This is a genomic window from Pirellulaceae bacterium, assembly GCA_019636385.1.
Lineage (GTDB): Bacteria > Planctomycetota > Planctomycetia > Pirellulales > Pirellulaceae > Aureliella.
Window position 1 is genome coordinate 692,057 of sequence record JAHBXT010000001.1, and the last position, 57,671, is coordinate 749,727.

Sequence of the window (57,671 nt, forward strand, 5' to 3'; positions counted from 1 at the left end):
AGTACCTAGACTGTAGCCATTGACATTTAAGTGTCGCTATTCGCCAGTAGATTTTCAGGTTTGGCGAGCCGTAATTTTCTGGTCTATTAGTTGAAACGATATGTCCACGCTCGACGCCGATCAATTGCTTGTGCAGCGTATTCGCCAGGGGGAATCGCAGGCCTGGGAGGAGTTGATCGCCCGCTATGAAGGTCGACTACAAGCCTTCGTCGAGTCGCGCATTCGCAATGCTGCGGCTAGCGAGGATGTAGTACAAGAGACATTTGTTGGATTTCTCAATAGCCTGCCCAACTACGACAGCGGTCGATCTCTTGAGAGCTACCTGTTTTCGATCGCTGCCTACAAGTTGACCGATCATTTGCGGCGCGAAGGGCGACGGCCAACCATTTCGCTCAATAGTCCGTCGGGCAGCAGCGCATCCCCATGGCAAATCGCCTCCAGTGGTGCTCGACCCGCCAGTACCATCGCTCGTAGTGGCGAACGCAAGCGACTTGAGGAACAGGCCATTGTTAGCGCGTTGAGTGACCAAATCGAAAAATGGAAGGCTCGTGGCGACTGGGCAAAACTGAAGTGCATCGAGCTGTTATTCGTGGTCGGTATGGGCAACAAAGAGGTGGCTGAATTGTTGGAAATGACCGAACAGCAAATTGCCAACTACAAGTCCGATTTTTTGACTCGCACCAAAAACCTGGTCGGGCGGCAGAACCTGAATGACGAAGTCTTTCCGGAGCTAGCCGGCGATTAGTCGTCGCTCACACCATTCACCCTACACGTGATGGGCCGATGTCGAATAGAAAAGGCGCAGATTAGAATGGCACCTGTTCCATTCCCCTGTTTCCCACGCGTCCACTATCCGTCCATTCCCGAGCCGCCTACGCTCTGGCGAGCGCAACTACTGGACCACTTCCAACCAAATGGGTCGGCTAGTTGGATTGCCGCTGGTCTCGGTCCGAAAGTGAAATTGGCGCAGCCCCGGTTTAACTTTTGGAGCTGCGGTGATAAACAACTCGCGCTCGATCTGCTCCTCAGGTATCAACAGACCGTTCAAACCGATATTATCCACAAACGCACCGTGTGGTAGATTGCGTCCCGAGTCCTCTCGACCAAAGCTGACTGGGCCGGCAAATCCTTGGCGATCGATGCGTACTCTGGCGGAGATAGTTTGACCAGGACGAATGATCAGCCGATCGACTTCCTGAACGGGGCGCTGTACGGATTCAGGTGAATTTGACAACACGCTGATGCGTACTTCTTGAGCATCCTGAATGGCCAGCTCCAGCTTCTCTGGCAGCGGCAGACCTCGATCATCTGTGATAGATGCGGTGTTCAATTCTGTGGCAGAGATTGTTCGAGCCGTCAGCGGAATTTCCAGCGTTGCCTCAGACAGGATCGCATCGGGCTGCACAAAAATCGTCCCCAGTGCCAACTGCTGACCTGCCTCGATGATCAAAGGATTGGTAGCCAACACACCCTCCGGCAAATCATGGAGCCAAATAGCGATCGCATCGTTCAGACCGTCGATGCGCTTGACGCTGGCCGACCATTCGCGACCGCTGCCACGAGGTGTCTTGATTTTCAGTTGCGAAAAACTCAGCCGAAAGTCTGGCTGGGGCCTGAGAATTGATACCTGATATCGATATTGGGGACCACCAAAGCCGCGAGCATCCCGCACGCGCAGCAGATACTGGCCGTCGGCCGGCGCGGTAAACATCAGCCGCGAATCGGCCCCCAGCTCGCGCTGAGAGTCATCGTCGTTTTCAAAGTAAACGGGAAATACTGGCAAACCGTTGGGCAAGGGAACGTCGTCAGCGGCTAATGGGCTCACAATGTAGGCCGGTGCGCCCAGGGCATGTGCGACGGCTGTGGTACCAAAAAATGTGTGGCGCGAGCCGCTGCCGGGATAGACCTTGAATCCCGAGTCGGGTCCGCGCGGGTACAACCACAGTCGCGTGGTTTCCCCTTCAGAATATAGATATTCGTCCAATTCCATGTCTTCCCACTTGTGCAGCCGGAAATCATCAACGGTTGAGCTATCTTTGCCACGAAACGTAAAATAGGTCGCCCGTGTAGCTTGCAGTCGCGTATTCAGCACCGGCTGTCCATGGACATCGGTGACTTCGATCAGGCTATCCAGCGGCGATTGATCTCGAGCTGCGCGGACTTCGATCAGCCACGATTGACCGCGCTGCGCCGTGAAACGAAACAGATCGACATCTGCACTTTGATTGTCGGCTTGCGGCGAGTCAATGACACCCAATACTTTGACAGGTATTGAGACATCCGTTGCCGACGAAACGTGATCATTGGGCTCGACTTCTGTCAGTTCGGTCAGTTGACTGGCCTGAGCCACGTGCGCACTAACGGAAGGCAGCGTGCGAGCTGCAGATTCTGAACTCATGTCAGCCGACGCTGATGGCATCCGACTGTGGCTCATTTGTCGAGCATGCTCAGCCAGCATCTGGTCCAAAGTCGCGCGGGCAATCTCGATCACGCCACCTTTGAGATCAACCGCTTGCAGTGCCCCGTCGCCCGAACTGCACAGGCCGATTGGTACCTGAAGCGTCCTGGCCAATTCTCCCAAGGGCATCAGACTGTCTGCGGTCCAGAGTTTGATTGTCCTGTCGTTTGATGCTGAAACCAATAGATCGGATCCAATGAACTGGACGGCAACCACATCCTTCTCATGTGCGAATCTGGCGTCCAGTAAAGGATTGATCGTGGGCTGCGTAGTGGACTGGATGCGCCAACGCCGAACCTGACGATCGCCGCCACCGGCAAACAAAGTTTGCCCATTTGGAGCAAAGCGGACGCAGCGCATCTCGCCTTCGGGCTGGCCGAGAGTATCCAGCCGCTGGCCACTGGGAATGCTCCACAGTTTTACGGTTTGATCCGCGCTGGCGGTTGCCAAATGCTGACTGCTGGGGTGAAAATCCAAATCGTAGATTGCTCCGTTGTGTCCCGTCAATCTCGCGACAATTTGCTCAGACTGCATATCTCTGACCACGACTGTTCGATCGTAGCTGCCGCTGGCCAACCAGCGACCATCGGGGCTGAGCGCGGCACAATAAACGGCATCTGCATGATCGGCAAATGTTTTCAGGACTTTCCGTTCGGACAGCCCGACGAGCGTCACCGTACCGCTGGCTCCTACCTGACCTGCACCTACCACCAGTCTCTGCCCATCCGGAGACAGTCGTAGGCTGGTAATCTTGCCAGGCAATTGGTCGATAACGGTGGTGATTTCTCCGGAATCAACTTGCACAAACTCGATGCGTCCCCAGCGCCCCAATGCCAACTGCCGACTACCGATCGCCGCGACCGCCGTTACATGCTGATTCGACCGTTCGGCCGGCGACACCAGCATCGTCGCCGCTTTCGCCTGAGAAGGCATTGAAGATAATGAACTGGCATCTCCTGCGGGCGGTTGGGCACCCTGGGCAATCCAGCGGGCGATCAACGCAACATCATCGGATGTCGGTTGTGGCTGATCCTGAGGGGGCATCCGAGGTCGGTCAGCACCGCTAAGCAGTTGATACAGGACGCTCTCGTCGGGCTTGCCTGCTACGATGGCTGGACCGCGATCCTCCTCAAGCGGCTTATAGAGCGCCTCATAGCTGCTAACCGAAAATCCTGCCTCGGCATCCTGTTCACCGTGGCAGCCACTGCAGTATTTTTTCAGTACCGCTGCAACATCTTGAAAGTTAGCGGGCGGCTGCTGGGCAATACATGTCGCGGTACGCGGCGCTAGAACTGCAAGGGCCAATAACCACTGGACCAGGCATAGCGCCCAGCGCTGAGACAACAATTTGGTGCGTTGGTGAAGCATGACTGACAGGTTGGCAATGGCGGATGATGCAGAGTTGCAAGCACTCCATTGTAATCTACCAATAGCGTTCGATGACAATCTGCCCTGGGGCCTTTTTCTTGTGCTTGACGATATTCCTAGCCGCCAGCAGCTGTTCGCAGTCATCTAACATGTCTGGGTTGCCGCAGAGCATGATGGCGTTATCCTGCGAGAATTCCAAGTCAGCGGCGCGCTCCAGCGAACCATTTTCGATACAGGTTGTAATGCGCCCACTGAGTCCATGTGAGTAGGCTTCGCGCGAGACAACCGGCAGATAACAAAATCGACCGGCGTTGCGCTGTGTGTATTCGGCCATTTCTGCTTGATACGCCAGATCGCGTACATGCCGCACTCCATGGACGATCACGATGCGCTGGTACCTCTCCCAGGGTTGTTGGGTCCGCAACATGGCGATGTAGGGAGCCAATCCGGTGCCGGTTCCGATCAACCATAGGCTACTGGCATCAGGACAATGCTCCAAAGTAAAACTGCCTGCTGCCTTTTGGCTTACATCCAGCACATCGCCGACTTTCAAGTTCCACAATCGGGGAGTCAACTGCCCGCCCTCAACCATGACGATAAAAAACTCCAAAACGTCGCCATGCGGGGAAGCTACGCTGTACGGGCGATGTAAATGACCGTCGGGTAGATCGAAGCCGAGTTGCAAGAATTGGCCAGGCTTGAACGGCTCCACTGCTGGGGCGCGAACGGCCAGCGTGAACAATCCCTCATCCCAAACATGCATGCGTTCAACAGTTGCGGGAGTCCATTTCATGAGTTGTCATCTAACCGCGTTATAAAGTGAAGTTAATGGCGCTACCGGCCTCAAGAAATGGATCACCATAACCGCCTGCGATAGGCTTGTCTACAAACACCCGTGCCGTGCCGACCGAAACCGACGGCAATTCATAATCGCTCACACGATTTTCAAGGTGAGACAATCGCGGCCAGCGCTAGCCTGACAAGGGCAGGGCAGGGCGGGACGGTTACCGCAACGCTGCACTGGTGTCACCTGGAATGTCAGGTAGCCTCCTGCCCATTTTGGTTGCACAATCCTGAATCTGAATCGAGCCACGTGTCTTCGATGCGCCTCTGATGAGGGCGATATTTTGCTTTGTAGTTTAGGTGTCGGTTGGTAGCCACGTAGTAGCCCAAGTACAGCCACTGGAGCCCATGCCGCTGCGCCAACTCGATTTGCCTGAGAATGCACAGCGTGCCTGGGCTCCACGCCGCACAGGCCGGCTCGAAAAAGCAGTACACCGCCGATAAACAATTGCGCCCCACGTCGGTAATCGATATGGCGATCAGATGATCCTGCATCCACAGACTCAGTTCCAGCGAGGCATTGGGAGCGTGAAGCAAAAACGATCGGTAGTCATCGACGGTCAATGGTTGTTGGTTGCGCGCCAATTGTCGCTGCAGGCGATGGCGATTGAATAGGTCCACACGCTCAGTATCGACGGTTGGCTCATCTAATCGAAAGTCCATCCCCGTGGACCGTTGCAAGGCTCGCCGTTGTGACCGAGACGGCTGGAATCGACTAACTTCCAGGCGAATCGGCTGGCAAGCGGTGCAAGTGGGGCAATGCGGCCGATAGTAAAATGAGCCGCTGCGACGATAGCCCAACTCCATCAATTGATCAAATTGATCCAGACCGACTGCCACAGTCGGTAAACACATCGGTAACCGCGCCACTTGGTCAGGGAGATAGCTGCACGGCGAAGAATCGTCGGAAAAAACCCGCAGGTGTTCGATCATAGGCGACCTGCATCAGCACTCTAAGACAACGGCTGCAGCCTGTCCGTGAAATGTGAAACTGGATTGTAACACATGTCGCAACGACGTCGGCTGCATTTGCCGAACCACATCAACCGGGCAGGTCGGGTCAGCCTGTTGGTAGCCTAGCGTGGGTAAAACGTGACCAGCACCGGTAGCCAGCATCGCCGCCGTCAATTGTAACAAACCGCTGGCCGCCCCGGCTGTGCCGAAATAGCTTGAAAGAGCGGTCACCGGAGTTCCGGGAAGCACCGTGGCGACTGCTTGAGCCTCCGTTTGGTCGAGCTGTTGTTGGGAGAATCCTTGAGCGCTGACACACGCCAAGTCGTCGGCAGAAATATCGGCGGCCTGTAAAGCATGACTGACGGCCAATTCTATTCCAAGCTTGCTACCACGACGCTCGATCACAGGTCGGCCGAATCGACTAACGACGCTACGCACATGTGCGTAGATATGAGCCTTCCGAGCAACGGCATGTCGGCGGCGTTCGAGCACCACGACAACTGCTGCTTCGGAGGGCACAATTCCTGCCCGCCGCGCATCGAAGGCGCGGCTATGGTAATTGTCATCTACGGCACCAGATTGTTCGCAGTAGACATCGGGCAAGCGATAGGCCAGTCGAGTCGGCGAGATTCGCTCGCCTAATCCTCCTACAACCATTAAGTCCGCGTCGCCGCGTTGCATAATGCCAATCGCCTCACCGAGAGCCAGCAGACCACTGACCTCCTCAAGCGCAATCGTATTGTTCGGACCGCGGGCGTCGATGGCAATGGCGACATGGCAGGGAGGCATGTTGGGCAAGTAGCGCAACATCCACAACGGAAAAATGTGTTTTGAAAACTCACTGCCCCAGCGCCGCGCGTCGAATTGACCGTCAGTCTTGCATGCATCAATGGCGGCTGCTACCTCGCTAATATCGCCGGGTAACATCTCGGAGCCAAACACGACTCCCACCCGCTCGGGTTCCAACGCGGTTTCGGTCAACCGAGCATCCTCCCACGCCAAGTGAGCGGCAGAATATGCTAACTGAACTTCGCGCCCCATCAGCTTGAGTGCCTTGCGCGGCGTGACATAGTCCTTGCCATCGAAATTGTCGATGGCTGCGCCATAATAAACGCGATGTCCAGACGGACAGTTGAATATCGCGCGTGTGCCAGAAACGCCCTGCAGCAACTGCTGCTCCAGCGCTGGGCGACCTATGCCAAGAGGTGTCACGCAGCCTACACCGGTAATCACGATGTCGTCAAAACCTAGAGCCACTCTGCTGCCTACTTCTGCCTAACCTGATTGCTACTCTCGCCAGATAGTTGGGGGGCAGCAAAATGTCCACGATCAGACGACCGTAGCACCGGTGACATACCGACGGTTTGCCTAACCGCCCCCATGATTCTACACCATCACCCTTCGATCGGCAGGGGGTTCTCATAGCCCATAAGCACCGTTCCGTGCCGACATGCCAGATAATCATGGCGAACATTGCCGACCTCAGTTACTATGGTTTCGGCCAGCCCGAGCTGTGGGCGGCGTTGGTAGGAATTGTCAATGCTACGAGTTCGCCTATGCGCATGCAGAGAGCCAGTTACAGCACATGGCCGTGGAGGCCTAGACGCATGCGGCTTGTATTGATGATCGCGGCCTGCCTTGCCGTCAGGTTGTCGGCTGCCGCTCCTGCCGAAGAAACTGTAGTTGCGACTTCCGAGCCGGTGACTGAAGCCGCGACCGAGGCACAGGAAGAAGTTGACGCCAAGGGAGCGGATCACGCTGCGGCGAGTGTAGCTGTGGGAGTTGCGTTACCGACCGATGCGGTTCAGCAAATCATTCGCCAATACGTCGCTGACTTGGCTACTGTCGATCATCGCTTTCAAGTTGTCCTGGATGCCGAACGGCATCAGCTTCGGCACCACTGCGCTGAGTTCTGGCTGAACGAACTGAAGAGGCTCGATTTTACCCTCCTGGATCGCGTTGGTCAGATCGACTACCTGTTGCTCAGAAATAAGCTGGAGTACGTGCTTGCCAAGCTGGAACTTGATCGGCAACGCGATGCGCTGGCGGCTGAAGAGTTCTTGCCGTTTGCCGAAGCATTGGTCAAGTTTTGCAAGGCTCGCGAGGACATTTCTGGCCTGGATGCCGCCCGAGCCGCCGAGCAATTAGATGGTCTAGCCGAACTAGTCGAACGGTTGCCGAAGCGACTTAACGGGAATGGTAGCGGCATGGCGGAAGATTCAGTACCTCGGCGCCTGAAGGCCTTGCGCAGTGTCGAGCTACTGAAATCGCTCCGCAAGTCGTTGGTAGAGGCCGATGGGTTTTATCAAGGCTATGACCCAAGTTATGCCTGGTGGTGCAAGCAGCCCTGGGAACGATTGCGCAACGCCATCGATCAATACACCACGTATCTACAGGACCGAATTGTTGGCGTGCCACAAGCCGACGACACAACGATCTTTGGACTGCCGCTTGGGGCCGAGGGAATTGCTCTGGAGCTAAGAAATGAATGGATTGCACATACTCCCGACGAACTTATCGCTATGGCCCAGCGTGAGATGGCTTGGTGCGACCAACAATTGCAATTGGCGGCGGCCGATTTACAGTGTGGAGACGATTGGCGTAAGGCGCTCGAAATCATCAAGGCGCGGCATGTGCCGCCTGGCAAACAGCCGGAAATGATTCGCGAACTAGCGTTTGAAGCGATTCGCTTTGTCGAGTCGCATAACTTGCTAACAATTCCCCCGTTGGCGGCCAACGGCTGGCGGATGACGATGATGAGTCCCGAACGCCAGCGCCTCAGCCCCTACTTCTTGGGTGGCGAAACAATCATTGTTTCTTATCCCACCGACGCCATGACCCACCAAGAAAAGCTGATGAGCATGCGCAGCAATAATCAGCACTTTGCCAGGGCCACGGTGCATCACGAGTTAATACCAGGTCATTACATGCAGTACTACATGTTGGCTCGGCATCGCACCTACCGCAGTCTGTTCAGTACCCCATTTTGGATGGAGGGCTGGGCGCTGCACTGGGAAATGCTGTTGTGGGACTTGGATTTTCCACGCGGCCCTGAGGATCGGCTGGGAATGCTTTTTTGGCGCAAGCATCGCTGTGCGCGAATCGTCTTTTCGCTGAACTATCATTTGGGCAAGATGACCCCCGAGCAATGCATCGACTATCTGGTTGAAAATGTCGGGCATGAACGATCGGCCGCAGCAGCCGAAATTCGTCGGTCGGTCATGGGTGATTATGGCCCCCTGTATCAAGCAGCCTACATGCTGGGCGGCCAACAATTGCGCAAGCTGCACAGCGAACTAGTTCTCGGTAGTGGTCAGATGACTCAATGCGACTTTCACGATGCGGTCCTTCGTGAACACTCGATCCCCATCGAAATTCTCAGGGCCTACCTGACCAACGCCGAACTACGGGCCGACGCCATGCCCAGTTGGCGATTCGCCGATCCATGATCGACTGCGAACGCGACTTTATTCAGTGAGCATTTGGCCTTGGCAATCAGCCACCAGTCAAGGTACTGGCTACTGAGGACTTGTGATTGCCGACCTTCACCCCGCAGTCCGTCGCTCTACCGCCCGTAGCGCTGCGCCAATTGAGCGATGATTTTCTTGATCTCACGGCGACAATCGGCTGGCTGCAGCACTTCAGCTTCATTGCCCAATTGCAACACGCGCTGGATGATCTCCGTATGGTGGTAGGCCGTAACCGTCAACAAAACGTGGCCGTCCGATGCGGTCTGGAGTTTTTGCTGGGCGTGCCACGGGTCCTCTTCAACCCAACGCGCTGCCTGAGTTGACAAACGAATCACATACTCCTGCGGTTTCCCACCGCTGAAGATACCGACCGACTTGCCCAAGTGCTCGCGAAGATCAACCGCCGCATTGGGTTTGAACCAACTATCAAGCGCTTTGGCAGAGTTGAAACGATCCAGTTTCCAGTGCCTCAGCCGCTGTGAGCCCTGGCCATCGCGCGATTCTTCGGTCGATACGACGTAGATACTCGACTGGAACAGAACCACGCCGTAGGGCTCCAACTTGCGCTGACTGGGCAGTCGCCCAGGGACTTGATATTCAATTTCCAAATGGCGATGCTCTTGGATCGCGCGGTTGACGGTCTTGAGCATCCCCTGATGCTTCTCATAGGTCTTGGTGGGTAGGCCCAGTACGTACAACGTGCGCCGATACCGCTCATAGTGTTCAAAGACCGCTTCGGGCAGTTGATCGCGGACTTTATTCCAGAAGGACTCGATGCCGATCCAAAATTGAGTTCCCACCAAGGGCAGCATTAAATCGCGGCCCATCGACAGCGAGATCAGCTCGCTGGCAGTGATTGGAATCTTGTGCAAGCCCTTATCGCTGCGGCTGAGCTTCCACACGCGGCCGCGCTGATTCTCCTCATCCATGATTGGCATTCCCGCGGCAATCAGAGCCTCCAAGTCTCGGCGGACGCTGCGGGGGTGAAGCGAAGTCAGCCCCAATTCGTCGACTAAGCTATCACGCAACTCCTCAAGTGTCGCCCCAAAACGCAGTCGCTCAAGAATCTGCAGGATTTTGTGTTGTCGAATGAGCTGCTCATTGCGAGCCATCGCTGCTTCCTTGATTAACCGGAATCTCGCTGGGAAATCGTCCAATGGCTTAGTCTTGATCCATCAGACCGATTTCGTAAAGTACCCTAAGAAAAATCCCAACGGAACCGGTCATACCGGGTGGAGTATCCTGAGCCAGCCTACGGCAATAGCAGATCCGCGACACCATACGATCATAGACTAGCTGACCAACTGCGAGCGCTGAGCTATAATTTGGCCATCCCAGGTCAGGGACGCCCGCACTATGGGGTGCCCGATTTTTGTGTCATTTTCAACTACCTGAGTTTGCCGGAAAGAGCCGTTTGAGCGAGCGGCCCTTGTTCAGCCATCCTCACTAGACGGAGGCAAAGCTGGGGGCCACCCTCTGGCCACGGTAGCTACTGGTAGATTCCAACTGGTCGCTCGTCTTGAAAGTCCGCCATGCCCGTCCCGATGCAACTTTCGCGGATTATCATTAGCGAGATAAGCGATAATCAAGTTATCTATCTGCAAGAGATCGGGGGGACACGCCAATTCCCGATTTTGATTGGAATCTTCGAGGCTACCAGCATCGATCGGCGCATTAAGACCAATTTCAAGCCGCTCCGACCGCTGACGCATGATCTGATTGTAGGCGTGGCCGAAGGACTGGGAGCGAAAGTCGAAAGCGTGATGATTAGCGAACTTCGCGAGCACACTTATTTTGCCAAGCTGCAGTTGCGCCGTGACGATCAATTGATCGACATCGACTGCCGCCCCAGCGACGCTCTGGCCGTGGCAGTGACTTTTGACCCACCGCTGCCGATTTATGTGGCTGAGAGCGTGATTGACCAAGCATCATCGACCTCCGGTTAACAGGTGGAGATGACGCGTGGCAACTACCCAGTACTCCACCCCCCGACAGCGTTCTAGCGCACTTCTGGAGCCGGCTCGACCGCTGGTTAGACGACTGCCATCAAACTGGACGGCGGCCTACTGCTTTCGTCGTTTGGCGCGTTTGGATGGCTGCGTTTGGCTGGACAGCAGCTTGCAGGTCGAGGGCTTGAGTCGTTACAGCTACCTGGCTGCCGCCCCGGTGACTACGCTGCGCATCGATCATCCCTACAGTACAGCCTTACAACATCTGGTCGATACGCTGCACGATTTGCATCAGCCAGCGCTGGCTGATCTGCCTCCAATGCAAGGCGGCTGGATGGGCTGGATGGGCTACGAACTGGGCCGATGCTTCGAAGCGGTGCCCGCAGCGGTGCACAATGATTTTGCTTTGCCGTTGGCTATGCTGGGATTATACGATGTCGTCCTCAGTTGGGATCACCAGCGCGGCGAGGGTTATATTGTCTCGCAGGGATGGCCACTGCGAGACCCTCTAGCACGTCAGCAGCACGCGTATCGGCGTCTACAACATTTCCTGTCCTTGTTGGAGACCGAGGATCATCAGTTACCAGGTCCAACTGCTCTCCAGAGGCGCCGCCGCAATTATCGACTGGTCGAACATCAACTTGCCCCACAATTCGTGACGCGCTGGTCTGCTGATTGGACCAGCAGTTTTTCACCGGAGGCGTATCGACAAGCTGTAGCCAAGTGCGTTGAGTACGTTCATGCTGGCGATATCTTTCAAGTGAACCTGTCGCAGAGACTGTTGCGTCGCGCCATTTGCGACCCAGAAGATTTGGCGCTACACCTTCGACGCGCTAGCCCTGCAACATTCGCGGGTTATGCAGATTTTGGTCGCATTCAGGTAGTAAGTTCTTCTCCAGAACGGTTCTTGTGCATGCAAGATCGCCAGATTGAGACTCGCCCGATTAAAGGTACGCGGCCGCGTCTGAGCGATCCGATAGCTGACGCGGGCATGGCGCAGTTGCTGCGCGATAGCCTGAAAGACCGCAGCGAAAACGTGATGATCGTCGACTTGCTTCGCAACGACCTGTCGCGAGTGGCCGAACCGGATTCGGTGAAAGTCACGGCGCTGGCGGCTGTTGAGCGGTATCCGTATGTTTGGCATCTGGTCAGTGTGCTGAAGGCCCAATTGGCGTCGAAACATTCGCTCGCCGACCTCATGGCGGCTACGTTTCCAGGTGGCTCCATCACCGGCGCTCCCAAAATCCGCGCCATGCAAATCATTGCCGAGCTTGAACCGACGGTTCGCGGTCCCTATTGCGGCTGTTTAGGATACCTGAGCAGCGGTGGCGATATCGACTTGAATATTCTGATTCGTACCATAACCATGTGCGACGGCTGGTGGCAAGTTCCTGTCGGTGGCGGCATCGTAGCCGATAGCCGCCCGGAATTTGAAGAACAAGAGACATGGCATAAAGCTGAAGGCATTCTGCGGGCCATCGACTCACTGCCCTTCGGTCGCCGGGTTACCTGATCGGTAACCTTTCACAAGTTGTAGCCCACCATGCGTGTCCACAACGCTTAACCAAGCCAGGCCGGAGATTACAACGCTGTGTTTTTCGAGGAACATCAGATCCAGGCTCATGGTGGGCCGACGGTCGCGGGACTGTGGTGGTGAGATGATGCTTGGCCTGATTCACGGTGTATCGTTGCGCCACCGCAACCTTGTCCCACGCTACGAGTCGCAGGCGCGATTCTCCAAAGCTTTAGCGACGCAGATACCTTCGTAACAAGTCCAGCAGATACCACTCAAAGAAGGTCAGTAGTACCGGCATCACAAAGAAAAACAACTGGCTCACTCGAGCCGTGATGTCCTCGTCATTCGATTGTGGCAGCGTCGAATAGATGACAAAACTAGTTACCGAATTGCAAAACAGTAAGCCAGCGCTGACCGTCAACACAAAAACCGCGTAAGCCGCTAACGAAACTGCCGCCAACAATCGCTGCCAACGATCTGGCGAGGACAATTCTGAGGCACTCGGTGGTGTGGCTGATGTGTTCATGCAATGCGTCGCATCATCACCTGGCGCTGACTGGGGAACATCAATGACTGGAACGACCAGCGTGGCGCGCATCGTGCATGGAATCCAGGGGCGGAATGGTGTAAGTGCCAATGTGCATTTGCTCTAACATGGCCGCATCCGAAGCAAACTCGCGGGCGATTTCCCATGAGATCAAGTCTTGTTTGTAAAGTTTGAACAGGTGCTCTTCAAATACGAACGAGCTGGATGCTGTCTGCTGCATGCCAACTTTGATAGCCGCGGTGTTACCAGTCAGAATGGCGTCGTTGATGTACTTGATGTCATTAAACATGAACTCCATGGCGACCATGCGTCCTCCACCAAGTTTAGGCAGCAACCGCTGACAAATAACACATTTTAGCGCGTCGCGCAGCTGCAATCGCACCAAATCGCGTTCAACAGGATCAAAGAAGCTCACAATGCGGTTGACCACTTCGTAGGTCGTTCCAGCATGCAGCGTACTGATAACCAAATGCCCAGTGGCAGCGGCGTTGATGGCGGCGCGAATGGTTTCAGGGTCGCGCATCTCACCCACCACGATCACGTCGGGATCATGCCGCAAGGCGCCTCTGACCGCTTCGCCGAAACTACCGACATCTTCCGGGACATCACGTTGCGAAACCACGGCCTTCTTGCTCTTATGGACGAATTCTACCGGCTCTTCGATACACAAAACATGTACTGACCGATGCTGGTTGATCCAATCGACCAACGATGCTACGGTGGTTGACTTGCCAGAGCCGGTCATGCCCGTTACCAGCACGAGTCCAAAGTGCAACTTGGCTAACCGCTGCATTGAATCGACTGGAATCCGCAAGTCCTCAAAGCTCGGAATACTCTCCGGCAAGAACCGTAGGGTACAGTGTGGTGTTCCCGATTTGGTGAACGCGGATACGCGTGAGTATCCCAAACCGACTTGATGATAGATGAAACTACACTGCAGCTTGTCTTGAAATTCTTGCCAGTTTTTTTCGGGAGCAATCTCTTCGATCAGCGTCAGAATCTGTGCGCTTGACAGCGGTGCGAAATTGTCGGCCCGGCGCAATTGTCCATCGACACGGAAGATGGGTGGCGCGCCGGGACACAGATGGATATCGCTAGACTTGAATTTGGTGACTGCCCGGAAGAGTGTCTCCGAACTGATATGTTGGCTACGGTACTCTTCGCCGTGAACACGCCAGACTTCCGGCAATTCAAAAGCCGCCGATAACGCATCACAGGCAGCATGCACATGAGCAATATCCCCATCGGTTGCGGGCTGGCACTGCACTTGCAGCCCTCCGGTCTCGTCAACCAGGCGACAATCGGCCTGCTGCACTGAGACTATTTCAGTCAATGCGCGACGGCAATTGTCCAGTTCTGATGCTGGTAAGTGGACATGAATCGTGAACGAATGAAACTCACCTTCGTAGTCAGGCCGTAGCGCTTCAACGCTCAGCGTCCTGGATCGAACGACCATCTTTCGTGGCGAACCGTGGATCGATCGCAATTGCTCATCCGCAATGACAACGATAGACCACAGACTCTTTTGGTGTCCACAGCCCAATACCACTTCTCGCATGGCAAATTCAATCCTTACGGAATCAATGGACAGGTGGCCGAATGTGCTCGACTTGGCCGACGGCTAGTCTTTGTTGGTATTCACGCCACGACATCGCTGGAATGTCGGAAGGGCGCTCGACCATGTCGATGCAGCCGCTGACGGGGCAGACAAAGCTGCACAAGTTGCAGCCCACACAAGTCGCTTCTTGGATGGTGTATACGTTGACTCGCCCATCACCCAGCCCTGGCATGAATTGGCTGCGGCCACTGCGCTGCAGCTGACTCGTTGCGCCCGCGCCATAGGTGGCGAGATACTGATCGATCGGCGTCGGCAGGAGGCGGATCGACTGATGAGCACCGTCTTCGCAAGCCGCATAACACAGCCCACAGTGGATGCATTTCTGTTGATCGATTTGAGCGACCACCTTGTAACCCAAATTCAAATCACCCCAGTCGCCGACGCGCTGCACGCTAGCGCCTCGAAAATCGTCCAGGCGTTGGATTCCCTTGCTCATCATCCAGTGTTGCAGGCCGGATATCATTTGATCGACTATGCGGAAGCCAAAGTGCATGGCTGCCGTACACACCTGGACAGTGCTAGCCCCCAACAACAGGTGCTCGACCGCATCTTGCCAGGCCTGAATTCCGCCAATGCCGGAAATGGGCCGGCATATCTCCGGATCGCTAGCGATGGCATGGACCATATTCAGCGCAATCGGCTTGACTGCCGGTCCACAGTATCCGCCGTGGGAACCGCGACCTTGGACGTGAGGTATCGGCTGGAAGGTGTCGAGATCGATGCCGATAATCGAATTGATCGTATTGATCAGCGACAAACCGTCCGCACCGCCGCGAGCTGCCGCTCGACCAATCGTGCGCACATCGGTGACATTAGGTGTCAGCTTGACCAGCACGGGAGTCGTGGCAATCTCCTTAACCCAGGCGGTAATCATCTCGGCATACTCAGGCACTTGACCGACAGCGCTGCCCATACCGCGTTCGCTCATGCCGTGCGGGCAACCGAAATTCAATTCCAGTCCGTCACAACCGGTGTCTTCGGCTCGGCGTACGATGTCATGCCAGGCCTGCTGTTTCGACTCGACCATCAGCGACACGATGACAGCGTGATTTGGGAAACGTCGCTTGGTATCGGCGATCTCGCGAAGGTTTTCGTCCAAAGGTCGATCACTGATGAGTTCAATATTGTTGAAGCCCATCATCCGGCGACCGTCGTAATCCAAGCTTCCGTAACGCGACGAAACGTTGACTATCGGCTCGTGGCTGATGGTCTTCCAAACTACGCCTCCCCAGCCGGCCTCGAAGGCGCGGCAACATTGGTCGCCGGTGTTGGTAGGAGGTCCGCTGGCAAGCCAAAAAGGATTGGGCGAGCGAATGCCGGCGCAGTCACAGGATAAGTCGGGTAGAGGCTGCATGATCGAATTACTCCTTGGCAGCCAGCGACCGGTGGATCGCCCGGGCTGCCTGCTTGCCTTGTTCCACCGCGTTCACAATTTCCGCTCCCCGGCTGACACAATCACCGCCAGCGTACAACCCTGGAATTGGTGTCGCCAGCGTCTGCGGATCGACCAGCACTCGGCCGCGGTCAATGGCCGCCGGCTGAAATTGCGCCAGCAAGTCCACGATGGGCGATTGCCCCAGGGCTTTGACCACCATATCGCAAGGCAGTTCAAATACATCGTTCGCTTTGCCTCCAGCATCATTCGTGCCGGCGCGGGACAATCGTATCGCCACCAGCTTGCCCGACTCGATTACAAACTCGACCGGCTGAGCGAACCACTCGAAGTGCACGCCATCGGATTTTGCCAGTTCGTATTCGTACGCATAAGCAGGCATATCTTCCCAGGAACGTCGATAGGCAATGGTCACGCGCTGAGCTCCCAACCGCACGGCGGCTGTGGCCACATCAATGGCGGTATTGCCGCATCCCAGCACCACTACATGTTGACCTACCTGACAATCGGCAAAGCCGGTGGGTTGGTGCATTTGGTAGATGAACTCCAGAGCTTCCCAAACGCCCGGACTGTCTTCGCCTGGAATTTCAAGTCGTTGTGTGCTGCCCAAGCCAAGTCCCAAAAATACAGCGTCAAAGTCAGCCAGCAGCTTCCGGAGAGTGGCACCATCGATAGCTTGACCGAGTCGCAATTCAACGCCCATGTCGAGGATCGGCTGGATTTCTGCGAGCGAGAACTGGCGAGTCAATTTGTAGGCTGCGATCCCCAGCGTGTTGAGTCCTCCGGGGACATCGCGGGCTTCGAACACCACCGCCTCGTGTCCAGCCCTCCGCAGCTCGTGAGCGCAAGACAATCCGGCTGGTCCCGCTCCGACAATGGCGACTCGTCGTCCAGTAGGCGGACCGGGCTGGAAAAATCGCAAACCACGATCCAACGCGAAGTCGGTGGCATAGCGCTGCAAGCGGCCAATTTGAATCGGGGCCCCCGCGCGGGCGCGATCTACACAGGCGCCCTCGCACAGCACTTCCGTTGGGCAGGCCCGGGCGCACGAACCGCCAAAGATGTTGGCATCCAAGATGGTTTGTGCCGCACCAGCCACATTGTGATGCAGAATCTGCCGTATGAACCGGGGGACGTCGATGTGCGTGGGGCAAGCTCGCGTGCAGGGCGCGTCGAAGCAGTACAAACAGCCAGCCGCCTCGACGATAGCCTGATCGGCCGTATAGTTGGGATGCAGATCGGCAAAGTTTTCCGCCAATTGTTCGGCTGTTAGTGGAGTTCGATTCATGATGTTCTTGTTCACGATTATCAACTAAATCCGCACCATCTTAGGCAAGCGGTCAAGTGAGTATACCAGTTGCCACCGCACCAGACGGAGGCGAACTGAGGTTCCACCCTCCGGCGAGGGCAGCTATACACGATAGCTTCAAATGCGTGGCTCGCCTTAGCTCATCCAATTTGACCGATGCTTGTCGGTCCACTTCGTAGTGATCTTCTTAGTCTTGCTCCAGAATTCAAAGCAGCCCTGGCCGGTAAGGTCACCTTGGCCAAACGAACTAGCATTCCAACCCCCAAACGGAAACGGTTCGCGCGGCACTGGTACTCCCACATTGACACCCACCATGCCGGCACTTGCCCGCTGACAAAAATAATCGGCAACTTCGCCCGAAGAGGTGTAAACGGCGGCTGCATTGCCATACGGATTCTGGTTTTCGATTCTCAGGGCCTCGTCCAGCGACGCACAACGAACAACGGTCAACGTGGGTCCAAAGATTTCATCGCAGCTCACTTCATGATCCGGCTGGGCGTAATCAAAGAGAGTTGGTCCCAAATAATTGCCGCCAGTGGGAGCGGCCGGATCGATCGCTCCGCGACCATCCACCAGCAATTTTGCACCGCCCTGACTATCGACTCGCTGAATGTATCCGGTGATTCGCTCGAGCGCATTGTGACTGATGATCGCACCGATGTCACGACCAGCACGCATGCTGCGAAAGCGGTCGGCGATGCCGTCGATGATGTGCTGCGTGTCACCTACAGCCAACAGGACGCTAGCTGCCATGCAGCGCTGGCCAGCACATCCAGTTGAGGAAGCCACCACATTGGCTATCGTCATCTCGGGGTCGGCATCTGGCATTACAATCAAATGGTTTTTGGCCCCGCCCAACGCCTTAACCCGTTTTCCGGCCGCGCTGCCGCGGCGGTAAACCAATTCGGCAACTTTCGTCGAACCCACGAAGCCGATCGCGGAAATCAGCGGATGATCGCAGATGCCTTCGACGATGTCTCGCGCGCCTTGGACGACTGAGTAAACGCCAGCCGGCAAACCGGCCTGGTCCAGCAATCGGCCCAGCGCCAGCGGGCTAAGCGGGGTTTGCTCAGATGGCTTGACGATCACCGCGTTTCCCATGGCCAGCGCCGTGGGCACCATCCACAACGGTACCATCAGCGGAAAATTAAAGGGAGTAATGGCCGCCACCACACCCAGCGGAAAGCGCGATAATTTGCACTCCACTCCGCGACTCACTTCCAATACTTGCCCGGCAGCAATTTGAGGCAGGCTGGTCGCGAATTCGATACACTCGACGGCTCGAGAAATCTCGCCACGCGATTCTGCATCCAATTTGCCATTTTCGCGGGTGATCAATTGAGCCAACTCGTGCGTATGCTGCTCGATCAGCGTTTTGAGTCGAAATAATACCTGGATGCGATCCTTGAGCGACTGACCACTCCAGGCGCGCTGCGCGACAGCAGCGGCTTGCACGGCAGCATTCAATTCGTCGCGGGTGGACATCGACAGCTCGCCCAGTGACGCTCCATCGACGGGCGAAAGCAATTCGCCTCGCTCAGACGACATGCTGTCGCACTGCTTGCCACCCACGAAGTTGGGAATCTTGCGCACCGTTAACAATGTTTGCAACATATATGTCAGTTCTCACTGGAGTTCGATAACGAAACGCGACTACCGCCTGCACTCAGCTTCATGCATCATCCTACACATGCGTGAACGATTACCCACCGGCTGACCGTCGAGCCAGCCACTGTCCGCGGCCCTCGTTGCCAACTACTTTGTAGTTGTCGACGATCACCTCTCCGCGAGACAGCGTGGTGCGAGCAAACCCAGCCAGTTCCATGCCTTCGTAGGGATTCCAATCAGCGCCGGTCTCCATCGTAGCTGGGTCAACCGTGAATTTGCGTGTGGGATGGATAATTACCAGGTCCGCATCAGAGCCAATTTGTATAGCTCCCTTTCTGGGCGCCAGCCCCATGACGCGGGCTGGATGGTGACACAATACATCAACCATTTGAGCCAATTCCAGTCGGCCTTCCAGCACTCCTGTGGTGTACACCACGGGTAGCAGCGTTTCCAGGCCCGGCATTCCCATGGGAATTTTCGTCCAATCGCCGTTCCACATCGCTTTCTGCTGGCGCGTAAAGGTGCACGTATCCGTGGACACTACAGACACTTCACCGTCGCGCAGCCCCTGCCAAAGCCGCGCGATGTCGGCGGGCTTTTTGACTTGCGGACAGCATGCATATAGATGTCCATCCGGTCGCGAAAAAACCGAGTCGTCCAGAATCAAATACTGAGCGCATGTTTCAGCGATCACTGGCACGCCACGAGCCTGCGCTGCCTTGACAATGTCCGCACCCTGGCCTGTAGACATGTGCACAATGTACAACGGCCCGCCAGTGATTTCACACCAAGTTACGGCTCGCTGGATCGCTTCGGCTTCAATGTAGTTGGGCCGAGTCATGGCGTGCAACTGGGCTCCGTACTGCTGCATGAGCTTGGGTGTATGATGTCGTGCAATCAGCTCATCCAGTACTCGCGATGATTCGGCATGCACCAGCAACATGCTGCCCAGCTCAGCCATCTTTTCCAGCGTGCCGAACAGCGCCCGATCATCCGACTGCCAGCCTTCGCTTTGGTAGATCATGAACTCTTTGAACGTGGAGAACCCGCGCTGGACCATACCTGGAATCTGCTGTCGATGTTGATCCCAGTTGGTGATACACACGTGAAACGTGTAGTCGATCAACGCCTTGCCTTCGGCTTTCTTGTGCCAATTGTCGACCGCTTCGGACAGTGATTCGTATCGCCCTTCTTTGGCATAAGGAATGGCAAAGTCGATCAGCGTCGTCACGCCACCACGAGCTGCCGCACGCGTACCCGTGCGATAATCGTCCGATGACGTCGTGCCACAAAACGGTAGCTCCAGATGTACGTGAACATCCAAAACGCCCGGCATTACCAGATGACCACTCGCGTCGATAATCGTATCGGCACTGGCGCTATCGGCCAGGTTCTGACCAATCGCCGTGATCTTGTCGCCCGCAATACCAATGTCAGCCTGAACAATCCCGCCAGGTGTTGCGATCTGGCCACCTGTTACTAGCTTGTCGAATCTCATGGCTGCCTCCGGAATGCTTGATGTGTCGTGAATGGCTCAGGGCAATGGTAGTCTACGCCAGCGGTGGACCGGCGCGAGTCAGTCTAAATTGCTCTCAGAGTTCTAACGTCAATTGATATTCACGTTGATATGTGGCGTAATCTGGTCCTGGCTCCGCTAGTTTCACCCGCTGCACCCTAAGCTGCTATGTCGCGGATCGAACTACAACTGGCTTAATCCATAGTCGATGGCTGCGATGGCGTAGTCCACATCGGCCCGAGTAATGCATAGCGGCGGCTTGATGCGCAGCACGTTGCCGTACAGCCCACCTTTACCTACCAGCACGCTGCACTCGCGCAGCATCTCATGCAGGCGCGCCGTCTGTTCTCGGGCGGGTTGTTTGGTGCTGCGATCGGTGACCAGCTCCACACCCAACATCAGTCCCAACCCACGAACATCGCCGATGATCTCGTACTTATCTTGGAGTTGCAACAGTTGATCTTTGAAATAGCCGCCCACCTGCCGAGCATTTTCTTGCAAGCCATCTTCGTCGATAACGTCCAGCACCGCTAGCGCGGCGGCCGTACTAACCGGGTTTCCTCCAAAGGTATTAACATGCAGCCGCTGACGCATGGTGTCGGCAATTTCGGGGCGCGTGACTACGGCACCGATGGGCGCTCCGTTACCTAGGCTCTTGGCCATGGTCACGATATCGGGGACGACGGAGTAATTCTGGAAACCCCAGTAGTGCTCGCCTGTTCGCCCAAAGCCGGTTTGCACTTCGTCGGCGATGCACAAGCCACCGTGTTCGCGGGCAGCTTGATAGGCCTGTGGCAGGTACGATGGTGCTCCCGCCGTTGTTCCGCCCACGCCCTGAATGGGCTCAGCTATGAATGCGGCCAGTTTGCCAGTGGTACTGTACTGGATGACCTGCCGCAAATCGGCGACGCTATCCCGCGCGACTTGATCGGCATCACCGCTGAATAAACTGCGATACGGATCGGGGGCGGCAGCATGATACACGCTGGTTGTAGCGGCCGCTTCATATTTCCAGGTATGATGCGACGTGATGGACATGGTAATGCCCGATCCACCATGATAGCCATTGCGCAGGGCGATGACATCACGCTGCCCAGTATAAAGTCGAGCCATCAATATCGCCAAATCATTGGCTTCGCTGCCGCTGTTGGTAAAATACGCCACCTCTAAACCGGCCGGCAATTTTGCGGCCAGTTTCGCGCCCAGTTCAGCGACATTCGGGTGCAGATAGATTGTCGTTGCGTGCGGCAATAATCCTACCTGCTGCTGTACTCGCTGCACTATCTTGGGATGGCAGTGCCCACAGGAGACACTGACAATCCCGGCGAACAGGTCCAGGTATCGCTGCCCTGCGTCATCGAAGAGATACTGCATGTAACCTTCGACCAACATCAGTGGCCGTTGGTAATAGGTCAGCAGACCTGGATTCAGATAGCGTTGTCGTAACGCCCATACCTCGTCGCGCGAAGGCCCGGTGTATCGTCGTGGCTGATGGTCGCACTGGGGCAAACTGACGGCAAACTGGTGAGCTATCGACATATTCATGTTCCCCTGAGTGTGGCTTGGTGGCTAACAGCGGGAAAAAGTGTGCTCAGTGTGGCATGAGCAACACCCGCCACCAGCAATCCCGCAAACCATGCATAGGTATAGATGACATTCAGCACTTCTGGAATTTGCAAGGACTCACGGCCAACGACTTGCACGATAAACCCTGGCACGTTCACAGAAATACCCAGCGCCAGCGCGACCAGTGCTCGCCAATTAAAACCTGCCTGGTAGCGATAACGGCCTGTGACTTGGTAGAGTTCATCCACATTCAAATGACCGCGACGAATCAAGAAGTAGTCGACGATCATTACTCCAGCAATTGCACCCAGCAATCCGCCGTAGCCAATCAGCCACGTAAAAATGTAACCGCTCGGATCGGCAATCAGTTTCCATGGCAGGATGCCGATGCCGATTACTCCGGCAATCAAGCCACCCAGCTTGAAGCTGATTCGTCGTGGCCACAAATTGGAGAAATCGTTAGCTGGCGACACGATGTTGGCCGCAATGTTGGTCGAAAGCGTGGCGACAGTCAGAGCCAACAGGGCCACGCCGACCAAGACTGGATTGCCAAACCTGCCTACCAAGTCCACCGGCTGCCAGATCGCCTGACCATAGATCAACACCGAAGCGCAGGTCACCGCGATTCCTATAAAGCTGAACAAGGCCATGGTTGAAGGCAACCCAATCAATTGCCCGAGCATTTGATCACGCTGCGAGCGCGCGTATCGCGTAAAGTCGGGGATATTCAGCGACAGTGTCGCCCAGAAGCCCACCATGGCTGTGAGATTCGGACCAAAGACACGCCAAAAATCAAACTCCTGGACCTCTTGCCCGCGAATCTGCTGGATGACCTGAGGATCAAACAGGGCAGCGGGTCCGCCGGCTGTGCGCACGGCCCAGACCAGCAGCGCCAGCCCCGAGATCAACAAAAACGGGGCAGCCAAATTCTCCAGCCATTTGATGCTGTCGATGCCCATCAGGATGATGGCCATGTTGACCAGCCAGAACAGCAGAAAGCACGACCAGTGCCCAAGTGTTAAGCCCAACCACGGGCCGCTGCCGACTTCGGCGGCTGAAAATCCAAAGATCACGACATGCAGCGTGTAGATGGCGGCACCACCGATCCAGGTTTGAATGCCAAACCACCCGCAAGCCACCAGGGCGCGCATCATTGCCGGTACGTTGGCACCCAGCGTTCCGAACGAGGCACGCAATAAAACTGGAAACGGAATTCCATAGCGTGTGCCGGCGTGCGCGTTGAGCACCATCGGGATCAACACAATAAGGTTGCCCAAAGCGATCGTCAGCATCGACTGCCCGATCGACATGCCTTGGGCCACAAGTCCAGCGGCCATCATGTAGGTGGGGATGCAGACCGACAACCCGACCCACAGCGCAGCGATATTCCACACAGTCCACGTGCGATGCTCCGGCGGTACCGGCGCTAAATCGGGATTGCACAGCGGAGAATCGCGAAGGGCCGTGGAATCTGGTGTCATGTACGATCAACCACTAGGGTGCGGTCAGGTCTTGATAGCTGTCGGGACGGCGATCGCGGTAAAACTGCCATACGTTGCGGACTTCGCGAATCATCTCCAAATCCAGGTCGGCGATCACCACATCATCCTCCAAACGCTTGCCTTCGGCCATGATCTGACCGCGAGGATTGGCAAAATACGACTGTCCGTAGAACTCGCCCATGTTCCAAGGCTGCTCGGTACCCGGACGATTGATCGCGCCGACATAGTAAATATTGTTGGCCGCCGCAGCCGTCTGCTCCAGCTTCCACAGGTACTCGCTCAGCCCAGCCACCGTGGCTGATGGATTAAAGACGATCTCAGCACCGCCCAGCCCCAATGCGCGCCAGCCTTCTGGAAAATGGCGATCGTAACAAATGTAAACACCCACCTGACCGACTTGGGTGTTGAACACCGGATACCCCAAGTTGCCCGGCCGAAAGTAAAACTTCTCCCAAAAACCCGGCTCACAATGCGGCAGGTGCATCTTGCGAAATTTACCTAAGTACTTGCCATCCGCGTCGATGACGGCAGCCGTGTTGTAGTACACGCCCGTCATCTCTTCTTCGTAGATGGGTACCACCAATACCATATGGTGTTTGGCGGCGATCTGTTGCATCAGTCGCGTCGTTGGACCGTCAGGTATCCGCTCGGTGATGTCGTACCATTTTCTGTTTTGTTCGGCACAGAAATACGGTCCGTAAAACAGCTCCTGCATACAGGCAACTTGCGCGCCACGCTGAGCGGCCTGGTCCAACTGAGCTACCACGCGATCGATCATCGCCTGCTTGATGACGTGAACATCGCTAGAATCCGAACAGAGTTTCGTTTGTATCAATGCGCCGCGAACGATGCGTGCCATAAGCCTAGTCCTTGTGTTGTACGGTCATCATAGCGAGTATCTGGACCAGTTGATACAGGCAAGATGCCTTGGAATTGCAGAAAACCAAGCTAGTAGCGGTGACCGTGCACACACTTGCTCGGGTGGGACAAGCGGAGCTGGTGCGAGGCTGGTCGTAACAACCACCAGGTGCATTCAGTGTTAAGGTTCATGCAATCGTTACCTGGTCCAGCTCCGCACCGACCCACCCGCTACACTTCACCACCCGCTACACTTCACCACCCGGCGAGCGCTCGCCTAGCCGAGCCGGCATCGGGAATTCGAGAACAAATTTGGTGCCGCGGCCAAGCTCGCTGTGCACGCTGATCCGGCCCCCGTGGGCCTCGATGATCTTGCGCGCGGTCGGCAATCCCAGGCCAGAACCACCATGCTTGGTCGAGTAGAATGGATCAAACATGTGAATGGCCGTGTTGTCTTCCATGCCACAACCGGTATCGATCAAGTCGATGGCGACACCGCGCGGCGTGATGTACGTCCTGACGATCAACTGTCCGCCATCTTCCATCGCCTCAAGTGCGTTTTTTACCAGATTGACCAACGCGGCTTGCAGTGAATCGCTATGCAGCAAGACACTGGGGAGGTCTGGATTCAAATAGCGCAGCAGTTCGACGTGTTGCTTGTCAGCTTGCGCTTGGTACATGTTCAATACATTGTCGACCTGTTCGTTCAGATTGCCAGGAGTCATCTGCAAGTCGCGCAGCCGAGTATACCGCAAGAAGTCGCGGAGTAGATTCTCCATACGCTGACACTGCTGCCGAATAATGTCCACCTTGGCTTCGGCACGCCGCCGACCTGGCCACTGAGCCTCCGTCAATTCCTCACTCAACAAGTCAGCATTCATGTGGATCACCGAAATCGGATTCTTGATTTCGTGAGCCAATGAACCCGCCAACTCGGCCAGCTCTAGATAGTGCCGCTGAAGCGGATCAAACTGGTCGTCGTCGGGCAAACCGTTTTCTTGTTGATCCATACTGGCAGGAAGCTGCGTTTGCGCAGGTGATAGCTGTCAACGAATTTTGTAACTCAAGGTGGAACATTATACCGACGTTGACAAACGTCGCTGCGCATCGGCGCTTGGGCGTCGGTTACCGCCTCTGCGTCAATGTTAACCAGTCACGCGCACCCACCGTCTTGGCGACGCTAACCCTGGTCTTCAGATTCAATTTGGCGGTTCTATCGCCCAGTCTGGGCGGCTAAAAACAGAATAATCGGCAGGTTCGGAACAGCCACCTTGCTTTACCCAGCCTCCACAAACCGCTTATTTCCCTAAATTCATTGACAACAATTCGGCTACCCAACTATGATTAGGGATGTCTGTCCGCGCATGTCGGTCCACCTATACGGGTGGATTAGCCTGACGGCGGTTGAATGAACTAGTCTGTTCCAAGAAAACTGGCTGAACGCTTCCAGCCATCTCAAAGGGATTGCAGTATGACTCTGCTTGGAAAAGTGTTTACACTCACCATCCTGGTGTTGAGTGTGATCTTTTTTTCGGTTGCCGTAGCGGTCAATTCGACGCACATCAACCAAAAGAAGGAAGCGGAAAGACAGAAGACACTGGCCGATAATGCCACGCGCGAGAAGGAGCAACTACAAGGGTTGCTAGAGAGCCTCAAACGCGAGCTGGCAATTGAGCAGATGGCGCGGCGCACTGCCCTGGCCGCACTACAGACTCAGGTTAGTGCGTTGGATACCGAACTGTCGGCCAAGGAAAAAGAGTTGCGTGACCTGCAAACCGCGCATACCACACTGACGGCTGCAGAAAAATCGACCACCGAACAGTTGGCCGCTCGCAGCCGAGAAAACGAACAACTGCGTGAACAGATCAAGAACACGCGCGATAGTCGCAATCAACTGGTGCAAAAGCTGGTCGCAGCTAAAGACGAATACAATCGACTCCAGGGTTCGTTTCAAACTCTGCAGGAGCGCGCCGTGCAGTTGCGACTGGAGAACAATCTGGTAACGCAGAAGCTGCAAGTACTAGGTTTCAAACCCGATACCCTGTTGGACGCGCCTCCAGAAGTCAAGGGTGAAGTATTGGATGTTGCTTCAAACGGCTTGGTGGTGGTCTCGCTGGGACGCGACGACGGCATTCGCGAGGGCTTTACCCTGGAAGTCCATCGCTCTGGCCAGTACCTGGGTCGCGTCAAGGTGAAGACGGTCCGCGACGACAAAGCGGTAGCTGAGGTTCTAACCGGCTATCAAAAGGGTTATATCCGCGCTGGTGACAGCGTCAATTCCAAACTTTTCTAGCTCGCCGATTGGGCCGTTATGAATTTGAAACGACCACTAGACGTCTACACGGTCATGTTGATCGCGTCGACGCTGTTCATGCTGGTTGCCTGCATTCTCATGGGCCTGGAGTGGGCTCGCAGTTAGCTCTCCAATTCGCTGCGTCGGCGAGGGACCGACTGATAACCCTCGCCCGGGTCTCAGGTCGTGAAGCCTGCCGTCAGTGGAGGCTTGATGCAATCTCGGTGGACCAGAATTCGCTAAGAACGCAGGGCTACTTCTCGCCCAGCGGGACGTCTCGAAACTGTTGATGGCACGACTTGCATTGTTGGCCAATCTGCAGGACCAGTCTGTCTAGCGTCTTCAGCGTATCGGGCGTTGGCTTGGGCAGTTCCAATTCGAGCACTTCCTTCAACTGGCCCGTCGCCTGAACCGACTCACGTATCGACTGCTGGAAGTCGTCGGACAGTTCTGAGACCTGCGGCGTACGCAACAGCTCAACGTAGTGCTCGTACAACAACAGCGCCTCGTGTACCGGATCAAGATCGGGATGATTGTCCAATCGCTGCCAACCGCCCTGGGAGAATCTCTTGAGGCGACCAAACAACTCCTCAATGTCCACCATCGCTTCAGCCATAGGTGGAATTGGCGAAACCGGTTGGAACTGAACCGGCAGGGCATCCAGCTCATTGAGGTCGACGGGCACGGCGCGACGGACCGCTTGATACAGCCCGCGATAATTCGGGTCGGTGCCCGCCAACTTTAGAATGTCCAGCGCCGCTGAGGGTGTAACCAATCCGGCTGACACACAGGCGGCGGCGGCAGCAGCCGGACTGCGGTGGCGACCGTGATGGCAGTGGATATAGACCGGTCCCTGCAGTGTGCGAACGGCTTTGGCCAATTCCATCACCCGCGAATCAGAAATGCCATCGTACCCGTGAGGCAAATGCACATAGCTCAGGCGATGCTTAGTCGCAGCTTCCACATCCGGTGTCGCCCCATCCACGCTGATCACCGTCTTGACGCCCAGCTTGGCCAGTTCGGCAAACGCCGCCTCTCCCTGTGGCAAACCGCCAGAGAATACTTGAGCGTGGACCTGAATACAGTTTACCAGATGTTCGCATTCGATCTTGCGGAACTCGAATGGAGCTTTGTCGCTGGTCGAAGCCTCCACAGCCTGCTGCTGTGACCACGACACGACCGGCGCTAATACTAGCCAGCCAGCCAGCCAACCAACCGCCAGCCGCTGCCAGCCAGGCATGCGACTCGCCTGGTCCATAATTATTCGCAGGATATGGCGACCGGATTGGTTGAGCATAAAAAAGTTCATTATTTTAGCTTGGCAGTCAGCAGGATGCACCTCAATGCGAATCGGTTGAATTGAAGTGCCCCAAATTTGGAACCACTTCCCTTTTGCCAGAGCGCGTCGCAGGCCGCCTCCGGACCAGCGCCCAGCAGATGATGCTGAGCGACCGCCGTTTGAGCAACGCATGTTGGTCCGGTACTCTGGCCGCAGGATTGGACGGTTCCGTCTTCACGCCCTCTGAGTTTCAGCCAGGTTCCCGTGGGGCACTCACCCCATTGTTCCATCAGCCATTGCCAAGCGATCCAACGGACTTCTGACTGCGATTCCAGGTCGATTCAAAACATGGGTGTAGATCATTGTAGTGCTGACATCGGCGTGCCCCAACAGCTCTTGGACGGTGCGAATATCATAGCCATCTTCCAGCAAGTGAGTGGCAAAGCTGTGGCGCAGGCAATGCGGAGAAATGTTTTTTTCGATACCGGCCCGTACGGAAGCACGCTTGACACCCTCAGCTAGCACCGATTCATGCAAATGATGTCGTCGCCACGCACCGCTCCGAGGGTCACGCGATCGCTTGGTCGCCGGAAATACAAACTGCCAGGCAAACTCCCGCGGTGCATTGGGGTATTTCTCCGCCAACGCATCAGGCAGCCACACCTGGCCGTACCCCTCCGCTAAATCACGCTGGTGCAGTTCTCGTGACACATCCACTTGCAGCCGTAGCGCATCGACAGCATGGGCTGGCAGAACCGTCACGCGATCCTTGCGGCCCTTACCTTCGCGAACCAATATCTGCCCGGTATCGAATTCGATGTCCTTGACTCGTAGCCGTAAGCACTCCATCAATCGCAGCCCAGCTCCATACAGCAACTGAGCCATCAGCAGATCGCGCCCACCCAATTGCTCCATCAGCCGCTGTACCTCGCCACGGCTCAGCACCACAGGCAGTCGATCGGAATTCTTGGCCCGCACTGCGTCCAAGAAACCCAACTCCCGCTTGAGTACCACGCGAAATAGAAATAGCAGTGCGCTAAAAGCCTGATTCTGAGTACTTGCCGATACATTTCTATCGACCGCCAGTGAACTCAAGTATTCCTTGATCTGCGGCTCGCCAAGAGCCTGGATTTGACTGACCCCGTAGACGCGCAAAAACCGCATTGCCCAGCCCACGTAAGCGCTTTCAGTGCCAATGGAGTAATGTCGCATTCGGATTTCGCGCCGGAACTGCTGGATGATCTCTGGCTCCGACGGATCGAGTAGACCGGGCATAGCCGCCGAGTCTCCAGCGCCTGAATTCGAACGCCCGTAAGTCCCAGACTGCCTCTCCTTACCAGCCAGCTCGGTCAGCTTCTGGATGATGTCGCTCAGATCGATCGGCTTGTGCTGCCAGACGACTGACTGATACGAGTCGATCGCCCTCGCTAACTGCAAGCGAACCCATGCGCCCTGCCCGCGCTTCTTCAGGCTACCCAGAAACTCGACCCCCTTATCACGGTCGATCGACAACGTTTCATGTTTTCCTTGCGCTGAAACAGTTGAAACTGTTCGATCCATCGCGGAAACCACTCCATGTCGTTACTGCGTAGGCCCAAACGCTTAACCACAGCCTGATATTCTGCCGCTGACATTGCGTTACCCTCCGTCAATTACCGAACCGCCCCACCGAGGCAGTATTTGGTTATTCCAGACTAGCGCAAAGGTACAGTTTGACCGCAGCCTAGCGTGTAGTAAAATCCTAGAGCGTCGGCTTCCGTGCCGACTATTCGAATATCGGAGTTCTGGCTCGCTAGCTGCGTATACTAATCGTTCGGCGATAAGAAACTCAGCAGCGCATTTTATAAAACGCAACGCGAGAAAATCCGCCAACCGCCACAATGTCGTCACCCTGGACATCAGAAGCCCCAACAGTAGGCTCCAAAAATGACAACCACCGTCGCTACAACACTCGAAAGCCAAATCGCCAAGAAGCAAACTGACACAGTCTATTCAATTGGCATTGCAATACTCGGCACTGGTGGCATCTCTGCGCTTCCAACGCCAATGCTGGAATTGCCGAAGCAGCTGGGAATCGCCGCTGCTGACCTCGCACTTATGCTCCAAATTCATCAGATTTGGTTCAGCGAAGTGGTATCGAAGAAAACATTTGAAGATTTAATGCAAGAGGCTGGACTAGCCAGTTTGATTGGTGGTGTCGTGGTCTACACGGGGGTCAAGGTTACTGAGGGCCTTTTGGCGGAAGCCACAAATTTTGCACCAGTAATTGGATGGATCGTTTCAGGAATAATAACGGGCTCTGTTACAGGTCTGGTTGCGTATGTATGGTGGCAGTTCTGTGAAACACGCTGGCGCAAGTTGCACGGTCGGTAGATCAACAAATCGCCGAACAAGGCGGTCAACCGGAGCGGCGGTTGGCGCGTTTTCTGGACTCCAAGCCGGTGGCCGCCGCCCGGTTACCTTGGTCGTTAGCCCTTCAAACTATGGCACAAGACGAAACGATTTCGTTCTCCTCAGACGACGCGCAAATGGAAGCCGCGATCGACGACGCCAAATCCACCATCAAGCAATTCTTTGACGCATATTGCAGCCCAACTGAACAGCAAACCGGCTTTCTCTTAAAGGTGGTTTTTGACGAAGGAGACCAGCGCGAACACATATGGCTGGCGGATCTCGACTTTTCGGGCGAACTTCCCAGTGGCGTCGTTGCCAACGAACCCGATCTGCCGAGTCTGACCTTCATGCAGAGGGTCGAGTTTGATCCGTCGTACATCTCAGATTGGATGTACGTCGATGGCGGCCGCTTGGTTGGCGCCTACACCACTAGATTGATTCGAGACCGAATGACTCCGAAAGAACGGGCGGAACTCGATGCGCGTTCGCCATACACATTCTGAACCACGGGCTAATCGGGTAAGGGCGTCCCTTTCGGGACACCCTCCCCACACCACCGCGGCATGCGGGTCCGCACCGGGCGGTCGGGCGAATACGGGCAAGCGAGGCCCAGAGAGTCTTGAGGCTGAGTAACCCCTGTTCGGTTAGCCAGGCGTTGGTCATTCCGACACCACTGGCTATGGTTTTAGCCATATGCCAAGGGCCTTTACGACTTCGCGCATGGCGAATGGCTTGACGAGTTGGCACGCCTAACTCAATCAGCATTTCGCGGCGACGCTTCGGTCTGCGCCACTGTTTCCAGTAGCACATGCGAATGCGGCGACGAAGCCACTGGTCTAACCGGTCGAACAGTTTCAACTGTGCTGCCAAGCCGAAGTAGCCCATCCAGCCACGCACGTAGCTTCGCAGCAGACTGAGTCGGTAGTCCATCGAGATGCCTCGACTTCGACCGGTCAGCTCACGAATGCGGTGCTTGAATTTCTGGGTCGACTTCTCAGAGACTTGAATCGTTCCCCTGTTGCCCTTGAACGAGAACCCGAGGTACTCGAACTGGTCGCAGGATACGATCCGACTCTTAGCTTGGTTGACGACCAATCGTAATTCTTCGGTGAGGTATCGCGTGACCGATTGCATGATCCGTCCGGCGGCTCGCTCCGATTTGGCGAAGATCGCAAAATCGTCGGCGTAGCGCACAAACGGCAGTCCTCGTTTCTCCAATTCCTTGTCCAGGTCATCCAGCAGGGTGTTGGCAAGTAGCGGAGAGGCTGGACCTCCTTGCGGAGTTCCTTCATCGGTCGCTTGCAGTACCCCTTCCACCATCACGCCAGCTCGCAGGCAGTTGCCAATCAGACGCAGCAGTCGATTGTCCTTCACCTTTCGGGCCACTCGCACCATGAGAACGTCATGCTGCACTCGGTCGAAAAATTTGGAAAGATCAAGATCAGCCGAGTAGCGATAGCCACGCCGGATGATGCTGCGGACCTTCTTGGCCGCTCCGTGAGCCGAGCGTTTGGGGCGGAATCCGAAGCTCGATTCCGAGAAACTCGGATCGAAGATGGGTGTCAAGACTTGAACGATGGCTTGTTGGATCAGACGTTCCACTACGTTTGGTATGCCGAGCAAACGCTGACCGCTGCCATCGGGTTTGTCGATAGCCACTCGTCGCACGGCTTGCGGGCGATAGGTGCCATCGAGCAATTGTTGTCGGATCGTTTCCCAACGAGGGCGAAACCATTCTGGAAATTCCGCGATCGTAATCCCGTCGGGCCCGGGGGCTCCACGGTTGGCTTTCACGTTCTTCCAAGCGGTTTCGATGTTGGCTGGATCGACAACGCGTTCCATCAACGACTCACTAAAGTCCCTCAAGGCTGGCTGCTCGGTGTGCGCCGCGAAGGTCGGTCCCGGTCGGGATAATGAACCTGTGGTCTGTGAACCCTCGCAGCCTGGAAAATGCAGATCTGCTTGCTCACAGGGGTTCCCTCGTCGCGAGTCCACCAATGGCTCCTCCTTGTTCTTCATTGTTTGGTCCTTCCTGTTCCCATTGGAATTGGGGTTTCAGTACTACGACCTCTGCTGACTCCTGCCTCGCCCAAGCTGAATTTCTTCAGCTTGTTCCAACCTTTCAGCCGCAGATGCTTACTCGTTGGAGCAAACGGAGGCTCGCTAGCAGCCTAGCAGGTCTCCCCGGATAAGAGCGTGATGTTTCGCTGCACAAGCTCGTGGTTTACCTGATCGGTCGTTTGGGAACGGCTTTGCCATGTTGTGCTGGCTCGCCTAACCGGTCCGGCCTTATACCACGTTTCTGTTCGTAGCCTCGCAGCTTTGACGTGAATGCGCCCGGGTGGGGATTGACGCTCTGACGGCAGTCGACAGACCCGGTGCTTACCCACACATTCGCAGGCTTCCTCCCCACGGGTTGTCGCCTTCCCGCAGTTGCCTTCGTCTTGTACTTTGACGATCGGAGTGGTCATTTGGTATACTGATCTCCTTGAGTCTCCCAAATTCGTACAGGGGACTTGCACCCCACAACAATCACGCCCATGACGGGCGTACCCAAGGGTTGCAACGGAGCGGGCGAACCGGGCGGTTTGGCAATGGTGGCGTTTTCGCGCCCGCCCGCTGAATCCAGTCGTTCGCGACGGTAAGATTTAGAAGTGAATTCAATACAGAGGTACTGCCATGTCAATTGACTTGCCCTTGGACAACATGACGCTCGTTGACAAATTGGAGGCGATGGAGGCTCTATGGGCGGACATCTCGCGGAAACCAGCCGATTTGCCGTCACCTAGTTGGCATAAGGACATCTTGGATGAACGACGGCAACTTGTCGCTGAGGGGAAACTGAAATTCCTCGATTGGGATACTGCAATAGCCGACTTACGAAAGGAACTGCGTGGACATTCGGCTACTTGAAACAGCGAAAGAGGATTTGCGAGAGGGCTGGAACTTCTATGAACAGAATGCCGTAGGGCTGGGCGACTATTTTCTTGACTGCATGCAGGCAGATGTACGATCCCTGAAAGTCTTCGCCGGCATCCACGCGATGGCTGACGGCTTTCATCGAATGCTGGCCAAACGATTTCCCTTCGCTGTGTACTACCTGATAGAAAACGAGACGATTGACGTCTATGCGATCTTGGACTGCCGACGTGACCCAGAATGGATTGTCAAACGCCTGGGATCGTCGCGAACCAAGCGTTCCTGAAAGAGTTTAAGCGTAACGATTAGTTTGGGGGAAAATTTGCGGTGCTTGTCTTGAGGCTGGGACGTACTATCACTCTGCACGCCATGCGGCGTCTCTTTTTGCTGTCTGCCGTGTGCTGAATTCGGCATTGGCAATGCGGCTTCTGCGATCTCGGCGAGTCAGTTGTTTACAGACTCGAAGTTTTTTAAATCGGCTCACTGCGTTTGGGCTGGGTCTGTTTCCGGGCTGTTGCGGTCGTTCTTTTCGCTGCGACCGCACCCCATACATTCCTTCGTGGTTCCGACAGCGCATCTAGTGGCGTCTGCCCCTTGGCTCGGAGGCCAAGCACTATATTTGTCGATGCGACCCGCTCACCACACTCCAAGGCTGCAAATCAATGCACCGTTCGGCGATCAGGCCATCGGTGAGACGACGAGGCCGAATCTACGCATGGTTACGGGCGAATTGGAGTGAGTGAGCAGCCAGGCGGAAGATAGCACCGCTTCAAAATCGTCGCTCTCAACCGAGCGACGCTGTGCGCGTGATCTTGTGGGCCTGGCCGATGCCTTCACCGTTGAGCTGCTGCTTCAGTGGCTACCCTCCCATTGAAAGTTTGTTTCTATCATCATTTCTGCTCCCTATTGGTTCTTCCCTGCTTAGTCTTACCCGTGGGCTTGTTACCAGAGGTTTTTCTCAAGCGGCTCTTCGGGCTCGGTGGTCTCTTTGTCGCGGTGCCTCGCCGCTGCGCAGGCTGGTCAGTTCTGGCGGCGATTGACTTGCGACTTCTACTCCCCTTGGACTTCTGGGTGGCATCGGGCAACTGCTCAATTACAACCTGCTCAGCACTGCCATGACCAATCTGTAATTGCTTCCTGCGCCGAGCGATCATGGCATCGCGACACTCGGTGTAACTTTGGTTCTCAACCAGCATGTTACGGATGATGACGGCTAGACGCCTTATGACGGCCACTCGCGCTATTTTGCTGCCCCGGCGTGCGCAGATCGGCTTGTACCAGCGTCGCATGACTGCATCACGCCTGAGCACATGCAGAGTCACCTGCGCCAAGAGCCAACGAGCCGTGGTGCTGCCTGCCTTGGTGATGTGTCCCCGCCGGCCTTTGGTATCGCCACTGTCTCGCACGCCGGGAGTTAGCCCCCAGTAATGCGACAGACTCTTGCCTCGTGGGAATCGCTCAGCCTGTCCAATCCGGCAGCTCAGGGCCAGTGCCATATAGTGCCCGCAACCGGGTATCGTCCGCAGCAAGTACGGTCAGTTGCTTTGCATGTTGGTCGATTCCGAGGTATAACATGACCTGGTTCTCCGAGAGGGACTTTGACCAATTTGGGCCGAAGGATTCTCCTGCGATCACCCGTCTTCCCATGATCTTGGAGAGCCATTTTTTCCACTAGTCAACTCTTTCATCGACATCGATGCACGCAAGTCGCCGGTCGGCCGCGATTTTGAATCGTAGGTCTTTGGCGGCGACTGGGTGATCGCCGTCGTTATCCCGTACAAATTCCGTGACTGCTGGATTGCCACTGAATGACCGTCACTAAGACCTTGCTTGCGATTCTCGACGAGGCGTTCGATCGACCACCGACGTCGTGGGCACATTTCACCGACGGAAACGGCGATTCGGGCTACTTCGGCACACTTGACACTATCGACTTTCACTGTGCTCGTCGATCCATCTATGGCAATTCGATCGCCTCCCAAACTCAGCACGTTTTATTTGTTATCCGCGTAGCTACTGAATCAATTTCTGGCGATGCGGACGCACCAAATGCCGAACAATGGCGGCAGAGTTGGTCGATCGACAACTTGGATTCCGACTCGTGGAATCGCCTGCGCGAAGAGCTGCGAAATGGGTATGCTGAACTTCGGCAAACGATTCGTAACGCATCGATTGACGATGGCGATACATTCGCCAACATCATCGGCGTAATTGCCCATGTGGCATATCATCTCGGTGCGATACGATGCAAGGCTCAAGCCATTGCTGAAATCAAACGCGAAGACATCGGATAACAAAGCAGTGAACGGGAGCCGCCGATGGCGCGTATTTTGAAGGCATAGCTTGTTGGCGGCGGCCCCGTTACCGCTGCCGTTCGGGCACCATGGATCATCCATTCTCACCTGAAGAACAACTGCGCGCTGGTGCAGCGATATTGGGCGAACTGCTCGAACCGGCTGGCTTCACGTTCGCATTGTTAACTGTCGGAAATTCGTCTGGTTGACGATTTGCCATTGGTGAGTTCATTCGCAGGGATCATCGACTGGAACTCCATTATCGGTTTGGACTTGGCATTGTCATTTACCACGTTGGCGATTGCTCGCTTCCCCACACGGAACTGATGCGATCACAAGGATTTTCGAAACAGGCGGAATTCCCAACTGTTCTCGATAAATCCTTGCTGGGATTTCATGCGGTTCTTTCAGATTTGCGGAATTACGGCGGCCCATTTCTCGATCTGGACGCGTCGCAATTTGCTATACTTGCCGACTGGTGTGCCATGAACCCTAAACCCACAGGCTTCAAAGCGTTATCAAATCAGTAGCCGGTGTATAAGTGCCGAAATCGGGTAAGGGCGGTCATTGCTGACCGCCCTCCCCACACCACCGGACATGCGGGTCCGCATCCGGCGGTTCAACGAAGATGAGCAAGTTCGCTCCATAAAATCTTTAGGCTCGGGGACTCCTTGATCGGTTAACCAAGCGTTCGTCATGCCAACACCGCTGGCAATCGTCTTGGCCATGTGCCAAGGTCCTTTGCGACTCCGACCGTGTCGGATGGCCTGTCGCCTCGGAAGGCTCAGTGCGATCAGCTCTCGAATCCGCGTGCAAACATGTCGCCAACGTTTCCAGTAACAGCACCGAATGCGTCGTCGTATCCACTGCTCCAGGCTTGCGAACAGTTTCAACTGCGAAGCAAGACCATAGTAACCCATCCAACCGCGTACAAACCGCTTCAGTTCCCCTAAGCGTCGCTCCATCGAGATGCCTCGGCTACGCCCAGTGATCTCGCGGATACGGTGTTTGAACCGTTCGATGGATTTGGCCGAAACGTTGATCGTCGCTCGTGACCCCACGAAGCTGTACCCGAGGTATTCGAGCTGCTCAGTGGTGACTATGCGACTCTTCTCCAGGTTGACTACCAAGTGAAGTTGACGGGTGAGATAGCGATGCACCGACTGAAAGCCCCTTTCGGCACTACGCTTGGACTTTGTGAAGATGACAAAGTCATCTGCATAGCGTACGAATGGCAGACCTCGCTTCTCTAGTTCTTTGTCCAGTTCATCCAAGAGGATGTTGGCCAACAGTGGAAAGGCAGGGCCGCCTTGTGGTGTCCCTTGGGTGGTTGCTTGAAAATGACCATCCACCATCACTCCTGCTCGCAAGTAGCCACCAATCAGCCGTAGCAATGTCTTGTCGTGGACTTTCCTCGATATACGAGCCATCAACACATCGTGTCCGACTCGGTCGAAGAACTTGGAAAGATCCATATCCACTGCGAAACGGTAGCCGCGTCTGATCGTGCGCTGGACTTGCTTGGCTGCTCCGTGAGCAGATCGCTTTGGCCGAAACCCGTAGCTCGATGTCGAAACGTTCGGATCGAAGACTGGGGTCAGGATTTGAACGATGGCTTGTTGGATCAAGCGGTCGATTAAGTTTGGAATACCCAACAATCGCTTGCCGCCATCGGGCTTGTCGATTGATACTCGCCTGACCGGTCCGGCCTTGTAGGATGTTTCTGTTCGTAGCCCCGCAGATTCGGTGTGAATGCGCCCGAGTGGGGATTGACGCTCTGACGGCAGTCGACAGACCCGGTACTTACCCACACATTCGCAGGCTTCCTTCCCACGGTCGGTTGCCCTTCCGCAGTTGCCTTCACCTAGTACTTCTTCTCTCGAAGCTGTCAGTTGGTATACTGATCTCCCAGAGATTCCTATCTCGTACAGGGGACTTGAACCCCATAAACTCATGCCCATGACGGGCGTACCAAAGCCATGCACACCGAGCACGCGATCGGCCGTTTTTGACATGGAGGCCTTACTCGCGCGTGCCGGGTGATGGCTGCCGTTCGCCGCTCAAGCTCGACTAGCAAAGACACGTGGACATCGTCAACCTACTTGGATCAGAAGAACCACAATTCGACGCCGAGTTTCGGACGCTTGCCGATTCTGATTCACCGTATGATGCCCGCATCGGTCAGATGATGCTTACGTTCCTCGACGCACTTCGTCGTGAACCTATCGGGCCCTGCTTATTCGCCACGCCTCACGTCAGTCGCGAACTATGGTTACAGTATTCCGCACCGAGCGGAGCAACCGTTATGATAACGGCGACTATTGATCATCCAGACTACGGACCACTTGACAACGGATTGCCTAGGTTTCACTATCGACTGGCGTACACAATCCGACGATCAAGCGACAGTACTGAACAACCTCGAATTGAGGAACGAGCACGTAGTGTCGAATCCGCGTGTCAATTCGTGACGGAAGCAATACGGCAAACTCGACGTCAGCCGTGACGAACGGTACATAAACTCACACGTTGCGTTGGAATGCCGGAAACGCGGCGAAATCGAGTAAGGACGGTCATTGCTGACCGCCCTCCCCACACCACCGGACATGCGGGTCCGCATCCGGCGGTTCAACGAAGATGAGCAAGTTCGCTCCATAACGTCTTCAGGCTCGGGGACTCCTTGATCGGTTAACTAAGCGTTCGTCATACCAACACCGCTGGCAATCGTCTTGGCCATGTGCCAAGGCCCTTTGCGACTCCGACCGTGTCGGATGGCCTGTCGCCTCGGAACGCCCAGTGCGATCAGCTCTCGAATCCGCGTGCGAACATGTCGCCTCCAGGTGCCACTCCGAGGATCCTTCGCTCGCTTGGTTGCAGGAAATACAAACTGCCAGGCAAACTCCCGCGGTGCATTGGGGTATTTCTCCGCCAACGCATCAGGCAGCCACACCTGGCCGTACCCCTCCGCTAAATCACGCTGGTGCAGTTCTCGTGACACATCCACTTGCAGCCGTAGCGCATCGACAGCATGGGCTGGCAGAACCGTCACGCGATCCTTGCGGCCCTTACCTTCGCGAACCAATATCTGCCCGGTATCGAATTCGATGTCCTTGACTCGTAGCCGTAAGCACTCCATCAATCGCAGCCCAGCTCCATACAGCAACTGAGCCATCAGCAGATCGCGCCCACCCAATTGCTCCATCAGCCGCTGTACCTCGCCACGGCTCAGCACCACAGGCAGTCGATCGGAATTCTTGGCCCGCACTGCGTCCAAGAAACCCAACTCCCGCTTGAGTACCACGCGAAATAGAAATAGCAGTGCGCTAAAAGCCTGATTCTGAGTACTTGCCGATACATTTCTATCGACCGCCAGTGAACTCAAGTATTCCTTGATCTGCGGCTCGCCAAGAGCCTGGATTTGACTGACCCCGTAGACGCGCAAAAACCGCATTGCCCAGCCCACGTAAGCGCTTTCAGTGCCAATGGAGTAATGTCGCATTCGGATTTCGCGCCGGAACTGCTGGATGATCTCTGGCTCCGACGGATCGAGTAGACCGGGCATAGCCGCCGAGTCTCCAGCGCCTGAATTCGAACGCCCGTAAGTCCCAGACTGCCTCTCCTTACCAGCCAGCTCGGTCAGCTTCTGGATGATGTCGCTCAGATCGATCGGCTTGTGCTGCCAGACGACTGACTGATACGAGTCGATCGCCCTCGCTAACTGCAAGCGAACCCATGCGCCCTGCCCGCGCTTCTTCAGGCTACCCAGAAACTCGACCCCCTTATCACGGTCGATCGACAACGTTTCATGTTTTCCTTGCGCTGAAACAGTTGAAACTGTTCGATCCATCGCGGAAACCACTCCATGTCGTTACTGCGTAGGCCCAAACGCTTAACCACAGCCTGATATTCTGCCGCTGACATTGCGTTACCCTCCGTCAATTACCGAACCGCCCCACCGAGGCAGTATTTGGTTATTCCAGACTAGCGCAATGGTGCAGATTGACCGCAGCCTAGCGTGTAGTAAAATCCTAGAGCGTCGGCTTCCGTGCCGACTATTCGAATATCGGAGTTCTGGCTCGCTAGCTGCGTATACTAATCGTTATCCCTTACAGTGCGAACCAACACTGACGACTTGTGTCCAAATTGCATGGAAATACTACACGAACTTCAGACAGAATATGAACGCGCGGATGCTCTGGTCCATCTATTGATTGACCAAGCGACTGGCGGCCGCGCGCAAGAGTCGGATTTCGTTGCGTTGAGACAGCAATTCCTCGACTCACCCCACGACGCACTACTGCCCGCATGGTTTCGATCCAAGCGATCGCTAAACCAGTTCTGGCAATTCATCAAGAACAAGTATTCAACATACGCTGAACGCCGCACGTACATTTGGGATGAATTTGATCCGCTTCTGCGAGCACTCGAAACGGGTGGAATCAATCCGTCGCATGACGACATGGAGCTCGCACTCGATGCCTTTGACGCCGAGGGCGTTCGGCGTTCCTGGCGTCGAGTAACTCGGCGTATTCAGGATGATCCCGAAGGCGCGATTACGGCAGCGCGAGAGCTTGTTGAGACTGTGCTTAAGCACATACTTGACGACAACCATGTTGCGTATGATGGGGACCGAATTGAGTTGCCCCAACTGTTTAAGCTTGTACAAAAAGAACTGAACCTCGCTCCCGAGGATCACCAAGAGCAGATTTTCAAACAAATCCTAACTGGATGCTCTGGCGTCGTAAACGGACTTGGCTCGGTGCGAAATCGACTCGGTGATGCCCACGGAAAGGGGGTGGCCAATGTTCGCCCCCACGCTCGCCACGCACGACTCGCGACGAACCTCGCTGGAACAATGGCACTGTTCTTGATGGAAACGCACTTGGCAAAAAAGGGATAACCAAGCGTTGGACGCGGAGCCGCCGATCGCGTCGTTCCTAAAGTCAATGTTGATTGGGGGCGGCCCGGTCAACGCCACCGTTCGGCTACGAAAGGACGATTATGCGAAAGTCGTGGGATGACCTTGCCAAGTTTGGAAAGAGCAAGGCCGTCCGCACTGCGTACTTTTGGTTGCTCGTGGTGCCTTTATTCGCCAAAGCGCTTGTTGGACTCAAGGATAGCCTGACATTTAAAGTCGCTGGCGAGACGTTTTCGATCGCAATCGGCCTTCCATTTTCATGGAAACTCTTCTTCTTTGCTGCTGCTTCATTTTCGCTTGCTACTGCTATATTCCAAATCAAGTGCCCAAAGATCATCCAAGAGCACGACGACTATTCCGGGTTTACTAATGCTGGCAAAGGTCGTCCGCATCTTGAGCAGTATGTGGCTGAATTGAAACAAGACGCAAAGTCATTTGGCATTCCAGATCCCCGCGATAACGACTTCGCTGAGCATCTATGCGAGGCCTATTGGAAAATCCGAACGGCTTCTGACGAAACGCATTCAAAGCTACGGACAGTTTGCATGGTTTGCAACTACGTTGGCATGGCGTTAATTGGCATCGTTGCCTCGCAAAATGTGTACTATGTGATTCGCGCCACATTTAATTGGTAACCGGAGATAGAGCACATGTCATATACTCGCCGTCGCACCGAAGACGAAGCACGTCCAAGTCCTGAACAGATCAAGGCGATGGTATTCGCGTTAATTTGGGACAAAGTCTACGACGTTCATCATTTGGATGGCGTGGGTGGAACAACAACATCGCACGGCAAATTGAAAGATCTTGATCAAGATGGCTTTGTGGTGCTTGAGGATGACAATGGTAACATCATCCTTATCCCGAAAGACAAGGTTGTTGACCTAAAGCACACACCAGAAAAGCCATGAAGCCGAAATCGGGTAAGGGCGGTCATTGCTGACCGCCCTCCCCACACCACCGGACATGCGGGTCCGCATCCGGCGGTTCAACGAAGATGAGCAAGTTCGCTCCATAACGTCTTCAGGCTCGGGGACTCCTTGATCGGCTAACCAAGCGTTCGTCATGCCAACACCGCTGGCAATCGTCTTGGCCATGTGCCAAGGTCCTTTACGACTCCGACCGTGTCGGACGGCCTGTCGCCTCGGAACGCCCAGTGCGATCAGCTCCCGAATCCGCGAGCGAATATGTCGCCAACGTTTCCAGTAACAGCACCGAATGCGTCGTCGTATCCACTGCTCCAGGCTTGCGAACAGTTTCAACTGCGAAGCAAGACCATAGTAACCCATCCAACCGCGTACAATCCGCTTCAGTTCCCCTAAGCGTCGCTCCATCGAGATGCCTCGGCTACGCCCAGTGATCTCGCGGATACGGTGTTTGAACCGTTCGATGGATTTCCCCGAAACGTTGATCGTCGCTCGTGACCCCACGAAGCTGTACCCGAGGTATTCGAGCTGCTCAGTGGTGACGATACAACTCTTCTCCAGGTTGACTACCAGGTGAAGTTGACGGGTGAGATAGCGATGCACCGACTGAAATACCCTTTCGGCACTACGCTTGGACTTTGTGAAGATGACAAAGTCATCTGCATAGCGCACGAATGGCAGACCTCGCTTCTCTAGTTCTTTGTCCAGTTCATCCAAGAGGATTTTGGCCAACAGTGGAAAGGCAGGGCCGCCTTGTGGTGTCCCTTGGGTGGTTGCTTGAAAATGACCATCCACCATCACTCCTGCTCGCAAGTAGCCACCAATCAGCCGTAGCAATGTCTTGTCGTGGACTTTCCTCGATATACGAGCCATCAACACATCGTGTCCGACTCGGTCGAAGAACTTGGAAAGATCCATATCCACTGCGAAACGGTAGCCGCGTCTGATCGTGCGCTGGACTTGCTTGGCTGCTCCGTGAGCAGATCGCTTTGGCCGAAACCCGTAGCTCGATGTCGAAACGTTCGGATCGAAGACTGGGGTCAGGATTTGAACGATGGCTTGTTGGATCAAGCGGTCGATTAAGTTTGGAATACCCAACAATCGCTTGCCGCCATCGGGCTTGTCGATTGATACTCGCCTGACCGGTCCGGCCTTGTAGGATGTTTCTGTTCGTAGCCCCGCAGATTCGGTGTGAATGCGCCCGAGTGGGGATTGACGCTCTGACGGCAGTCGACAGACCCGGTACTTACCCACACATTCGCAGGCTTCCTTCCCACGGTCGGTTGCCCTTCCGCAGTTGCCTTCACCTAGTACTTCTTCTCTCGAAGCTGTCAGTTGGTATACTGATCTCCCAGAGATTCCTATCTCGTACAGGGGACTTGAACCCCATAAACTCATGCCCATGACGGGCGTACCAAAGCGCTGAACCGGAGCCGTCGATCGCGCGGGCTCTGAAATCATAGTTTTTTGGCGGGGGCCCGGTTACCGCCGACGTTCGTCGGCGAAGATCGTCGCGTTTTTTCTGTTCTCTTAGACAAAACCACTCTTAATGGACATCTCCTTCATGTGCTGCCGCAGTTTCATTCACATGCACTGACAAACACTGCAAAGGAATTGCGATGAAAAGGTCTCGTGCTGGCGTTACTGTGATCGAAACGCTTGTCGTAGTCGGCATTCTTGGAATTCTATTGGCGATTCTGATTCCCGCCGTTCAGAGTGCGCGAGAATCTGCTCGTCGGGTCACTTGTCAAAATAATCTTCGTCAACTATCGCTTGCCGTTCAGAGCCACGAGGCCGCTCATGGCACATTGCCGAACCTCTACCTCGGTACCTTCCTGAAGCAACCTCGGACTGCGTTAGACGAATTTCACTTTCACTCTTGGCGCACGGCAATTCTTCCGCTAGTTGAGCAGACTGCGCTTTTCGAACGAATCGACCTTTCGCTGGCGGCAACGATTGCTGCCAATCGATCCAATCTCAACACACCAGTTCCCCTATTCGTCTGCCCATCCACAAGCATTCAAAACACGGCTGTTCCGGACATCTTTGAGTACAACAACGGCGCGATACCAACGAAGAATATTGGCACAGCTGCGAGAAGCGACTACGAGGCAATCTCGGGAGTAAATTACAATGCCGCTGTGAGGGGTAGTGGAGATTTGAGCGCCGTAAAATTCGGACCATGGGGTGAAACGCGCTACGATGCTAATCGAAAACCCCTTTCTTACAGGTCAGGACGATTTGCAAACGTCTCTGACGGACTCTCCAACACGATATTGATTGGCGAACGTGCCGGACGCCCGGATTGGTATCATCGTGGGAAACCCGTCGAACCGTATCCTTATTCAAATCCGAACACTGGAATGGACAATCATCAAGCCGCATGGGGCATCAGTGCGCATATTTGGTGGCTCGTGTTTGACTCTGATCAGGCCATTAACAACACCAACGCGACAGGAATCTTCAGCTTCCACAGTTCCGGGGCAAATGTCGGTCTTGGCGACGGTTCCGTTCGCTTCTTAGCTGAAACAATAGACCAAAAGACGCTCAATGCGCTGGTGACTCGGTCAGCTGGAGATGTTGCTTCTGTTGATTGAAACCGACGAATAATCCGTTGCACACGGAGCCGCAGGTCGCGCGGTTTTGAAATGGAAAATCGTTCGCCACGGCCCGGTGAACGTGGTCGTTATCCGCCTCAAACCAACCAAACCGGCAGCGTCGACATGCTGTCTTCCAATCAACAGCCAGCGGAGGAATCAATTGGAAGATTACATTAAAGCGAAAATCTCGCATTCCCGCGACATAAACATGTCCGGCGATTTGTCGCATGCGAACGGTGTGCTGTTGGGCAACGCGAAACAACAAAATTTGATTTCTTATACGAAATCATATCTTGTCTGGTGGTCTCCGCTTTCAAGCACCAAGCGTTCATCAATCATTTAGGCTACTTACTGCTTCCGAATTGGCACGATCTCGAACGCAACAGACATTCGGACAAACAGATCGCAATTCTGGATAAACTGGGCCTGTCGATCGGCAAGGGTAAAAGACCATTTCATACCCTAGCATGAATTGTTCAACGCGCGGGATGGACTTGCACATGGCAAACCTCAATTGCTTATTCATGATTCCTTAGTCAAGTCTGGGATGCGTGAAGAATTGCATCGGCGAAAACCATTGGCGAAATGAGAATCACTCTGCACACCAGACTTTGCACAGCGTGCTTACGACGACACCGAGTCAATTGCTAATAAGTTGTGGATTTCGGCCGGTTTCGATGTGCATGATCTTCGGGCACGCGGTCACTCTTATTCGATGTCGGAGAACCCGCATGTGTAATGACGGATAACCAAGCGGCCAACCCGAGCGGCGGATCGGGCGTTTTCCGAAATCAAAGGTTCTTGGCCGCCGCCCCGTGATGCGTTTCGTTCTGCGATAGGATCAATGCTTGGGATATCCGAAATACATGAACGAAGAGGAACTCGCCGCGTTTGGATTTTCCCCAACGGAAGACGATCCGACGCTTGCAGGACACGCGATCTATCCAAGCCTAACCGTTAGATACCGGTGTCCTAAGTACAATCTATGGGCGAGTACAATGAAAAGTGGTATAGTACTCGTGTGCGAGCAATGCCACAAAGGCGGAAGACCGATCAAGACCGGTGGGCAATTCAAAAAAGTCTACAGCTGCTGTCAGAAACTTCAGTGTGACTGATGGCAGGAACTACTGTCTGTGTTGCGTGATGCAGGTGTTCAATTCGAAAACTGCCACGATGGATTTAGCGGTTACGTTGAACTCAAGTTTCCAAACGCATGGTCGTTGCAGGATCGGATTGACATGCACTGGAAAATCAACGACTACTGTGTAAGTAAACACGGTGCGAGACAAGCAGAATGCAAGAAAACTGGTAAACTGCGATCTAGAGTTCCCGGAACTAATCGCGCGTGAAGTAGCACCTTCGCAGAAACAAAACGCTGACCCCGAGTTGCCGATGGCGGGTTTTTGAAATGGAAGCTCGTTCGCGGCAACCGGGTTAGCTTAGTCGTTAGGCCACTGAGAGCTGACATGATCGACTCGTCGCAGAACAATGGAAGAAACAAAACCTACGACGTGAACAGCCAAATCCTAGATTCAGTTCTAGTCGGACAGCCTGCTCCCGAGATCGTTATCCTCGAAACACGTATCCGAGCGGCTCAACTTGATGGCGATGTCGCAGCCTTAGACAGCCTAATCTCAGAAAATCTCCTTTTCACCGGCCATGATGGACAACTCGGTTCGAAGGCCCAGGATCTCGAAGCACATCGCACTGGATTCTTTCGCTTCATGAGCCATCAGCCCGAGGAACTTCGTGTTGCTTGCGTAAGGCCGGATGTTGCAATTAGTTCCCTGCGCACAAGGCTCAGTGTGGAGGTAGCTGGCACTTTGATCGAAGGCACCTTTTGTTACACACGGGTTTGGGCGATTGAGGCAGACGGCGCGTGGCGAGTTGTCGCCGGCCACGTGAGCGAAGTACAAAGTTCATGAAGCCGTCATGCTAGGACCTAACTAAGCCTTGGACGCGGCGCGGCCGATCGCGTCGTTCCTGAAGTCAATGTTGATTGGCGGCGGCCCGGTTAACCGTGGCGTTCACAGAATCACTCACACAAAAAAAACCAATTGCGGCGTGTTCGTTGTCACGGCACGACGACATATCGCGACAAACACCAATCAGAGACCGGGAACGATACCCTTCATCGTGAGACCCGCGACAGCCTCTCGCGACAATGGCTCGCTGAAGCTGGGAGATGTCGGACACTGGCCGTTGTGTAATGACCGGCAAGGCCTGCTCTGAAAGGCGAACAGGGAACCGCAACCGTAAGGACGGACAAGGCATGACACCCTCTAAGACGCTGTTGCCGTCGATGGCGCGGGTGTCGATCCCGCAGCAAGTCATGTCCGAGAAGTTCGCACCCTGTCTCAATGTGGCGGGGCCGGGATTGGCATCAGCGTCTGGCAATAGCAGAGGCAGTGCCCGGTATCGTTCGCCACAGAGTACACTACGAACGTCGTTATGCACAATTACCAGTCTTGCGAACAAGGCGTTCCTCCGGAGCGGCGGAAGAACGCGGTCTCAAAATTGGAAGTCGTTGGCCGCCGCCCGGTCAACTTTGTCGTCAGGCATTGGTAAAACTCGCAGAATTTTATTATGATCCTGAAAGATTCGATCGAAATTCACGCGCCGGTTTGTAGACTATTCGAGTTTTTCGAAGGCATGTCCCATGAGCGGTACCTCTCATGGCATCCGGATCACAAATTGTTTCGCTGGACAGAAGGCCAAGGCATCAAACCAGGCAATTGCTTCTACTTTGAGGAAGTTATCGCCGGCAAACTTCTCAAAAAGACTGTCGCTTTCACCCGAGTTGAGACAGACTGTCGAATCGAGTTTGCTCCAACGTTCTGGCTTATGCGGCTCTTTCTTCCTCGCTTTGTCTTCCGAGCTGAGATTACTTCACCAAGTTCTTTTCGGTTCATAAGTGAGATCTTCTTGCGTGTTGGCCCAATTGGAGCAAGGCTTAATAAGCGAGAGTTCGATGCAGTTCGCGAGCACATGCGTGTCGAAGGAATCAACTTCAAGCACTTTGCCGAGCATAATGGCGACACCGGGGCTGGTGCCTAGCCCTTCGGAAATCGCAACATCCAACCGTGTGCCGGTGTCTGCGCGCTACCTCAAAAGTGAAACAAGTTCAATCATCTTGAACCCCAATGTATTCATGCCGTAATAAACTGCCATCTATAATCAATGACGGCATGTGAGCTGCCCCATTTTTTTGTACCACGTGATATGAAAGATTGGGTTAGGAAATAGGTAAGGGAATGGAATGTTCGCTGTGCTGATGAAGTGGAGCGAGCGCAGCGAACGGAACGGAATCAGCACAGCGAGGGGCGAACTCGTTGGGGGTCAGGTAGCCCAGCGAGCTGTGGGGCCTGACTCTGTTGTAGTCGTCTTGCCACTGTCGGGATTTGAGTCTTGCGTCCGCCACTGAAACCAGCTCCCTCGGTTGCAAATACTCGTCTCGGAGCTTGCCGTTGAAGCTCTCGCACACTCCGTTTTGCCACGGCGATCCTGGCTCGATATACAGCGTCTGGATCGATAGTCTGCTTAGCCACTGCTGGATTGCTTTGGCTATGAATTCAAGCCCATTGTCGCTTCTCAACATTTTGGGCACTCCATACATCGAGAATAGCTCGGCCAGCGTATCAACCGCGTCTTCGCTGGTGATGCTTCGTGACACCTTGATCGCCAGACACATCCGCGTGTATTCGTCGATCACATTGAGCCATCGGAGTCTTGTGCCCTGGAGCGTCGTCGATTCCATAAAATCCCATGTCCATACATCATTCGGTTGGCTGGCTGGCTTCCGATGACAGGCGTTCACCGCTTGGCCTTGACTTCGCTTTTTCCTGCGTTTCCTTGGTACTCTCAGCCCTGCCGATCTCCACAGTCGGTACATACGCTTCATGTGTCAGTTTACGAGTTAAAACCAGCCAGTGATTGATGTGGTTTTAGGTAGTTTTTTGGCTTGAGTCGAAACTGGTTGCTTTGAAAACGTGATGTGTAGCGCGAATCGGCCTTCGACTCCGGGTCTCCGAATCATGGCTCGCCGTGGCGCTATAACCGGTGTTGCCTTTCAGCATGCACATGCTTTGGGCAGAATCCGACAGGAACAAAGATTTCGGAGCTCAATACCATTCAGGGCGGGGTAGCTAGTCCCTACCTTTCATCCTTCCTACCTTTCTGTCTACGCTTCAACGTTGAATTTCGGCGGAAGCCGCCTTATATCAACGCTGCAAAACTCGATACAGGGCCTCTGGCTAACAGTTACCCTGGCGGGAGCCGCCCCAGCTCGTCTTCAAACAATTTTCCAGTCCGCACATGCATCCGCTTGTTAGGCTGAAGTGTTGGGCTGCTTCTGTTCACGCCAGGCAATGCAAGCTCTTCGAAAGCGCCGCAGCGCATATGCAACAACATAAAGGGCTACGACAACAATCGGGGCGAGAAACATATTCATGTAATCGATGAACGATCGAGAGGCATTGCCGAACGTTATAGCCATCGTGAGAACTAGAGCAGACAACGCGAGCACAATCCAACTAGCAGTCTTGAACCGCTTGAGTTCACTTGGAGCGCATGGCAGTTCTGGAATTTTCGCCCCTAGGAAGTCAGGGTTATTTGTTATTTTTGTGATCATGTAGATTTTCTTATCTGCCTAACGCCACCGATCAGCGAGCGGAAATGGCGCGACTGATCGTGATATTGGAGAAAAATCGGAACGCCATTTCCGCTCCGCCTGCATCGGTTTGTTATGCGACTTTTTTTGGGCGGCAAACTCGCGGATAGGCAAGAGCAAACCCCATGGCATTGTATCGTGTCAAATGGACTGAAGCACGCCCAAGCGGAGTAGCATTGCGATTTATGAGGTACGTACCCAAATAGCAATCACGCAAGGATTGGCTTTCTGTGTCCGCACCCAGCCATAGTAGGTCAAGCACAACATTGAATGGCCCAAACATCCACATCATCATCCGAATGGTCATACTGACTAACGAAGGACGTCCACCTTTTGCAGAAACAAGTTTAATACCAAATAGTCGATATCCAATCGTTCCGAAATCCGATCTCTTGATTGGTGCAAGGTAAACCCAGATTGCCAGCAGAAAGGCAATCCAAAACATGCCACTCGGTTCCGATTGAATGACCTCAGCCAGGACCAACATTAGGAAGGGTATCCACAACATGATACCGATCAACAGAATTACAATCGAGTCAATGACCATGACAACCAATCGCGTACCGAAGCCAGCATAGTCTTTCGGATCGTAGTAGTCTGCATCGCCTAGAGAGTTGTCCATCAAATTGACGCTCCTGTTGGTCCGAGTATCTGTCGGATAACGATTGCGATAACGGGCGGGTGAGGAGAAGAAGACGACTTCAGGACCGACCCCGCCGAGCCCTCCCGTTCATCCCCCTGTTCGTTGGCGAGCGGCGAGACCGTCCCTCCATCACCAACGATGCCGACCAATGTAGCAGACCGTCGTGCCAACAGCAAACATTTTTGCGCGCGACCACCCTGCACGATCATCACGCGCAACCCACCGCGCATTCGTCCGAGCAACGGCGCCCATTGGTCAGCCCGATCGTCCGCGCATCCGTCCGCGCCACCCAAAAAGCAACGACCGCACACCTGTCAACATCCACGGTCCGGAGTCGTCCAACGAACCCCCGATTAACCAGGGGCGAAAGGTTGAGATTGAACGAGGCTAAAACGCCAGTAGCCCTCTGGTTGAATCGGTAGTTAGGGCAGTGGCGTACGTTTGACAATGGAGCGAAGCAAATGACTCAGAACGAATCAGACCAACTACAATTTGAGCAAAAGCCAGATGGACTGGCTTGTCCTGGGGAATCGGGGGTTAGGGCGATAGCACTAGTCACGGAGTTGATCGACCATGTGCATAGCGAGATAAAAGATATTGACGACATTTTAGATTGGAACAAGAAGGTTGTGCACAGAAACCCGACCCACGGCCAGCGCGTAATTAAGTCATTGCCCGCCAAGGACTTGCTCGAGGATGTCGGTATTGTAGGCTGCTAATTCCATGCGACCGACGATGCTCTCGTTCTTCTTCTGCCCGCGTTTAAGTAGCGAGATAGCAAAGCGTCGTAGCCAACTGAGGTTGTTGACTAAGGCCCGCTCACTGGTCTGCTGGGCGTCCTCGCGAAAGGTTACGTCCAACGTCCAGTGCATCGACTCGATCGACCAGTGACCGCGCACGGCAGCGGCAACCGCAGATACTGTCAGCAACCGGCCAGAGTATGAAGTAGCGTGTCTGGAATGTCTCTTGTCGGTTGGCATCTGTACTGACGCGAACCGCATAGCCGATGGCTTTGACCGAGGGCCAGGCTTTCTTGATTGGCGAATCTTTCTTCAGCTTGATAATTGCGTAGCTGCGTTCATCAATCCGCCCGTGTGACTGATCGGTGGTTTGGAGGCTGCGGCAGTACAGGTCTTCCCGTACTCCCTCCAGTACATCAAAGACCAATTCTTCTACCGTTTCAAATAGGTTCAGCTGATTGGCTTTGACAGCTACCACGTAGGTTCCCTGTCGCTTGTCGATCTGGGCTACGATCTGCTTTTGACATCCCATGGCGTCGATGGTGACGATCGAGTTCTTCAAGTCGATCTGCTCCAGTAGCTCTGGAATCGCTGTGATTTCATTGGATTTCTCCTGCGTAGCGATCTGTCCAAGTGCCATGCCTTGCTCACTAGCCCATGCGCTCACAATGTGCAGCGGCCCCAGTCCCTGCGAGCGATCATGTGAGCCGCGACAGGTCTTGCCATCGGGTGGCGATTAGGCCGAGGCTGACCATCTTCCGTTTGCTCCATGTGCGAGGCCAGCCAGCGCCTGAAGCATTTCTGAAACGCTTCAGGCTCAAGCGCGATGAGCACCCTGCGAATACAATCTCGTGATGGCAGGCCACCGGGAAGCTCCAAGAAGTTTTCCAGAAAGTCTCGCTTGCCCTTGGCCCAGCGCTCGGGTGCCTGTCGGACCTCTAGCACCCGAGATAATCGCGCAAATGCAGATCACGATCAGATCAGTCAATTTGTGTTTGCGGTTCTTGGTGTTTCTCCGCCGGGCCTTCTGGGGACACAGCACAATGGCGAGCGCACGCTCGTCTGGAGCCGTCGATCTCTTATGCGGTTTCTGTTCGTAGCCTGGCAGGTCTTGGCGTGGGGATGTCCAGCGACGATTCTGTGCTGACTTGTAGATCATCCCCGCAGGCTTCCTTCCCACGGTCTGTCGCCCTTCGGCAGTTGCCCTCATCTCGCGTCTGTTTCTTACGAGATGTTCATTTGGTATACTGAATCCAATAAGAAAATCGGACCTAAACACAGCGGGCTAAGAACTCTTGCGAGTTCCGCACCCCACAAGTACACGCCCATGCTGGGCGTACAGGCAACGGAGCCGGCGGTCGGGTCGGTTTTGAAATCAACGCATCTCGCGCCGACCCGCTGATGCGTGTCGTTATGCTACATGGGATATGAACAAGGAATTGTATGGATAACAAGGACAATTTATTGCTGGCGAACATTTCTCTTCAGGAAGAGAAAGACATTCAGAGTATTCGAGACGAATTTTTGAAGCTCAGAACGAAGCCAATGGAGTTTGCGATCACATTACTGGTGTTCATCGTTGGGTTCCCCGTTTTGTCATATTTCATATCGGTAAAGTTTGATTTTGCAACACAGGCAATGCTGTTGTTTGTTGCTGTTATTTCATTAATTTTTAACGAAAGTCGAAGAGTCAATCGAAGGCTGGACATCTTGTTTAAGCTTATAGAGAGAAAGCTCAATTAGTTTTTGTTCCAGGGTTTATGGAAAGAAGCTAATTAGCTATTTCCAGCTTAGCTCGTACAAAGGCGTAACAAGTTGTTGAAGCTGACCGCGCTACGCGCGGCAGCTAAACTCTCCCGCGTTCTGCCATTGATGCTGTTTCTGTCAATCAGGTCAGCCGCCGCTTGTTTGGCTATCATGTTTGCGGTACTTGGAAACGCTAGGATGAGAAAAAGGCAAAACTCAAGCTAACCCTTGGATGGCAAACAAAACTGACAGTTGTTACCAGGGATTGCTCGCAGCTTTTGCCCTCTTTAGCTAACGAATCGATTCAATGTTGCGCAACCTCGCCACCGTATTGGTGATGGGGCCCTCTGGGGACACAGCAGAATGGGGAGGGGACACAGCAGAATGCCGAGCGGTTAGCGAATTCCTAAAAAGTTGGGAATGCCGGTCAAAGACTTCCAGGGCACGTTCGTCTAACAAGGTATCAAACCAATTCGGCTAGCATTGGTCACTGGACCCTAGCTGAACTGCGGCAGCTGCACCTACCGGAGACGTACCACTATGGCTCGAAGGGCCCGCAAAGAACAGTCCTCGCCCGACGAGAATGTTATCGTGCATGTTGTCAACCGCGCCGTCCGTCGCTGCGTTCTGATGGGCCAAGGTCAAATCACCGGTCGCAACTTCGACTACCGCAAGTAATGGATCCAGCCAAAGACTGGATGGTGCCATCCGCCCTCTATTGCTATATCAAACACGAAGTCACAAAGAAAACCGAGCAGCCTACAACTGCGTTAAAGTGCCTGCCTGGCATCCCTTCGTGTTTTTTGAGTCTTCCTGGTTCAGTCGGTCTTGGTTTGTATCGGTAGTCCTGGTTGCGGAACTGCGCGCCTGTACTGGGCGGTGCAAATGTACGCTGGTTCGCGTGCCGGAATGGCCCTTATGAAACGCTGAGGCAAGGAGAGCGCAGGCTGGCATTGCCTGCCCGCAGGCGACCAGGTGCGCTCTGATGACGACTGACTTGATGAGTCTTTCCGTTATCCGTTGATGGCTGAACTGAGTCGCTGAACTAACTACTTAGGCGGTACGGGCCGAGTGAGCGACATGTCGATGTGTCCGCGCCGGGCTTGCAGGCTAATTTGCTTGCCAACTTCCGACAGAGCTTGCTTGGCTTCGGCGGCAGTCCGGATCGGTTTGCCATCGATGGCCACGATGACGTCCGCCGGTTGCAGTCCGAGTTTGGCAGCTCGCTTTGTTCGGTCTAACTGAACGATAACGGCGCCAGCCTCTAAGTCCTCACCCACATCGACCTCCTTGGCCAGTTCGGGAGTCAGCGTCTCTAGCGCCAAACCCCAATCCTCGATAACGGTTCGATCGCTGAATTGGCTCATCTTCTCTTCGGTGCGCTCCTCGACCGTGATCGTAATGGTGCGCGGCTTTCCATCGCGAAGCACCTTAAGCTCGATCTGTGAGCCTGGGCGTACCATAGCGATTTCATTCATGAGTTGCGAGCTGGATGTGATTGGGCGATTGCCGATGCCGATCACGACATCTTTTTCCTTCATCTCAGCGCGCGCCGCCGGGCCATCAGGCAGAAGTTTGCGAATGATGGCGCCCCGAGCAATATTGTTGGGCAGCTTCAATTCTCGAGCCGACTCTGGTGTCAACTCATCCAAGCCTGCTCCAATAAAGCCCCGAACGACTCGACCAGTCGAGCGCAGGTCCTGCATGATTTGCAGCGCCATATTCGAGGGAATGGCAAAGCCAACTCCGGCGTTTGTTCCGGTGCGCGAGTTGATCGCGGTGTTGATACCCACCACTTCACCGCGCAAGTTGACCAGCGGTCCACCGCTATTGCCTGGATTGATCGCGGCATCGGTCTGCAAAAAGTCTTCGAAGCCACCTCGCAGAATTCCGGTACGACGGTTTGTAGCCGAGATAATGCCTGCTGTGACCGTCTGCTCTAGTCCAAACGGGCTGCCGACGGCAATGACCCAATCGCCAACTTCAATAGCCGATGAATCACCCAATTTGGCGGCGGCCAGCCCGGTGGCGTCGATTTTCAATACAGCCACATCGCTGCTGGGGTCACGGCCAACAATTTCAGCCTTATACTCTTGGCCATCACTCAACCGGATCTGCAATTCATCGGCTTGCTCGATTACGTGATTGTTCGTAAGAACGAATCCATCCTCTGAAACGATCACGCCAGAGCCGACTCCAGCCTGGACCCGCGATTTTGGCCCCTCCGGCTGTTCTTCAGGTTCAATTGGTACCTGGCGACGCCCCCGCCCTTCCAACTCGCGGAACAATTCGTCAAACAGGTCGTTGCCAAATGGAGAACCAAACGGCGACTGTCCCTGAGGAAGTTGGCGCAGGCGGCGTTGTGGCTGATCTACAAGAGCGTTAATCTGCACCACGGATGGTTTGAGAATTTTGGCAGCCGTTCGAAACGCGGTAGATAACTGGTCCGCGCCAGCAATTGCTTGCTGTTGAGCCGCTTGCGCATCCAGCAGTTGCTGGGCGTAGACCTGGCTTGGTCCACTAGACTGGCCCGACCAGGGATGCACAACTAACCCGGTGAGCACTGCCAAAACGACAGAGGCGCTAATCAACCAACCCGACTTACTGTACATCAGAAACCTCCCAAAAACGCGAAGTGTGTTATCTTGCATGGCTGCATTCCTGGCAAAGACCGGTCCTCAGGTGCAAATCTTGAACCAATCTTACTTCCAGCCGATTTTCTGGGCCAGCCGATCCGCCCGTGTCGGCTATCGGTTAGTCATGCCTCACCTAAGGTTGGGCGCGCGGCGAGCTGAACACCGCCGTCTGCGCGCCGGCAGCTACCGTGTAGTTACGCTCGCCAGGGCGTGGACGCAGGACCAACCCAGGAACAATTCACAATCAATCACAACCCAAGTTGCTGCATGATCCCGTTTGTTGCAGGGACTCCCAGCAGCGACCTGCGGCCTGGGTAATGCTTGAGTTATCGGAAAAACCTGAGCAATGGGAAGGCCTTAGCAGTCGCGGAGATTTTAATGGCTGATTTTGGTAAGGGAATCTCCCCTGACGAACGATACAGCCACATATCCGAAGCCGATGGGCTCAGTGAGCCAGAGAACAATCGCTGCCAGGGCGGTCGTTCCAAACCGCTTCGGATGGAAGGCCCGTCGAAGACAAGTACCCAAGGATTGGCGACCGGCCCAAGCCACGTAAGGGTGTGAACGATTTGCTTGGCGGGTCATTTCCAGCCAGTTGATGTCCCTTTTCTGAGGTGAGCCGATGGTAACTCAGTCTCAATACCTGCTAGTTTGTGATTCGCATTTGAGGCTCCAGGGCCGGGAAGTACACACAGATGCAGGCGACGGAGCCCCAGGAATGGGTGCAGGCTGCTGGCACTTCGTTCTTGAACGACTGGACGGCCCCGAGCGGTTAGAAGCTTTGGACTGGGAGCAGAACATCGATCGCGACCGCATTGCGCTGCTGTCGGTAGTACGCGGGCTGGAGGCGCTCGAGCAGGCGGCGCGCGTCAAACTGGTTACGACCAGTCGCTACGTCGATCGTGGACTGCGGTTCGGCTTACCTAACTGGCGCGAGTCGGATTATCAGTGGGAGAGTTTTGGTTCATTCAAAACGATTCGCAACGCCGATTTGTGGCAACGCGTAGATTCGGCGATGCAGTACCACCAAATTGCCAGTCGACTCTTGAATTCACGAACCGCGTTTGCCGATACCGGCCTAGTGCAAGCGTTGCCGCAGCGGCTGCCGAATAGTCAACTACCCGACGAGCAGGATTTGATGGACCACTTGGCGATGGACGAAGTGACACGCAGCGGGCGCAGAGCCGTTGCCTATCGCATCGGTCGTGACGGACGCATCGCGACGCGCAAGTCGAATCCGCCTGCTGATCGCCAGTTACGCCGAGCGGCAAGTGAACCAGGTCGCCAGGCAGTTCGGCCCCAATGGTGGGAGATGGCTGCCAACTGGATTCAGACGGCTAACGGGTCGATCGGTTCCTCTGTAGCCGCGTTGGGGACATGATTTCGTCATCCACCTCTGGCAGCTACCGCTGTCAGACGCTGAAGAACCAAAGCCGGACGCACGGAGGCGGTGGTTGACCGTCAGTCTTGAGCCAGAATTGATTCTTGGCCAGGCAAATTGAATTACAACTGGATTGAATTTACACTGACTTTTCCATGGAGACCGATGTGCGAACTCAGCTTTCGTTGCAGGGCATTCACCGACTGGTGGAAGGCACGCTGGACAACCCGGCTCAAATGCTTGGGCCGCATCCTGTGAGCCTACCGGATCGGCAAGCCATGTCGATTCGAGCCTACATGCCAAGCAGCCAACAAGTTTGGTTAGTCGACCGTCAGCATCAACGTGTCCTGCCGATGCGCCGTGTTCATCCATCGGGCTTCTACGAGGCGATTTGTCCAGTAGAAGGATTTCAAGATTCAAACTATCGAATACGAGTTGCCTCGAAGAACGGCGAAATCATCGAAATGCACGACCCCTACGCAGTCAAACCGCTATTGACAGACTTTGACCTGTTCCTGTTCGGGCAAGGTCGCAATTGGAAAATCTACGATAAGCTCGGTGCGCACCCGCGCACTGTGGATGAAGTCAGCGGCATCAATTTTGCGGTGTGGGCTCCCAATGCCGAGAGCATTCAAGTCGTGGGCGACTTCAACCATTGGGATGGTACTGGGCATTTGATGCGCAAACACATTCCCGCCGGGGTATGGGAGTTGTTCGTCCCTAGCTGCAAAGTTGGCGAGAAATACAAGTTTCGCATCAAGATGCGTGACGGTTCGACAATCGACAAAACCGACCCTTTCGGTCGGTACGCCGAACTACCGCCGCGAACGGCGTCGATCGTTTCGTCACTGGACCAATACACTTGGAATGATCAGCAGTGGATTGAGCGCCGGGCAGCCACGCCTGCCCTTGAGCGCCCGGTGAACATCTATGAACTGCACTTGGGTTCGTGGCGCCGCGACCCCGAAGGCCATCACGGCTGGATGAACTACCGCCGAATCGCGCACGAGCTTGTCCAGTACTGCCAGCAGATGGGATTTACGCATGTCGAGCTGATGCCCATTAGCGAGCATCCGTTTTCCGGATCGTGGGGCTATCAAACGGTTGGCTACTTCGGTGTTACCAGCCGCTATGGTACGCCTGAAGACTTCATGTACTTTGTCGATCACTGTCACCAACATGATATTGGGGTGATCATCGACTGGGTGCCGGCCCACTTCCCCAAAGACAGCCACGGGTTGAGGCAATTCGATGGTAGCGCGCTGTACGAACACGCCGATCCGCGCCAGGGCGAACACCCCGACTGGGGCACGATGATTTTCAACTATGGTCGCAATGAGGTCCGCAACTTTCTGGTTTCCAACGCCCTGTTTTGGTTGGACAAGTATCATATCGACGGCCTGCGGGTTGACGCTGTGGCCAGCATGTTATACCTGGACTATAGCCGTGAGGACGGTCAATGGATTCCCAATTGCTACGGCGGTCGCGAGAACCTGGATGCAATTCACTTGCTGCGCGAGTTTAACGAGCAAGCCCATACGCAGTACCCTGGAATCTTGACCTTGGCCGAAGAGTCCACGGCATGGCCCGGAGTCAGTCGCCCCACCAACTGCGGCGGCTTGGGGTTTTCGGTCAAGTGGAATATGGGTTGGATGAACGATACGCTGCGGTACATGCGACACGAACCCATACATCGCAAGTTTCATCACAACGAATTGACGTTCAGCCTGATCTATGCCTTTACCGAAAACTTTGCGC

At 54.8% G+C, this 57,671-nt stretch carries 48 protein-coding genes and 1 pseudogene (1 of these 49 cut by a window edge); 22 read left to right on the forward strand and 27 right to left on the reverse strand.

The features are described from left to right. Nucleotides 1–100 precede the first annotated feature (100 nt). On the forward strand, nucleotides 101–745 hold the full coding sequence (locus tag KF752_02690; protein MBX3420443.1) for an RNA polymerase sigma factor: 645 nt from the start codon (nucleotides 101–103) through the stop codon (nucleotides 743–745). A 147-nt stretch (nucleotides 746–892) separates the two neighbouring features. On the opposite strand, the gene KF752_02695 is transcribed toward KF752_02690, so the two are convergent. The 4 genes from KF752_02695 to KF752_02710 form a co-directional block, all read right to left on the reverse strand. Next, on the reverse strand, nucleotides 893–3,826 hold the full coding sequence (locus KF752_02695; protein MBX3420444.1) for a hypothetical protein: 2,934 nt from the start codon (nucleotides 3,824–3,826) through the stop codon (nucleotides 893–895). A gap of 55 nt (nucleotides 3,827–3,881) precedes the next feature. Continuing rightward, complete coding sequence (locus tag KF752_02700) at nucleotides 3,882–4,619, reverse strand: ferredoxin--NADP reductase (GenBank protein ID MBX3420445.1); 738 nt, start codon at nucleotides 4,617–4,619, stop codon at nucleotides 3,882–3,884. Nucleotides 4,620–4,864: 245 nt separating this feature from the next. After that, entirely contained in the window at nucleotides 4,865–5,602 is a 738-nt protein-coding gene (locus KF752_02705; GenBank protein MBX3420446.1) for an arginyltransferase, read from the reverse strand. A gap of 12 nt (nucleotides 5,603–5,614) precedes the next feature. Continuing rightward, nucleotides 5,615–6,880: a hypothetical protein gene (locus KF752_02710; protein ID MBX3420447.1), complete on the reverse strand. Its 1,266-nt coding sequence runs from the start codon at nucleotides 6,878–6,880 to the stop codon at nucleotides 5,615–5,617. 350 nt (nucleotides 6,881–7,230) lie between these two features. Between KF752_02710 and KF752_02715 the strand changes: the two genes are divergently transcribed. After that, the gene (locus KF752_02715) at nucleotides 7,231–9,072 is read left to right on the forward strand and encodes a DUF885 family protein (protein ID MBX3420448.1); all 1,842 of its coding nucleotides are present in this window, start codon (nucleotides 7,231–7,233) and stop codon (nucleotides 9,070–9,072) included. Between the two features lie 116 nt (nucleotides 9,073–9,188). On the opposite strand, the gene KF752_02720 is transcribed toward KF752_02715, so the two are convergent. Beyond that, nucleotides 9,189–10,205 carry a WYL domain-containing protein gene (locus KF752_02720; GenBank protein ID MBX3420449.1) on the reverse strand — a complete coding sequence of 339 codons (1,017 nt, stop codon included), beginning with the start codon at nucleotides 10,203–10,205 and terminating at the stop codon, nucleotides 9,189–9,191. A 420-nt stretch (nucleotides 10,206–10,625) separates the two neighbouring features. On the opposite strand from KF752_02720, the gene KF752_02725 reads away from it, so the two are divergent. Both KF752_02725 and pabB read left to right on the forward strand, forming a co-directional pair. Next, nucleotides 10,626–11,039 carry a bifunctional nuclease family protein gene (locus KF752_02725; GenBank protein MBX3420450.1) on the forward strand — a complete coding sequence of 138 codons (414 nt, stop codon included), beginning with the start codon at nucleotides 10,626–10,628 and terminating at the stop codon, nucleotides 11,037–11,039. A gap of 16 nt (nucleotides 11,040–11,055) precedes the next feature. Beyond that, the gene (gene pabB, locus KF752_02730; protein MBX3420451.1) at nucleotides 11,056–12,555 is read left to right on the forward strand and encodes an aminodeoxychorismate synthase component I; all 1,500 of its coding nucleotides are present in this window, start codon (nucleotides 11,056–11,058) and stop codon (nucleotides 12,553–12,555) included. A gap of 232 nt (nucleotides 12,556–12,787) precedes the next feature. Here pabB and KF752_02735 read toward each other — a convergent pair whose 3' ends face one another. The 10 genes from KF752_02735 to KF752_02780 form a co-directional block, all read right to left on the reverse strand. Beyond that, on the reverse strand, nucleotides 12,788–13,156 hold the full coding sequence (locus tag KF752_02735; protein MBX3420452.1) for a hypothetical protein: 369 nt from the start codon (nucleotides 13,154–13,156) through the stop codon (nucleotides 12,788–12,790). Next, a complete protein-coding gene (locus tag KF752_02740) occupies nucleotides 13,125–14,663 on the reverse strand; it encodes a PilT/PilU family type 4a pilus ATPase (protein MBX3420453.1) in 1,539 nt (512 codons plus the stop codon). The genes KF752_02735 and KF752_02740 overlap by 32 nt, the downstream gene beginning before the upstream one ends. A gap of 22 nt (nucleotides 14,664–14,685) precedes the next feature. Further along, the gene (preA, locus tag KF752_02745; GenBank protein ID MBX3420454.1) at nucleotides 14,686–16,077 is read right to left on the reverse strand and encodes an NAD-dependent dihydropyrimidine dehydrogenase subunit PreA; all 1,392 of its coding nucleotides are present in this window, start codon (nucleotides 16,075–16,077) and stop codon (nucleotides 14,686–14,688) included. A 7-nt stretch (nucleotides 16,078–16,084) separates the two neighbouring features. Beyond that, nucleotides 16,085–17,404, reverse strand: a complete 1,320-nt coding sequence (locus tag KF752_02750) for an NAD(P)-dependent oxidoreductase (GenBank protein MBX3420455.1) — start codon at nucleotides 17,402–17,404, stop codon at nucleotides 16,085–16,087. 156 nt (nucleotides 17,405–17,560) lie between these two features. Continuing rightward, entirely contained in the window at nucleotides 17,561–19,039 is a 1,479-nt protein-coding gene (mmsA, locus tag KF752_02755; GenBank protein ID MBX3420456.1) for a CoA-acylating methylmalonate-semialdehyde dehydrogenase, read from the reverse strand. 88 nt (nucleotides 19,040–19,127) lie between these two features. Further along, a complete protein-coding gene (hydA, locus tag KF752_02760; protein ID MBX3420457.1) occupies nucleotides 19,128–20,531 on the reverse strand; it encodes a dihydropyrimidinase in 1,404 nt (467 codons plus the stop codon). A 201-nt stretch (nucleotides 20,532–20,732) separates the two neighbouring features. Continuing rightward, on the reverse strand, nucleotides 20,733–22,088 hold the full coding sequence (locus KF752_02765; GenBank protein ID MBX3420458.1) for an aspartate aminotransferase family protein: 1,356 nt from the start codon (nucleotides 22,086–22,088) through the stop codon (nucleotides 20,733–20,735). A gap of 2 nt (nucleotides 22,089–22,090) precedes the next feature. Further along, nucleotides 22,091–23,596: an NCS1 family nucleobase:cation symporter-1 gene (locus tag KF752_02770; GenBank protein ID MBX3420459.1), complete on the reverse strand. Its 1,506-nt coding sequence runs from the start codon at nucleotides 23,594–23,596 to the stop codon at nucleotides 22,091–22,093. 13 nt (nucleotides 23,597–23,609) lie between these two features. Further along, the gene (locus tag KF752_02775; protein ID MBX3420460.1) at nucleotides 23,610–24,476 is read right to left on the reverse strand and encodes an acyltransferase; all 867 of its coding nucleotides are present in this window, start codon (nucleotides 24,474–24,476) and stop codon (nucleotides 23,610–23,612) included. A gap of 247 nt (nucleotides 24,477–24,723) precedes the next feature. After that, nucleotides 24,724–25,485, reverse strand: coding sequence for a HAMP domain-containing histidine kinase (locus KF752_02780; protein ID MBX3420461.1), 762 nt, complete (start codon nucleotides 25,483–25,485; stop codon nucleotides 24,724–24,726). 461 nt (nucleotides 25,486–25,946) lie between these two features. On the opposite strand from KF752_02780, the gene KF752_02785 reads away from it, so the two are divergent. After that, nucleotides 25,947–26,768: a hypothetical protein gene (locus KF752_02785; protein MBX3420462.1), complete on the forward strand. Its 822-nt coding sequence runs from the start codon at nucleotides 25,947–25,949 to the stop codon at nucleotides 26,766–26,768. Nucleotides 26,769–27,021: 253 nt separating this feature from the next. Here the strand turns inward: KF752_02785 and KF752_02790 are convergent, their stop codons facing one another. After that, nucleotides 27,022–28,065, reverse strand: a complete 1,044-nt coding sequence (locus KF752_02790) for a hypothetical protein (protein ID MBX3420463.1) — start codon at nucleotides 28,063–28,065, stop codon at nucleotides 27,022–27,024. Between the two features lie 255 nt (nucleotides 28,066–28,320). Further along, a complete protein-coding gene (locus tag KF752_02795; protein ID MBX3420464.1) occupies nucleotides 28,321–29,322 on the reverse strand; it encodes an integron integrase in 1,002 nt (333 codons plus the stop codon). A 651-nt stretch (nucleotides 29,323–29,973) separates the two neighbouring features. On the opposite strand from KF752_02795, the gene KF752_02800 reads away from it, so the two are divergent. Further along, complete coding sequence (locus KF752_02800) at nucleotides 29,974–30,420, forward strand: hypothetical protein (protein ID MBX3420465.1); 447 nt, start codon at nucleotides 29,974–29,976, stop codon at nucleotides 30,418–30,420. 155 nt (nucleotides 30,421–30,575) lie between these two features. Beyond that, nucleotides 30,576–30,944 (forward strand): DUF2314 domain-containing protein, encoded by a 369-nt coding sequence (locus tag KF752_02805; protein MBX3420466.1) that lies wholly within the window; start codon nucleotides 30,576–30,578, stop codon nucleotides 30,942–30,944. Here KF752_02805 and ltrA (KF752_02810) read toward each other — a convergent pair. After that, the gene (ltrA, locus tag KF752_02810; GenBank protein ID MBX3420467.1) at nucleotides 30,871–32,460 is read right to left on the reverse strand and encodes a group II intron reverse transcriptase/maturase; all 1,590 of its coding nucleotides are present in this window, start codon (nucleotides 32,458–32,460) and stop codon (nucleotides 30,871–30,873) included. The two genes, KF752_02805 and ltrA (KF752_02810), sit on opposite strands and share 74 nt — an antisense overlap. Before the next feature lie 660 nt (nucleotides 32,461–33,120). On the opposite strand from ltrA (KF752_02810), the gene KF752_02815 reads away from it, so the two are divergent. Further along, on the forward strand, nucleotides 33,121–33,354 hold the full coding sequence (locus tag KF752_02815) for an addiction module protein (protein ID MBX3420468.1): 234 nt from the start codon (nucleotides 33,121–33,123) through the stop codon (nucleotides 33,352–33,354). Then, complete coding sequence (locus KF752_02820; GenBank protein ID MBX3420469.1) at nucleotides 33,335–33,646, forward strand: type II toxin-antitoxin system RelE/ParE family toxin; 312 nt, start codon at nucleotides 33,335–33,337, stop codon at nucleotides 33,644–33,646. Before KF752_02815 ends, KF752_02820 begins: the two co-directional genes overlap by 20 nt. A gap of 841 nt (nucleotides 33,647–34,487) precedes the next feature. Here KF752_02820 and KF752_02825 read toward each other — a convergent pair. Continuing rightward, nucleotides 34,488–34,886: pseudogene (locus KF752_02825) on the reverse strand (IS110 family transposase). Between the two features lie 282 nt (nucleotides 34,887–35,168). Here KF752_02825 and KF752_02830 point away from each other — a divergent pair. Continuing rightward, nucleotides 35,169–35,654: a hypothetical protein gene (locus KF752_02830; GenBank protein ID MBX3420470.1), complete on the forward strand. Its 486-nt coding sequence runs from the start codon at nucleotides 35,169–35,171 to the stop codon at nucleotides 35,652–35,654. Between the two features lie 518 nt (nucleotides 35,655–36,172). Here KF752_02830 and ltrA (KF752_02835) read toward each other — a convergent pair. After that, nucleotides 36,173–37,615 (reverse strand): group II intron reverse transcriptase/maturase, encoded by a 1,443-nt coding sequence (ltrA, locus tag KF752_02835; protein ID MBX3420471.1) that lies wholly within the window; start codon nucleotides 37,613–37,615, stop codon nucleotides 36,173–36,175. A gap of 731 nt (nucleotides 37,616–38,346) precedes the next feature. After that, nucleotides 38,347–39,501: an integron integrase gene (locus tag KF752_02840; protein ID MBX3420472.1), complete on the reverse strand. Its 1,155-nt coding sequence runs from the start codon at nucleotides 39,499–39,501 to the stop codon at nucleotides 38,347–38,349. A gap of 300 nt (nucleotides 39,502–39,801) precedes the next feature. Between KF752_02840 and KF752_02845 the strand changes: the two genes are divergently transcribed. The 3 genes from KF752_02845 (at nucleotide 39,802) to KF752_02855 (ending at nucleotide 41,483) form a co-directional block, all read left to right on the forward strand. After that, nucleotides 39,802–40,554, forward strand: a complete 753-nt coding sequence (locus tag KF752_02845; GenBank protein ID MBX3420473.1) for an abortive infection family protein — start codon at nucleotides 39,802–39,804, stop codon at nucleotides 40,552–40,554. Nucleotides 40,555–40,733: 179 nt separating this feature from the next. After that, nucleotides 40,734–41,207: a hypothetical protein gene (locus tag KF752_02850; GenBank protein ID MBX3420474.1), complete on the forward strand. Its 474-nt coding sequence runs from the start codon at nucleotides 40,734–40,736 to the stop codon at nucleotides 41,205–41,207. A gap of 15 nt (nucleotides 41,208–41,222) precedes the next feature. Next, complete coding sequence (locus KF752_02855; GenBank protein MBX3420475.1) at nucleotides 41,223–41,483, forward strand: hypothetical protein; 261 nt, start codon at nucleotides 41,223–41,225, stop codon at nucleotides 41,481–41,483. Here the strand turns inward: KF752_02855 and ltrA (KF752_02860) are convergent. Continuing rightward, nucleotides 41,457–42,902 (reverse strand): group II intron reverse transcriptase/maturase, encoded by a 1,446-nt coding sequence (ltrA, locus tag KF752_02860; protein ID MBX3420476.1) that lies wholly within the window; start codon nucleotides 42,900–42,902, stop codon nucleotides 41,457–41,459. The genes KF752_02855 and ltrA (KF752_02860) overlap by 27 nt on opposite strands. Before the next feature lie 242 nt (nucleotides 42,903–43,144). Between ltrA (KF752_02860) and KF752_02865 the strand changes: the two genes are divergently transcribed. The 4 genes from KF752_02865 (at nucleotide 43,145) to KF752_02880 (ending at nucleotide 47,155) form a co-directional block, all read left to right on the forward strand. Beyond that, nucleotides 43,145–44,095 carry a DUF1559 domain-containing protein gene (locus KF752_02865; protein ID MBX3420477.1) on the forward strand — a complete coding sequence of 317 codons (951 nt, stop codon included), beginning with the start codon at nucleotides 43,145–43,147 and terminating at the stop codon, nucleotides 44,093–44,095. A 46-nt stretch (nucleotides 44,096–44,141) separates the two neighbouring features. Further along, the gene (locus KF752_02870) at nucleotides 44,142–44,441 is read left to right on the forward strand and encodes a hypothetical protein (GenBank protein MBX3420478.1); all 300 of its coding nucleotides are present in this window, start codon (nucleotides 44,142–44,144) and stop codon (nucleotides 44,439–44,441) included. 1,123 nt (nucleotides 44,442–45,564) lie between these two features. After that, a complete protein-coding gene (locus KF752_02875) occupies nucleotides 45,565–46,023 on the forward strand; it encodes a nuclear transport factor 2 family protein (protein MBX3420479.1) in 459 nt (152 codons plus the stop codon). A 661-nt stretch (nucleotides 46,024–46,684) separates the two neighbouring features. Continuing rightward, the gene (locus KF752_02880) at nucleotides 46,685–47,155 is read left to right on the forward strand and encodes a hypothetical protein (protein ID MBX3420480.1); all 471 of its coding nucleotides are present in this window, start codon (nucleotides 46,685–46,687) and stop codon (nucleotides 47,153–47,155) included. Nucleotides 47,156–47,333: 178 nt separating this feature from the next. On the opposite strand, the gene KF752_02885 is transcribed toward KF752_02880, so the two are convergent. Together KF752_02885 and KF752_02890 are read right to left on the reverse strand one after the other, a co-directional pair. Next, a complete protein-coding gene (locus tag KF752_02885) occupies nucleotides 47,334–47,999 on the reverse strand; it encodes an IS3 family transposase (GenBank protein ID MBX3420481.1) in 666 nt (221 codons plus the stop codon). A gap of 841 nt (nucleotides 48,000–48,840) precedes the next feature. Continuing rightward, complete coding sequence (locus tag KF752_02890) at nucleotides 48,841–49,389, reverse strand: RDD family protein (GenBank protein ID MBX3420482.1); 549 nt, start codon at nucleotides 49,387–49,389, stop codon at nucleotides 48,841–48,843. A gap of 482 nt (nucleotides 49,390–49,871) precedes the next feature. Here KF752_02890 and KF752_02895 point away from each other — a divergent pair, with 482 nt between their 5' ends. Continuing rightward, on the forward strand, nucleotides 49,872–50,129 hold the full coding sequence (locus tag KF752_02895) for a hypothetical protein (GenBank protein MBX3420483.1): 258 nt from the start codon (nucleotides 49,872–49,874) through the stop codon (nucleotides 50,127–50,129). A 100-nt stretch (nucleotides 50,130–50,229) separates the two neighbouring features. Here the strand turns inward: KF752_02895 and KF752_02900 are convergent, their stop codons facing one another. Together KF752_02900 and KF752_02905 are read right to left on the reverse strand one after the other, a co-directional pair. Then, on the reverse strand, nucleotides 50,230–50,835 hold the full coding sequence (locus KF752_02900; GenBank protein ID MBX3420484.1) for an ISAs1 family transposase: 606 nt from the start codon (nucleotides 50,833–50,835) through the stop codon (nucleotides 50,230–50,232). Next, the gene (locus KF752_02905) at nucleotides 50,814–51,095 is read right to left on the reverse strand and encodes a transposase family protein (protein ID MBX3420485.1); all 282 of its coding nucleotides are present in this window, start codon (nucleotides 51,093–51,095) and stop codon (nucleotides 50,814–50,816) included. Before KF752_02905 ends, KF752_02900 begins: the two co-directional genes overlap by 22 nt. Before the next feature lie 498 nt (nucleotides 51,096–51,593). Here KF752_02905 and KF752_02910 point away from each other — a divergent pair, with 498 nt between their 5' ends. Further along, complete coding sequence (locus KF752_02910; protein ID MBX3420486.1) at nucleotides 51,594–51,893, forward strand: hypothetical protein; 300 nt, start codon at nucleotides 51,594–51,596, stop codon at nucleotides 51,891–51,893. Between the two features lie 543 nt (nucleotides 51,894–52,436). After that, nucleotides 52,437–52,574 carry a hypothetical protein gene (locus KF752_02915; GenBank protein MBX3420487.1) on the forward strand — a complete coding sequence of 46 codons (138 nt, stop codon included), beginning with the start codon at nucleotides 52,437–52,439 and terminating at the stop codon, nucleotides 52,572–52,574. 371 nt (nucleotides 52,575–52,945) lie between these two features. Here KF752_02915 and KF752_02920 read toward each other — a convergent pair whose 3' ends face one another. After that, on the reverse strand, nucleotides 52,946–54,508 hold the full coding sequence (locus KF752_02920; protein MBX3420488.1) for a Do family serine endopeptidase: 1,563 nt from the start codon (nucleotides 54,506–54,508) through the stop codon (nucleotides 52,946–52,948). 646 nt (nucleotides 54,509–55,154) lie between these two features. Here KF752_02920 and KF752_02925 point away from each other — a divergent pair. Then, nucleotides 55,155–55,913 carry a hypothetical protein gene (locus KF752_02925; protein MBX3420489.1) on the forward strand — a complete coding sequence of 253 codons (759 nt, stop codon included), beginning with the start codon at nucleotides 55,155–55,157 and terminating at the stop codon, nucleotides 55,911–55,913. Nucleotides 55,914–56,080: 167 nt separating this feature from the next. Beyond that, nucleotides 56,081–57,671 carry the 5' portion of a 1,4-alpha-glucan branching protein GlgB gene (gene glgB, locus KF752_02930; protein ID MBX3420490.1) on the forward strand. Its footprint extends 617 nt past the window's final position, so the window shows 1,591 of its 2,208 coding nt (coding positions 1–1,591); it begins with the start codon at nucleotides 56,081–56,083; its stop codon lies off the right edge, out of view.

What these genes read in the sequence shown, in the direction of transcription:
- KF752_02695 (MBX3420444.1), bottom strand. Translation starts at nt 3,826, where the DNA reads ATGCTTCACCAACGCACCAAATTGTTGTCTCAGCGCTGGGCGCTATGC.
- KF752_02880 (MBX3420480.1), top strand. Translation starts at nt 46,685, where the DNA reads ATGATCCTGAAAGATTCGATCGAAATTCACGCGCCGGTTTGTAGACTA.
- KF752_02725 (MBX3420450.1), top strand. Translation starts at nt 10,626, where the DNA reads ATGCCCGTCCCGATGCAACTTTCGCGGATTATCATTAGCGAGATAAGC.
- KF752_02805 (MBX3420466.1), top strand. Translation starts at nt 30,576, where the DNA reads ATGGAAGCCGCGATCGACGACGCCAAATCCACCATCAAGCAATTCTTT.
- KF752_02845 (MBX3420473.1), top strand. Translation starts at nt 39,802, where the DNA reads ATGGAAATACTACACGAACTTCAGACAGAATATGAACGCGCGGATGCT.
- KF752_02750 (MBX3420455.1), bottom strand. Translation starts at nt 17,404, where the DNA reads ATGAATCGAACTCCACTAACAGCCGAACAATTGGCGGAAAACTTTGCC.
- KF752_02885 (MBX3420481.1), bottom strand. Translation starts at nt 47,999, where the DNA reads ATGAAGCGTATGTACCGACTGTGGAGATCGGCAGGGCTGAGAGTACCA.
- KF752_02815 (MBX3420468.1), top strand. Translation starts at nt 33,121, where the DNA reads ATGTCAATTGACTTGCCCTTGGACAACATGACGCTCGTTGACAAATTG.
- KF752_02765 (MBX3420458.1), bottom strand. Translation starts at nt 22,088, where the DNA reads ATGTCGATAGCTCACCAGTTTGCCGTCAGTTTGCCCCAGTGCGACCAT.
- KF752_02715 (MBX3420448.1), top strand. Translation starts at nt 7,231, where the DNA reads ATGCGGCTTGTATTGATGATCGCGGCCTGCCTTGCCGTCAGGTTGTCG.
- ltrA (MBX3420467.1), bottom strand. Translation starts at nt 32,460, where the DNA reads ATGAAGAACAAGGAGGAGCCATTGGTGGACTCGCGACGAGGGAACCCC.
- KF752_02775 (MBX3420460.1), bottom strand. Translation starts at nt 24,476, where the DNA reads ATGGCACGCATCGTTCGCGGCGCATTGATACAAACGAAACTCTGTTCG.
- hydA (MBX3420457.1), bottom strand. Translation starts at nt 20,531, where the DNA reads ATGAGATTCGACAAGCTAGTAACAGGTGGCCAGATCGCAACACCTGGC.
- KF752_02780 (MBX3420461.1), bottom strand. Translation starts at nt 25,485, where the DNA reads ATGGATCAACAAGAAAACGGTTTGCCCGACGACGACCAGTTTGATCCG.
- KF752_02925 (MBX3420489.1), top strand. Translation starts at nt 55,155, where the DNA reads ATGGTAACTCAGTCTCAATACCTGCTAGTTTGTGATTCGCATTTGAGG.
- KF752_02790 (MBX3420463.1), bottom strand. Translation starts at nt 28,065, where the DNA reads ATGCTCAACCAATCCGGTCGCCATATCCTGCGAATAATTATGGACCAG.
- KF752_02895 (MBX3420483.1), top strand. Translation starts at nt 49,872, where the DNA reads ATGACTCAGAACGAATCAGACCAACTACAATTTGAGCAAAAGCCAGAT.
- KF752_02700 (MBX3420445.1), bottom strand. Translation starts at nt 4,619, where the DNA reads ATGAAATGGACTCCCGCAACTGTTGAACGCATGCATGTTTGGGATGAG.
- KF752_02690 (MBX3420443.1), top strand. Translation starts at nt 101, where the DNA reads ATGTCCACGCTCGACGCCGATCAATTGCTTGTGCAGCGTATTCGCCAG.
- KF752_02705 (MBX3420446.1), bottom strand. Translation starts at nt 5,602, where the DNA reads ATGATCGAACACCTGCGGGTTTTTTCCGACGATTCTTCGCCGTGCAGC.
- KF752_02875 (MBX3420479.1), top strand. Translation starts at nt 45,565, where the DNA reads ATGATCGACTCGTCGCAGAACAATGGAAGAAACAAAACCTACGACGTG.
- ltrA (MBX3420471.1), bottom strand. Translation starts at nt 37,615, where the DNA reads ATGGGCATGAGTTTATGGGGTTCAAGTCCCCTGTACGAGATAGGAATC.
- KF752_02890 (MBX3420482.1), bottom strand. Translation starts at nt 49,389, where the DNA reads ATGGACAACTCTCTAGGCGATGCAGACTACTACGATCCGAAAGACTAT.
- KF752_02855 (MBX3420475.1), top strand. Translation starts at nt 41,223, where the DNA reads ATGTCATATACTCGCCGTCGCACCGAAGACGAAGCACGTCCAAGTCCT.
- KF752_02800 (MBX3420465.1), top strand. Translation starts at nt 29,974, where the DNA reads ATGACAACCACCGTCGCTACAACACTCGAAAGCCAAATCGCCAAGAAG.
- preA (MBX3420454.1), bottom strand. Translation starts at nt 16,077, where the DNA reads ATGCAGCCTCTACCCGACTTATCCTGTGACTGCGCCGGCATTCGCTCG.
- KF752_02785 (MBX3420462.1), top strand. Translation starts at nt 25,947, where the DNA reads ATGACTCTGCTTGGAAAAGTGTTTACACTCACCATCCTGGTGTTGAGT.
- KF752_02830 (MBX3420470.1), top strand. Translation starts at nt 35,169, where the DNA reads ATGACCGTCACTAAGACCTTGCTTGCGATTCTCGACGAGGCGTTCGAT.
- KF752_02915 (MBX3420487.1), top strand. Translation starts at nt 52,437, where the DNA reads ATGGCTCGAAGGGCCCGCAAAGAACAGTCCTCGCCCGACGAGAATGTT.
- KF752_02795 (MBX3420464.1), bottom strand. Translation starts at nt 29,322, where the DNA reads ATGCCCGGTCTACTCGATCCGTCGGAGCCAGAGATCATCCAGCAGTTC.
- KF752_02735 (MBX3420452.1), bottom strand. Translation starts at nt 13,156, where the DNA reads ATGCGCGCCACGCTGGTCGTTCCAGTCATTGATGTTCCCCAGTCAGCG.
- KF752_02840 (MBX3420472.1), bottom strand. Translation starts at nt 39,501, where the DNA reads ATGGATCGAACAGTTTCAACTGTTTCAGCGCAAGGAAAACATGAAACG.
- KF752_02720 (MBX3420449.1), bottom strand. Translation starts at nt 10,205, where the DNA reads ATGGCTCGCAATGAGCAGCTCATTCGACAACACAAAATCCTGCAGATT.
- KF752_02740 (MBX3420453.1), bottom strand. Translation starts at nt 14,663, where the DNA reads ATGCGAGAAGTGGTATTGGGCTGTGGACACCAAAAGAGTCTGTGGTCT.
- KF752_02920 (MBX3420488.1), bottom strand. Translation starts at nt 54,508, where the DNA reads ATGTACAGTAAGTCGGGTTGGTTGATTAGCGCCTCTGTCGTTTTGGCA.
- mmsA (MBX3420456.1), bottom strand. Translation starts at nt 19,039, where the DNA reads ATGTTGCAAACATTGTTAACGGTGCGCAAGATTCCCAACTTCGTGGGT.
- KF752_02770 (MBX3420459.1), bottom strand. Translation starts at nt 23,596, where the DNA reads ATGACACCAGATTCCACGGCCCTTCGCGATTCTCCGCTGTGCAATCCC.
- ltrA (MBX3420476.1), bottom strand. Translation starts at nt 42,902, where the DNA reads ATGGGCATGAGTTTATGGGGTTCAAGTCCCCTGTACGAGATAGGAATC.
- KF752_02910 (MBX3420486.1), top strand. Translation starts at nt 51,594, where the DNA reads ATGGATAACAAGGACAATTTATTGCTGGCGAACATTTCTCTTCAGGAA.